The sequence below is a fragment of the Pseudomonas sp. PDM22 genome (assembly GCF_014851965.1).
In the GTDB taxonomy this organism is placed as follows: domain Bacteria; phylum Pseudomonadota; class Gammaproteobacteria; order Pseudomonadales; family Pseudomonadaceae; genus Pseudomonas.
The window spans coordinates 946,712-1,001,695 of record NZ_JACVAR010000001.1 but is presented as its reverse complement, the minus strand read 5'-3'; the positions used below and the strand labels follow the sequence as shown (position 1 = coordinate 1,001,695).

The following is a 54,984-nucleotide window of genomic DNA, read 5'->3' as shown; positions in this document are numbered from 1 at the left end:
CCTTGAGAGTGCGTACGCCATGCTGAAAACCCGCGTCATCCCCGCTGCACAGAACGCCTACCAGTACCCGCTGTTGATCAAGAGCCTGCTGCTGTCGGGCAGCCGTTACGAGAAAGGCCGGGAAATCGTCTACCGCGACACCGTGCGTTACAGCTATGCCACCTTCAACGAGCGCGTCGCGCGCCTGGCCAACGTGCTGAGCGAGGCCGGCGTGAAGGCCGGTGACACCGTGGCGGTGATGGACTGGGACAGCCACCGTTACCTGGAGTGCATGTTCGCCATCCCGATGATCGGCGCGGTGCTGCACACCATCAACATCCGCCTCTCGCCGGAGCAGATCCTCTACACCATGAACCACGCCGATGACCGCTTCGTGCTGGTCAACAGCGAGTTCGCCGCGCTCTACCAGGGCATTGCCGGGCAACTGACCACGGTGGAAAAGACCCTGCTGATCACCGACGGCACCGACAAGAGCAGCACGCTGCCCAACTGCGTCGGTGAGTACGAGACCCTGCTGGCTGCCGCCAGCCCACGCTACGCCTTCCCCGACTTCGACGAGAACTCGGTGGCGACCACCTTCTACACCACCGGCACCACCGGTAACCCCAAGGGTGTGTACTTCACCCACCGCCAGCTGGTGCTGCACACCCTGGCGATGGCCGCGACCATCGGCAGCCTGGACAGCATCCGCCTGATGGGCACCGACGACGTGTACATGCCGATCACCCCGATGTTCCACGTCCACGCCTGGGGCGTGCCCTACGTGGCGACCATGCTGGGGGTGAAGCAGGTGTATCCGGGCCGTTACGAGCCGGAGCTGCTGTGCAAGCTGATCCGCGAGGAGAAGGTGACCTTCTCCCACTGCGTGCCGACCATCCTGCAGATGATGCTCAACGCCGCCGGCGCCAAGGATCACGACTTCGGCGGGCTGAAGATCATCATCGGCGGCAGCGCCCTCAACCACGCGCTGTACGACGCCGCCAAGGCCCGCGGCATCCAGCTCACGGCGGCCTACGGCATGTCCGAGACCTGTCCGCTGATTTCCTGTGGCTACCTCAACCAGGAACTCTGCGCCGGCAGCGAGGATGAACGCACCACCTACCGCATCAAGGCCGGCGTGCCGGTGCCGCTGGTGGAGGCGGCGATCATGGACGAGCACGGCCAGTTCCACCCAGCCGACGGCGAATCCCAGGGGGAGCTGGTGCTGCGCGCGCCCTGGCTGACCCAGGGGTATTTCCGCGAGCCGGAGAAGGGCGAAGAACTCTGGGCCGGCGGCTGGATGCACACCGGCGACGTGGCGACCCTCGATGGCATGGGCTTCATCGATATCCGTGACCGCATCAAGGATGTGATCAAGACCGGCGGCGAGTGGCTGTCGTCCCTGGAGCTGGAAGACCTCATCAGCCGTCACCCGGCGGTGCGCGAGGTGGCCGTGGTCGGCGTGCCCGACCCGCAGTGGGGCGAGCGCCCGTTCGCCCTGCTGGTGCTGCGCGACGGCCAGGCGCTGGACGCCAAGGCGCTGCGCGAACACCTCAAGCCTTTCGTCGAGCAGGGCCACATCAACAAGTGGGCCATTCCCTCGCAGATCGCCGTTGTTACTGAAGTTCCCAAGACCAGTGTCGGCAAGCTCGACAAGAAGCGTATCCGGGTAGACATCGCCCAATGGCAGGAGGCTGGCAGCGCTTTCCTCTCCACGGTGTGACCGACGACCGGCAAGTCACGGTTTTCGGGCGTCGTGCCAAGCAAGCGCTTGGCACGACGCAGCCCAGTGATCACGCCACCTCGGGGCCTGCGCAAGCGTCTAGTCAGGGCCTTTGTAAGACAAATCACACTTTAGAGCGATCAAGTGCCTTAGGACGCTGGATATAGTCGCCGCTACTCATAACAAAAAACACATGGAGTAGCGTCGATGAAAACCATGCAACATATCTGGCGCCTGGCACGGTTGCCGCTGGCAGTGAGCCTGGCATCCACGCTGGCGACGCCGGCTTCCGCCGTCAGCTTCAACATCGGGGAAATCGAAGGTTCGTTCGACTCGACGCTGTCCGTGGGGGCCAGCTGGTCGACGCAGAATCCGAACAGCAACCTCATCGGCGTGAACAACGGCGGCAAGGGGCTGTCCCAGACCTCCGACGATGGCCACCTGAACTACAAGGCCGGCAAGACCTTCTCGAAGATCTTCAAGGGCATCCACGACCTTGAACTGAAATACCAGGACACCGGCGTCTTCGTCCGCGGCAAGTACTGGTACGACTTCGAGCAGAAGGACGAGAACACCGAGTTCAAGCCGCTCTCCGACCACAACCGCAAGGAAGCCGCCCAGGCCTCCGGCGCGGAAATCCTCGACGCCTTCATCTACCACAACTACAACATCGCCGACCTGCCGGGCACCGTGCGCCTGGGCAAGCAGGTGGTGAACTGGGGCGAGAGCACCTTCATCCAGAACGGCATCAGCGTGATCAACCCGTTCGACGTCACCGCCTTCCGCCGCCCGGGTTCCGAGATCAAGGAAGCCCTGGTGCCGGTGAACATGTTCTACCTGTCGCAGAACCTCACCGAGAACCTCTCCGCCGAAGGCTTCTACCAACTGGAGTGGGACCAGACGGTGGTCGACAACTGCGGCACCTTCTTCTCCCAGCCGGATGTCGTGGCTGACGGTTGCACCCAGAACCTGGCGGTGCTGACCAACAACCAGGCCTCGATCAATACCCTGAACTCCCTGCTCGGCCCGAGCCTGGCGCTGACTCCGTCGCCCTGGAATGAAGGTATCGTGGTGCGACGTGGCCCGGACCGCGACGCCCGCGACAGTGGCCAGTACGGCTTCTCCCTGAAGTACTTCGCCGACAGCCTGAACACCGAGTTCGGCGGCTACTACATGAACTACCACAGCCGCCTGCCGATCTTCTCCGGCCGTGGCGCCGATGCCTCCAAGGTTGCGCAGATCAACCAGCTGATCACCAACATCGCGGCGATCAGCCCGTCCCTGGCGGCCCAGGCCGGCGCGGCGGCGATGGCGGGCAACTCCAGCTACTTCATCGAGTACCCCGAAGACATCCGCCTGTACGGCCTGAGCTTCTCCACCACGCTGCCCACCGGTACCGCCTGGCAGGGCGAGATCAGCTACCGTCCGAACGCCCCGGTGCAGCTGAACACCACCGACATCCTGTACTCCGGCCTGGACCCGGTCTCCATCGGCGGCAACCATGTCTACGACAACGCCTCCGTGCTGACCGGCACCGCGGGTGAAGACCTGCACGGCTACCGCCGCAAGGAAGTCACCCAGCTGCAGACCACCTTCACCCACTTCTTCGACCAGGTCATGGGCGCCGAGCGTCTGACCCTGGTGGGCGAGGTCGGCTGGACCCACGTCGGCGGCCTGGAAAGCCAGAACAAGGCGCGCTATGGCCGCGACCCGATCTTCGGCCCCGGCCCGCTGAACGGCAGCCTCAACGGCCGCTCGACCTGCGAAGCGCTCAACGTGTCGACCCTGGGCACCGCCAACGCCAACAACGTCAGCCGCAACTGCGAAAGCGATGGTTTCACCACCGCTGACTCGTGGGGTTACCGCGCCCGTGCGATCTGGGACTACAACGATGTGTTCGCCGGCGTGAACCTCAAGCCCAACGTGGCCTGGTCCCACGACGTGGACGGTTACTCCCCCGGTCCTGGCGGCAACTTCGAGGAAGGCCGCAAGGCGGTCAGCCTGGGCGTGGATGCCGACTACCTGAACACCTACACCGCAAGCCTGGCCTACACCAACTACTTCGACGGCAAGTACTCCACCGTCGATGACCGTGACTTCGTCAGCTTGAGCTTCGGTGTGACTTTCTAAGCCGGCCGTTCAACCGGCAAGCGGCCCGCCCTCGCGGCGGGCCATCCGCACGGCCGGGTGACCCGGTCGCGCGGGGCAGCAGACAAAACCGTGCCCCGTCTTGGCGAAAGCATCCGGCAAGGGCGGCCAGCGCGGTGGGCAAAGACTCAACGAGGACGATAAACGAATGAGAACAACAAAGATCCTGCTGCACACGGGCGCCCTGGCGCTCAGCCTCATCGCCTCCCAGGTGATGGCGGCCGTCTCTGCCGATGAAGCGGCGAAGCTGGGCTCCACCCTGACTCCCATGGGCGCGGAAAAGGCCGGCAACGCCGACGGCAGCATTCCGGCATGGACCGGTGGCCTGGCGAAGAACGCCGGCACCGCTGACAGCAAGGGCTTCCTCAGCGATCCGTTCGCCAGCGAGAAGCCGCTGTTCACCATCACCGCGCAGAACATGGACCAGTACAAGGACAAGCTGACCCCTGGCCAGCAGGCCATGTTCAAGCGCTACCCCGACACCTACAAGATGCCGGTCTACACCACGCACCGTACCGCCACCGTGCCGGACAACGTGCTGGAAGCGACCAGGAAGAACGCCACCACGACCAAGCTGCTGCAGGGCGGCAACGGCCTGGAGAACTTCCAGGTGGCCAACCCCTTCCCGATTCCGAAGGACGGCCTGGAAGTCATCTGGAACCACATCACCCGCTACCGCGGCGGCCACGTGCGCCGTCTGGTGACCCAGGCGACCCCGCAGGTCAACGGCTCCTACTCGCTGGTGTACTTCCAGGACGAGTTCGTCTTCCGTACCGACCTGAAGGACTACGACGCCAGCAAGCCGAGCAACGTGCTCTTCTACTTCAAGCAGCGTGTAACCGCTCCGGCGCGTCTGGCCGGTAACGTGCTGCTGGTGCACGAGACCCTCGACCAGGTGAAGGAACCGCGCCTGGCGTGGCTCTACAACGCCGGCCAGCGCCGCGTTCGCCGCGCTCCGCAGGTTTCCTACGACGGCCCGGGTACCGCCGCCGACGGCCTGCGTACCTCCGACAACCTGGACATGTACAACGGTGCGCCGGACCGCTACGACTGGAAACTGGTGGGCAAGCAGGAGCTGTACATCCCGTACAACAACTACAAGATGGATGATCCGAAGCTGAAGTATTCGGACATCATCAAGCCCGGCCACCTGAACCAGGACCTGGCCCGCTACGAGCTGCACCGCGTGTGGCACGTGACCGCCACCCTGAAGCCGGGCGAGCGTCACATCTACGCCAAGCGTGACTTCTTCATCGACGAGGACACCTGGCAGGCCGTGGAGATCGACCACTACGACGGTCGTGGCACCCTGTGGCGCGTCGCCGAGGCGTTCAACCAGTACTACTACAACTACCAGGTACCGTGGTACACCGCGGAAACCCTGTATGACCTGCTGTCCGGCCGCTACCTGGTGCTGGGTCTGAAGAACGAGGAGAAATCCGCCTACGACTTCAACTACAGCGCTTCGGAAAGCGACTTCACCCCGGCAGCGCTTCGCCAGGAAGGCGTGCGCTGATCCCCCGATCCCCACGGGTGGTTCCGCGGTGAGAAAAGACCGGCCTTCGGGCCGGTTTTTTTATGGGAGATCATCTGTCAGATGAATGGAAGCCTGAATGTAGGACGCCTTCTGGTCATGTTGTGAGCAAAGGTAACAAAATCGACTTCTATTCCCGACCGCGAGCGGCTAGGCTCGGACGGCAGTGTGACCTTCGTTGACCGCTATAAGAGCTAGAGCAAGAGCCAGGCCGATGACCGACTTCTCGACTCTGCCAAGTCTGACCGATGTTCCCCCCAGTACGGCCGGCAGCCGCTTCTTCCGACCGCCGCTGCCGCATGGCCACGTCGCCCGTTCGCGGCTGTGCCAGCGCATGGCCGCGGGGCTGCAGGGACGGCTGATACTGGTATCCGCCCCGGCCGGGTTCGGCAAGAGCTCGCTGGCCATCGAATTCTGTCAGACGCTGGAAGATCACTGGCGCAGCCTGTGGCTGGGGCTCAGTGCCAGGGACAGCGACCCCGGACGTTTCCTCGAACGCCTGCTCGAAGGCCTGCGCCTGCATTTTCCCACCCTCGGCGAGGAAGCCCTGGCCCTGCTGAAGATGCGCCAGCGCCACCAGCCGTTCGCCTTCGAAGCCTGGCTTGACGACCTGCTCGATGAGCTGGTGGACAGCCTGTCGGTGGACCGCCCGCTGCTGCTGGTGCTCGACGACTACCACCTGGCCCAGGGCGCGGTGCTCGACCGTTGTCTGCAATTCCTGCTCAATCACCAGCCCGCCGGCCTGGTCGTGCTGGTCACCAGTCGCCAGCGCCCGGACTGGCACCTGGCGCGCCTGCGCCTGTCGCGGCAGCTGCTGGAGTTCACCGAACAGGACCTGCGCCTGACCGTCGAGGAAACCGCGCAACTGGTCAGCGCCAACGGCGCGCAACTCGACGACAACGCCCTCGATAACCTGGTCGAGCGCAGCGAAGGCTGGATCGCCGGGCTGCGCCTGTGGTTGCTGGCCCACGGCGACGAGCTGGCGGCCAATGTGCCCGATCTGTCGGTGCATGGCGCCGAAGAGCTGATCCGCGACTACCTGCTGGAAGAGGTGATCGACAAGCAGTCGCCGGAGGTCCAGATGTTCCTGGCCCAGACCGCGCGCTTCGAACGCTTCTCCGCCGAACTGTGCGACGCGTTGCGCGACGCCCACGACAGCGCCTCGATCCTGCGCCACCTGCAGCAGCACCAGGTGTTCCTCGTGCCGCTGGACGAGCAGGGCCAGTGGTTCCGTTATCACCACCTGTTTTCCGACCTGCTGCTGGCGCGCCCGCTGCCCGGCTCCGGGCCTTCGGCAGCGGCGCTGCACCTGCGCGCCTGTCGCTGGTTCAGCGCCCAGGGGCTGTTCGACGACGCGGTGGAGCAGGCCCTGCGCGCCGGCCACCCGGAGGTCGCGGCGAGCCTGGTACAGAGCCTGTCCGAGGAACAACTGCTGGCCGAGCAGAACGTCGCCACGCTGCTGCGCTGGAAGATGGACCTGCCTGACAGCCTGCTGGCCAGCACGCCGCGCCTGATCGTGCTGTACAGCTGGGCGCTGGCGCTGGCCTGCCAGCTGGATGCAGCCGAAGAACTGGCGGCGCAGCTGTCGCGTTTCCTGCCCGCCGCCGATGCCACCGCCCAGCGCGACCTGCTCGCGCAATGGCAGGCGCTGGCGGGCGTGATCGCCCGTGGCCGCGGCGAGATCGAAGCGGCCGAGCGGCACTGCGAGGAGGCCATGCACGGCCTCGGCCCGGAGCGCTTCGGTCCGCGCCTGCTGTGCCTGTCGACCCTGAGCAACCTGGCCATCGTGCGCGACGACCTGTGGCGCGCCCGCGGGCTCAACCGGGAAGCGCTGGAACTGGCGCAGCGCTTCGGCAATCCGCTGTTCGAAGCCATGGTGCATTACGACCGGGCCCGCGTTCTGCAGGCACGCGGCGAGGTTTTGCGCGCCGAGGAAGAAGTGCGCCAGGGGCTGGCGCGGCTGTCCGGCCTGTCCTCCCAGCGACGCTATGCGGTGCGTGGCCGCTTGATGCTTTACCAGGGCTACCTGCGCAGCCTGGCGCTGCAGCCGGACGAGGCGCGCAAATGCCTCAAGGCCGGCATCGAGGAAGCCCGCGCCTGCCGCGACATCAGCCTGGTGATCGGCTTCTGCGTGCTGGCCAGCCTGGAAGGGCGGCTGGGCAATTACACCCGCGCCTTCGCCCACCTCGCCGAGGTCGAGCGGATGATGCATGTGTGGGACGTCCCGCCGGTCTATTACCTGTCAGCGATTACCCTGATCAAGTGCGAACTCTGGCTCGGCCAGGGCCAGGTCGAACTGGCCACTGCGTGGCTGGAGCGTCTGCGTGACACTTATACCGGCGATGAACCGGCCACTCCGCCGGAATGCTCGCCGCAGCTGCCGCGCAATGTGGAGATGCTGCAAGCCCAGCTGGAACGCCGCGAAGGCCGCATGACCGATGCCGAGGTGCGGCTGCGCGCCGTGGCCAGCGGCGCCCTGCAAGGCGGCGCGCAGTTGCAGGCGCGCTTCGCCCAGGGCCAGCTGGTCGCCCTGCTGCTGCAGGACGGTCGCGATCGCGAAGCTTCCTTCGAGCTGGGCGAGTGCCTGAACGGTCTGGCGGTCGGCCTGCTGATCCCGTTGCATGAAGTGCTGCTGCAGCATCCGCAATGGTTGCGCGAGCAGTTGGCCGTGCGGGCATCATCGCCGGCCATCGACGCCCTGCGTGAGCGCCTGCCGGCCCCGCCGGAGCGCGGTGCGGTGCTCAACGATTGCCTGAGCGGGCGCGAGCTGGCGGTGTTGGAACTGATCGCCCAGGGCTGCTCGAACCAGGAAATCAGCGAGCGGCTGTTCATCTCCCTGCACACCGTGAAGAGCCACGCCCGCCACATCAACGACAAGCTCGGCGTCGAACGCCGCACCCAGGCGGTGGCGCGGGCGAAGGAGCTGGGGTTGTTGCGCTAGGGGGACCCCGCTCCGAAGATCGTAGGGCGGATAACGCGCCAGCGTTATCCGCCGCGAGGCAATCGGCGGATAACCCGTTCCGGGTTATGCGCCCGGTCCCAGGGCGATTCCTCTGCGTGGGCTTGCCCTCACCCCAGCCCTCTCCCAGAGGGAGAGGGAGCCGTGTGTGCCGGCTGACGCTATGGTTTCATCCTGTGCCGATCAGTCCCCTCTCCCTTTGGGAGAGGGTTAGGGTGAGGGCCAGCGATGCCAGGATGCAGCAAGGAACTTATCCCCACTCACATCCCCTTCTTCTTCTCCGCCTCCGGCGGCGCGCTCAGGTCCAGCCCCTTGGGCACAGGCTGCCCCTTGGCCGGGGCGGCCAGCTGTTTCTGCACGTCAGCCTGGATCGCTTGCAGCACCGGCAGCAGGTCGCGCATGTTCTCGCGCACTTCCGGGTAGGCGTGCTTCTGCGACAGTTCATCCACGCGCATCAGCAGTTGCACGCGCACTTCAGGCGGCAGGTGGATGAAGAGTTCGGGCAACTGCTTGGCCAGCTCGGCGCTGTAGAGCACCAGGTCCTGGCGGTCGAACTGCGCGGTGAGGCCGAGGTAGTCCAGCGCGCTGCTGGTCAGCATCGAGGCGGCGGCCTTGGCTTCCTGCATGCCTTGCAGACGCACCGGGTTGCGCTGCTCGCTCTGCGCCAGGGTCATCCAGAATTCCACCGTCAGGTTGAACAGGATCGCCTGTTCGCGCAGCGAGTAGCTCATCAGGCCCAGCGCCTCGGCGCCATAGGGCTGCTTGGCGGCGCGGAAGTTGAAGTACAGACGCATCAGCTCCTTGAGCTTGAACAGCACCTCGCGCGCCTCGTTCTGCCGCAGCTCCAGCGGGGCGTAGATGTTCAGCTGCGGGCGGAAGTTCTCCTCGCTGACCATGCGCTGGTAGATCGGCCCGGTGAACTCGCCGCTGCGCCGGGGCAGGCCGTTGACCTGGGTCTCGTCGATCTTCTTCAGCGCGTCGATCAGCACCTGGTAGTCGGCGCTGGTCCAGTTGCGCTGGATGTCGGGAATCTTCTGGCCCAGGTAATACAGGTCGGCGGACAGGGCAGGGCGGCACAGGAGCAGCAACAGCACGGCCAGCGGCCACAGCGAACGGCGAGTGAAGATCGGCACGAACGGGCTTTCCTTGCGCGAGGGCGGGTCGGGCTAGGTTAGCGGGGCGCGCGGCCTGCGTCATCCCGTGGCAGGCCATCACACTACCTAGGTTGGGCGCGGCGGCGCGGGCGCTGTGGTGTGATTCAGCCTTTAGAACAACAAGCACGGGAGTCACTCGTCCATGACCGCCACATTGTCTGTGCAACCGCCGCTGGCCGAGGGCCTGGCCCGCTATGGTTTCGGCCCCCTGCCACTGGCCGCGCTGAAGGCACGCTACGCTTCGCCCGAATCCGGTTCGAAGTTCATCCACGTCGACGGTTTCGATATCCACTACCGCGATGAAGGCAGCCCGGACAAGCCGGTGCTGGTGATGGTCCACGGCGTGATGGCCTCGCTGCACACCTGGGATGGCTGGGTTGCCGAGCTTTCCGAGCACTTCCGCATCATCCGCCTCGACGTGCCCGGCTTCGGCCTCACCGGCGGCGGCCAGGACCGCGAGTACGACGGCGAGCGCCTGGTGAAGGTGTTCGGCCTGTTCCTCGACCGCCTGGACCTCAAGCACGTGTCCATCGCCGGCAACTCCCTGGGCGGCTACATCGCCTGGAACTACGCACTGGCCAACGCCCACCGCGTCGAGCGGCTGATCCTCATCGACCCGGCCGGCTACTACATGCAGAAGGTGCCGCTGATGATCGCCAGCGCGGTGCTGCCCGGCGCCGGGATCATGATGCCGATGTGGATGCCGCGTGCCCTGGTGGCCCAGGGCATCAAGGAAGTCTACGGCGATGCGCGCAAGATCAAGCCGGGCGTGATTGACCGCTACTACGACATCAGCCGCCGGCCGGGCAACCGCCGCGCGATGATCGACATCTTCCGCGTGCTGGTGAAAGCCAACCGCGAGGAACTGCCCACCACGCCCAACCGCGTCGCCGCGCTGAAGGTGCCGACGATGCTGATGTGGGGCGAGCGCGACCGCTGGATTTCGCCGCGCCATGTGCCGATGTGGCAGCGTGACGTGCCGGGCATCGAGGTGAAGGTCTATCCGGGCGTGGGGCATATTCCGATGGAAGAAATCCCCGAGGAGTCGGCGGCGGATGCGTTGCGCTTCCTGCATGCCTGATGGCTGATCGCTCGGTGAGAAAGCCCGGCCAAGTGCCGGGCTTTTTTGTTCTGCCGGATCGATCTTCGCAGGATGGTGTGGAGCGTAGCGATATCCGCCGATTCCCTCGCGCGGACAGCATGGGTATCGCTGCGCTCCACCCATCCTACCCGGATGCTCCCGATTGCTTGGCGCGCTCCTGCAGTTCGTAGGGCGAATGATGCGCCAGCGTTATCCGCCCTACGGTCTGCAATGGGACGGAAACGAAGCCGCCCCGACAGAGCGGGGCGGTGTTCGAAGCGCAGGGCGAGTCAGCCAGCGTGTGCCATCGGCTGCGCGTCGTACTCCTTGCGTACCTCGTAGAGCACATCGAGGTTGTTGTGCTGCCAGGGGTGGAAGTCGGACTTGAAGAAGTCCATGTACTCGCGCAGCAGTGGGCGGAACACGCCGTGCTTCCCCCAGGTCCACTTGATGCCGTCGCGCCAGACGCGCCAGTTCCACAGCAGGCCGTCGACCTTGAGCATGTGCACCAGCCCGCGGAAGGTATCCAGCACGAAGAAGAAGGTCGCCATGCGCATCGCCCGGCGCAGCAGCTTGCGGCTGCCGCAGACCTGGTTGTAGACGTCGAAGGCCACCGCCTTGTGCTCGGTTTCCTCCAGCGCGTGCCAGCGCCACAGGCGCTGCATCACCGGGTCGGCGCCTTCCATGGTGCGCGGGTCGGTCAGCAGCCCGTTGGCCATGATCGCGGTAATGTGCTCCAGCGCAGCGGTCGCGGCCAGCTGGCGCTTGGCCGGGAATTTCTTCTGGGTGAAGCGGATGCGCGCCTGGGCGCGCTTCTCGATGGCGGTGATGTCGTAGCCCTGGTCGCGCAGGCGCTGGCTGTAGGTCAGGTGCTCACGGCTGTGGTGGCCTTCCTGACCGATGAAACCACGGATCTGTTCCTTGAGCACCGGGTCGCTGATCTGGTCGCGGAACTGCCGCACCGAGTCGATGAAGAAGCGCTCGCCGTCGGGGAACAGCACCGACATGGCGTCGAACAGATGGGACTTGAAGGCGTCTCCACTGTGCCAGTGACGCGGCAGCGGATCGGGCAGATCGAAGTCCATGTGCCGGGGCTTGATCTCCAGTCCTGCGGGGGTGGTGCTGGCCATGGCGGCTCCATTGTTGTGGTTGTCCATGGTCATTACTCTGGGCTTGTAGGGAAAGCGTCACAAGGTTATTGTCTGCCAACTTTCCGGTCATATCCGGCCAGCGGTCAACATAAGAACAACGATGAAACAACCGCTCAATTTCACCGCCGAACTGGTGCCCGTCGCCTATGCGCAGGCACTTCTCGATCTCGCCGAAGAGCTGGGCGTGCCGCGTGTGCGCCTGTTCGAACTGGCCCGCGTGCGCCCCGAGGTGCTGCAGAGCCCCAACGGCCGACTGTCCTTCATCGACTTCCATCAGCTCTCCAGCACCGCCCTGGTGCACTGCAACGAGCCGGCCTTCGGCCTGTTGCTGGGGCAGCGGCTGAACGTCTCCACCCATGGCATCCTCGGCTACGCGGTGCTGTCCAGCGCCAACCTCGGGCGCGCCATCGGCTTCGCCCTGAAGTACTACCGCGTGCTCGGCCTGGCCTATGACCTGGAGATGGTGGAAGACGGCGGGGTGTCCTACCTGCGCGCCAGCGAGTCGATTCCCCTGGGCCCCACCAGCCGCTTCGCCGCCGAAGGCCTGATGACCAGCCTGCACACCATCGCCCGCTTCCTGGTGGGCGAACCCCTGCAGGGTGTCAGCGTCGGCTTCGCCCATGCCGAGCCGGATTACGTCGAACGCTACGCCGAGGTGTTTGGCTGCGAGGTATTGTTCGACCAGCCGTTCCACTTCATCGGCCTGCCCAGCGAGTACCTGGCGCGGCCCATGGCACTGGCCAACCCGGCCACGGTGCAGATGTGCGAGCAGCAGTGCGAGGCGCTGCTGGCCACGCTGGATGTGCAGGAAGGCCTGCTGACCCGCATCCGCCGCCTGCTGCTGGCGCGCCCCGGCGAGTTCCCCGACCTGGAGAGCGTGGCCGCCGACCTGCACACCAGCGGGCGCAGCCTGCGCCGACATCTCTCGAACCTCGGCACCACCTACCAGGAAGTGCTCGACGACGTGCGCAAGCGCCTGGCCCTGCAATACCTCACCACGACCCACCTGCCGCTCTACGAGATCGCGCTGCTGCTGGGCTTCAACGACCCGTCGAACTTCCGCCGGGCGTTCCGCAAATGGACCGGCAAGCTGCCCACCGACTACCGCGAGGATTGAGCCCGGGACCGGCGCAGCTGCCGCCCGGCAGCTGCGCTGATCACTGGGGCGGCGTCGGCTTCAGAAGCGATAGCCGACGTACAGTTGCAGGGCATCGAAGGTGTCGTTGCCGAACACTTCGCGAGCGGCGGCCTTGGGTTTCACCCAGTTGTACGAGAGTGTCGCGAACAGCTGGCTGCTCGCCGCCCAGTCCAGGTACACCGCCGCCTCGTCGGCGAAGCGCCGGTCGCTGACCGGCTGGCCGTAGTAGTTTTCCTCATCCAGCGAGAACTGGTAGTAGACCGTGCCCGCGCTCAGGCCGGGCGCGACCTGCCCGGCCAGTCGCCACATGTGCACACGCTCGTTGCTGTCGTTGAGCAGGTAGTTGCCGACCACATCACCGATCACCCAGGAGCCACGCTCGGTGTAGGCCTTGCTCAGCGGGTCCCAGCTCTTGCGGCGGTTGTCACTCGGGTCGTCGTCACCGGAGAACAGCGCATAGCGGTAGGTCAGCTTCGGCTGCAGGGGCAGGTCGGCGAAGCCGTAGTCCAGGCGCACATACCAGGCGTGGCCGGAAAAGCTCACCTGTTCGCCCTCGCCGGTCTGCAGGCCGTACTCCGCGCTGATCGACAGCTCCGGCAGGGCTTCGAAGCCGCCGTCCAGCCAGCGCAGGTTGTACACCTGCATGCCATTGCGCGGCGCTATCTGGTTGGCCTGGCTACCGACGTCGCTGACCTTCAGCGCCATCAGGCCGAGCTGGCCGCGCAGGAAGGGATAGTCGAGGTTGGCACCACTGAAGCGGGCACCGCCCAGGTCGTCGTCGTTGCGCACGCTGAACGCCTGGCCAGACAGTGCGCCGCCGCGATAGGCAAGGATGGCACCATCGCGGAATGCGGTGCGTGGGCCGGACCAGTACGCGCCTTCGCCGAGCAGGTCGAGGTTGCCGTCGGCGAGGATGAAGCCCGTGCCGACGCGGAAGTTCTGGTTGCCCAGGGTCAGCCGCCAGGGGCCGCGCTCGATGCCGGCATAGAGTTCTTCCAGTGAGCTCTTGCCGTCCGAGTTGCGCGTGTAACCGCCGGCGTCGCCGTCGCCGAAGGTATGCGCGGCGACCAGCGAGGCGCCACCGACCAGGCGCAGGTCCTGGTCCAGGGTGTAGCGGAAGCTGGCTTCCGGTTTGAGGAAGGCTTCCTGCCAGATGGCCCGCTCGCCCTTCACCTCGCCGCTGCGATAGTCGCGCTGGCCGGCGCCGAAGTTGACGTTGTGGCTGTCGATGAAGGTGGCGCCGCTGCTCAGGCTGAAGTCCGCCTGCAGGTCGCCGTTCTCGTAGTGACTGTCGGCGTGGGCGAGGCTCGTCAGGGAGGCGAGCAGGAGCGTGGATAAGGAACCCAGGTTCTGGTTGTTCATGTGGGAGCTCTGCGCTGTTGTTATTGGGATGGCAGGAGTTCAGGGCGCAACCGCTCGCGGCGTGCCCGAAAGCACGCCGGAGGGAGGCGCGAGGTTGCGGTGGAGCGGGTCAGGCGCGGCGGCGGGCCAGCGGCAGGATCGCCAGGAAGGACAGCGCACAGATGACCGCGGAGAACTGCAGCAGCAGGCTGAAGTTCTCCGTCTCGCCGAGCAGCCAGGCCGCCAGCGAAGGACCCACGGCGAGCCCGCCGCAGATCGCCAGGTTGGCCAGCACCACCAGCTTGCCGCCCTGGCGGTCGTAGTCGCTGATTGCCGCGAGGAGGAACGGCAGGGCGAAGGTCCAGGCGAACTTGAAGGCGCAGGCCGCCAGTACGTAGCGCAGCAGCGAGACGTCTCCCAGCAGGCCGATCAGGCTCGACGCCATGGCCAGGTAGCCCAGCGCGAGCAGCCACTCACGCCGGCCACGGATGCCGATCCAGCTGGCCAGCGAAGCGCCGACCACGCCCAGCAGGGAGGCGCTGGCCAGGGCGCTGGAGCTGTCCGTGGCGCTGATGCCCTGGGTCCGCGCCAGCTCGCCGACGAAGGTCCAGATGCCGGCGAGGCTGAGGTAGAACAGGAAGATCGCGCTCATGCCCAGGGCGATCTTCCCCAGCGCGGCGCGCGCCTGGCTGGGCGGCAGGGCTTCGGCCTGATTGTCGCTGCCCGCAGGCAGGGAGCGGATCAACGGCAGGCAGGCGGCGGTGAACAGGGCGATCAGCAGGAAGAAGCTGGCGACGCGCCAATGGCTGAACAGCCACGGCATGAACTGCAGGCTCAGGGCTGCCAGCACCAGCTGGCCGGTGACCCACAGGCCGAATGCCCGCGCCGCGTTCGGCAAGGTGCCGGCGGTGCCCAGGCACACCAGCACCAGCGCCGCCTCGGAGAACGCGGTGAGGAAGCGCAGCGCCACCAGCAAGGGATAGGACGGCGCCGCCGTGCTCATCAGCACGGCGCTGAGCAGGTTGCCGAGAAGGAACACGGCAGCGGCGATCGCGGCGATCCGGCGCCAGTTGTAGCGGCGCATCCAGAAGTAGGTGGGAATGGTGGAGATCGCCATGGCCCCCAGCTCCATGCTGAACAGGAAGCCGACCTGGCGGTTGTCCAGGCCCAGTTCGGCGATGTAGCGGCTGGCCAGCGCCGGTGCGGTGAGCAGCACCAGCGGGCCGATGGCGGAGAACAGCACTACCGCCAGCAGGCGCAGGCGTTGCTGCACCGGATTGAGCACCAGGGGAGCGGTCAGGGTGTTCATGCTTCCACCTTTTGCCGGCTGGCCGGGAGCAAGGGGCTGTCGTAGCGGGCGCGCAGGTTGGCGATCCACTGCCGCTGGTGCGCGGCCAGGGGCTGCCCGGAGAGGGCGCGCATCGCCTCCAGGTGCGGGTCCTGGATGTCAGTGGCGATGCCGCTGAGCGTCTCGATCACGGCCAGGCCGAAGTAGGGCACCGAGTTGGGCTCGTAGCCGCCTTCGTGGCACAGCACCAGGCGGCCATCGCAGAGCTGGTCGGCCAGCGCCATCAGCCTGGCGGTCAGCGCGCGGTAGGCATCGCCGTGGAGCATCATCCGCCCGAGCGGGTCGTGGGCGCCGGCGTCGAAGCCGCAGGGCACCAGGATCAGTTGCGGACGATGGGCGCGCAGGGCCGGCAGCACGATCTCGTCGAAGGCATGCAGGTAGGCGCCTTCGCCACAGCCGGGCGGCAGCGGCACGTTGAGGTTGAAGCCGCGGCCGGCGCCAGCGCCCTGTTCGTCGACGAAGCCCGAGTCCTGGGGATAGTTGCCTTCCTGGTGCAGGGAGATGGTCAGCACGCGCGGGTCTTCCCAGAAAATGCTCTGCGAGCCGTTGCCGTGGTGCACGTCCCAGTCGACCACCGCGATGCGTTCCAGACCGTGTTCGGCCATCGCCACATGGGCGGCCAGGGCGGCGTTGGCCAGCAGGCAGAAGCCGCGGCCGCGGTCCGCTTCGGCGTGATGGCCCGGCGGCCGCACCAGGGCATAGGCGTTGCGTGCGTCGCCGCGCAGCACGTGCTTGACCGCCTGGATCACGCCGCCGGCGGACAGCCGGGCGATGTCATAGCTGCCGTGGCCGAAGGGCGTGTTGTCGCCGGCGTCACCGCCACGCCCGGCGCTGAGTTCCTGCAGGTGCGCGAGGTAGCCGGGGGTGTGTACCCGCAGCAGTTGCTCCTCGGTCGCCGCCAGCGGCTTGACCGCCAGCAGGCGTTCGCCGAGGCCGCTGACGTCCAGCAGGTTCTTAAGCCGGCGCTTGGTTTCGGCGTTCTCGAAATGCAGGCCGGGCTGGACCCCCAGGCCGGGAGTGAACAGACCGGCGTAGTTGCCGGTGTCATGCCACATGTAGTGTTCGTGCCAGACGAATGCTGTGGTCATTGGCTTGATCCTTGTTGTTGTTCGGGATGTTGCAGCGTGCGCAGAGGGTCTGGGCAAGGCACGGCGAGAGTAGGAAGGGGCCGGAAGAGGGTAAATACACCCGTGGGGGTAGGGGCCCCGGCGGGCAACAGGCAGCCGTGTTCCCGGCGGGAACAGTGCCGATACGGGGTGGGTAGGCGCGGATCAGCGCGGCAGGGGCAGCAGGCCGTTGGCGGAGTGGCGCAGGAACAGGTCGCAGAGTTGCAGCTCGGAGCGCACGCCGAGCCGCGTATAGAGGTTGCGCCGATGCACCTTGACGGTGGCCTGGCTGATGTTCAGCTGGCGGGCGATCAGTTTGCTGGAGTTGCCCTGCAGCATCAGCCGGGCGATTTCCTGCTCGCGCGGCGTCAGCAGGCCACCTGCGAAGGACGCCAGGGCCCGCGCGAGGCTGTCTTCCTCCTCCGGCTGGACGAGGGTTTCGCGGCTCTGTGCGAAGCCGCCCAGCAGGTACCGCAACAGCGGGTAGAGGTTGCGCAGGGCGCGCAGTTCGGCGGTGCTGGCGAGGTGGCGCTGGCGTCGGCCAATGGACATCACCAGCACGGTGTCGTCGCAATCGTCGAAGAGAATGTCGATCTCGTCGTCCAGGCGCAGTTCGCGGTAGTAGTGCTTGTAGTAATCGCTGCCGTGCAACTGGCTGGTGCGCTGGTTGATGCGCAGGATGCCGCTGCTCATGCCCTCGCGAATCGAGTTCGACACCGGGTCCAGGCGATACATGCCGTCGAGGTAGCGCTCGATGTACTCGGCGTGGAGCTGGTCCGGGTAATCCTCGTAGAGAATGCGCGGGCAACCGTCGCCGCGGTACGCCTTGATGATCACGTTGTCATGGGCCAGGACCGGTTGCAGGCTGTGCGACAGCAGCACCGGGAAGTCCGGGTGGCCCTTGTGCTCCAGTAGCCGAGCCAGGTTCTGGTTCCAGTCGGCACTGGCCTGGGTCGCCAGCAGGTTGCTCAGTTGCATCGGCGTGCTCTCTGCATTCGATCTTGTTCTTTTCCGGGTGAGTTGCTGCAATATGGGTGCCATTCGGCCGCCGACTGCCATGCCGGCTTCGCTGGCCGCTCACCGCTCCGGAGTAACCGATGACCGATCAGCCTACCCTCATCCGCGAAACCTTCCCCGTCGGCCCCCTGCAATGCAACTGCACCATCATCGGCGACCCGCTGACGAAGAAGGCCATCGTCGTCGATCCGGGCGGCGACCACGAGCTCATCCTGCAGCGTCTCGACGCGCTGGGGCTGAAGGTGGTCAGTATCATCCACACCCACGCGCACCTGGACCACTTCCTCGCTTCCGGGCAGATGAAGGAGAAGACCGGCGCGACCCTGCACCTGCACAAGGACGACCAGTTCCTCTGGGATAACTTGGAGATGCAATGCCGCATGTTCGGCGTCCCCTATACTCCGGTGCCTTCGCCGGACCAGTGGCTGGCCGATGACGAGGAGCTGGCCTGCGGCTGCGGCGTGGCGCTGCACACGCCGGGTCATACGCCGGGCTCGATGAGCTTCTGGTTCCCCAGGGACAAGCTGCTGATCGCCGGCGACACGCTGTTCCGTCGCAGCATCGGCCGCACCGACCTGTGGGGCGGCGACTACGCCACCATCGAGCGCTCGATCCGCGACCGCCTGTACTCGCTGGACGAAGACGCGACCGTGGTCACCGGCCACGGCCCGGATACCAACCTGGGCGACGAGATGAGGGAGAATCCCTTCATCCGCGCTTAAGGTTGCTACGGAATTATTTGCACGACCTAAGCTCTAACCTGCCGCCCGCTAATGGGTGTTTCGCTATTTCGAGGAGTCATCCGACATGTTCACCGCACGTAGTCTGTCCATGGTTGCGGCTGCCACCGCCTTTGCCCTCATGGCCGGTTGCGCCTCCCAGAACCCCTATGACCCCAACACCCAGGCCCCGCCGGCCGAAGGCGGCATGAGCAAGACTGCCAAATACGGTGCGCTGGGCGCGCTGGCCGGTGCCGTCGCCGGTGCCGCGATCAACCATGACAACCGTGGCAAGGGCGCGATGATCGGCGCCGCCGCCATCGGTGCCGCCGCCGCCGGCTACGGCTACTACGCCGACAAGCAGGAAGCCAAGCTGCGCCAGCAGATGCAGGGCACCGGCGTGCAGGTCGAGCGCCAGGGTGACGACATCAAGCTGATCATGCCGGGCAACATCACCTTCGCCACCGATTCGGCGAACATCGCGCCGTCCTTCTACACCCCGCTGAACAACCTGGCCAACTCCTTCAAGGAGTTCAACCAGAACAGCGTCGAGATCGTCGGCTACACCGACAGCACCGGCAGCCGCCAGCACAACATGGACCTGTCCCAGCGCCGTGCGCAGTCCGTGGCCGCCTACCTGACCTCCCAGGGCGTCGACGCTTCCCGCGTCAGCACCCGTGGCATGGGCCCGGACCAGCCGATCGCGTCCAACGCCGACGTCAACGGCCGCGCGCAGAACCGTCGCGTGGAAGTGAACCTGAAGGCCCTGCCCAACGCGCAGACCCAGCAGTACCAGCAGTAAGCACTGCCCATGAAAAAGCCCGCCGATTGGCGGGCTTTTTCGTTCTTGCTGTTCTGCAAAAGCGGTCAGGCCTTGGCGGGGAATTCCCGGTGCAGCTGGGTCAGCAACTGGTCCTTGCGTTCCCACAGCTGGTTCACCCACAGCTGGAACTCGGCGCGGTAGCCCTCGTCCTGGTCGTAGCTCTTGCCGATGAACTGACGCGGGATTTCCAGCTCCTCGAAGCGCACCACCACCGAGCGCAGGCGGCCGGACAGCAGGCACCAGAAGGTCGGGCGGCCGTCGGGGTAATGGATGGTTACGTTGACCAGGGTACGCAGCTGCTCGCCCATGGCGTCGAGGACGAAGGCGATGCCGCCGGCCTTGGGTTTGAGCAGGTGCTGGAATTGCGAGTTCTGCTCGTCATGCTTGGCGGGGGTGAAGCGGGTGCCTTCGAGGAAGTTGAAGATCGCCACCGGAATGCGGCTGAACTTGGCGCATGCCTTGCGGGTGGTTTCCAGGTCCTTGCCTTTCTTTTCCGGGTGCTTGGCGAGGTAGGCCTTGGTGTAGCGCTTCATGAAGGGGAAATCGAGCGCCCACCAGCACAGGCCGATCACCGGGACCCAGATCAGTTCCTGCTTGAGGAAGAAGCGCAGCAGCGGAATGCGGCGGTTGAGCTGGTACTGCAGGACGAGGATGTCCACCCAGCTCTGGTGGTTGCTGGTGACCAGGTAGGAATGGTCGTAGTGCAGCCCCTGCAGGCCCTGCACGTTCCAGCCGGTGTTGCGGACCAGGTTCATCCAGCCCTTGTTGCAGGTGATCCAGCTTTCGGCGATCACGCTCATGATCTTGCTGAGCGCCAGCTGGGCGGCCTTGAAGGGCAGCAGCAGCTTGATGATCGACATGCCCAGCAGCGGAATGCACCAGCACAGCGTGCTCGTCACCAGGATCAGGGTGGCGAGGATGCCGCGCAGGGTGTGCGGGAGGAAACTCAACATCGAGGAATGGTCCTTGTACGTAGGCGCCCGGTCGGCCGGGCGCGTGATGCGTTCTTGGGCACATCCCTCGTGCCTTGGGTTTCAGCCGTCCTTGCCGCTGTCCGCCTGGATCGCCGTCAGCGCGATGGTATAGACGATGTCGTCCACCAGCGCCCCGCGCGACAGGTCGTTCACCGGTTTGCGCAAGCCCTGCAGCATCGGCCCGATGCTGACGCAGTCGGCACTGCGCTGGACCGCCTTGTAGGTGGTGTTCCCGGTGTTCAGGTCGGGGAACACATACACGTTGGCGCGTCCGGCCACCGGGCTGTCGGGCGCCTTCTGGCGGCCCACGCTGGCGATGGCGGCGGCATCATACTGCAAGGGGCCGTCAATCAACAGATCGGGGCGTTTTTCCTGCGCGATGCGCGTAGCTTCGCGGACTTTCTCGACATCTGCGCCGGTTCCGGAGTCGCCTGTGGAGTAGCTGATCATCGCCACCCGCGGGGTGATGCCGAAGGCCTGCGCCGAGGCGGCACTCTGCAGGGCGATCTCCGCCAGGTCACTGGCCGAAGGATCGGGATTCACCGCGCAGTCGCCATAGACCACCACCTGGTCGGGCAGCAGCATGAAGAACACCGAGGACACCAGGTTGTAGCCGGGCGCCGTCTTGATCAGCTGCAGGGCCGGGCGGATGGTGTTGGCGGTGGTGTGGATGGCGCCGGAAACCAGCCCGTCCACTTCGTCCAGGGCGAGCATCATGGTGCCCAGCACCACGTTGTCTTCCAGCTGCTGCTCGGCCATCGGCGCGTTCAGGCTCTTGCCCTTGCGCAGCTCGACCATGGGTTCGACGTAGCGGCTGCGCACCAGGTCCGGGTCGACCACTTCCAGGTCCTCGGGCAGCACGATGCCCAGCATCTGCGCCACGGCCTGCACGTCGTCGGGCTTGGCCAGCAGCACGCAGCGGGCGATGCCGCGGGCGTGGCAGATGGCGGCGGCCTGCACGGTGCGCGGCTCGCTGCCTTCGGGCAGGACGATGCGCTTGTCGGCGCGGTTGGCGCGCTGGGTCAGCTGGTAGCGGAATACCGGCGGCGACAGGCGCAGCTCATGGGGGGAGCCGCAGCGGTCCTTGAGCCACTCGAAGTCGATGTGTTCGGCGACGAACTCGGTGACGCGCTCGGCGCGCTCGCGGTCGTCCACCGGGATTTCCTTGTTCATCCGCGACAGGTCGCCGGCGGTGTCGAAGGAGCCGGTCTTCACCGTCAGCACCGGCAGGCCGCTCTGCAGCGCGCTGCGGCACAGCTCCATGATCCGCGCGTCCGGCATCAGGCCCGAGCACAGCAGCAGGCCAGCCAGCGGCACGCCGTTCATGGCGGCCAGGCAGGCGGCGAGGATGATGTCGTCGCGGTCGCCCGGCACCACCACCAGCACGCCGGGTTTGAGCAGGTGCACGGTGTTGGGCGCCGAGGGCGCGCAGAGGATGATCTTCTGCACGCGGCGTTGTTCGTAGTCGCCGGCGTTGAGCACGCTGGCGTCCAGCAGGTCGGCCACGTCGCGGGTGCGCGGGGCGTTCATCTCGTCCTGCCAGGGGATGCAGCCGAGCAGGCGCACATCGCCGTCGCGCAGCAGCGGGGAGTGTTCCTTCAGGCGTTCGCCGAACAGCCTTGCGGCTTCTTCGGCGTCACGCGGCAGGTCGTCGCTTTCGCCACCGCGCACCTTGTTCACGATCAGGCCGGCCAGGTGCGGGTCGCGCGGGCCGCCGAACAGCTGGGCAAGGATTTCGATGCGGTCGGACAGCTCGCTCACCGTCTCGTTGTCCGGCGCGGAGACGAGGATCACCTCGGCGTCCACGCTGCGCGCCAGATGGCCGTTGATACGCGCGGCGTAGCTGGCGTGCTTGGTCGGCACCATGCCCTCGACGATCATCACGTCCTTGTCCACGGCGGCGCGGTTGTACATCCCGACGATGTCCTCGAGCAGTTCGTCGAGCAGGCCGTCGCCGAGCATGCGCTCGACCTTGGACAGCGACAGCGGGGTAGGCGCGTTGAGCCCGTGGGTGCGCGCGACCAGTTCGCTGGAGCGCTCCGGGCCGTCGTCCCCGGCATGGGGCTGGGCGATGGGCTTGAAGAAGCCGACTTTCAGGCCGGCGCGTTGCAGGGCGCGGATCAGGCCCAGGCTGGTAGACGTCAGGCCGACACCGAAACCGGTCGGCGCGAGGAAGAAGGTGTGCATCCGGGCTCCTTAAGCCGTGCGGGGGTGGGAGTTGCCCTTGTGGGGCACAACCGATGAATCTTCAGTCGAGCACTGCCAGGGTGTCGAGTGCGATCTGCTTTTCCTCGTTGGTGGGGATCACCAGCACGCGGGGGTGGCCGGGCAGGTGGATCGGCCCGCCGACGCCGCGCACGCAGCGGGCGTTGGCTTCGCCGTCGAGTTCGAGATTGAGCACGTGCAGGTGCTTGACCGTGAGGTTGCGCACCAGCGCGGAGTTCTCGCCGATGCCACCGGTGAAGATGATGCCGTCCAGGCGCGGCAGCGCACAGGTCAGCGAGGCCAGGGACTTGGCCAATCGGTAACAGAATACTTCGATGGCCAGCGCCGCATTGGCGTGGCCCTGCTCGCGGGCGTTCTCCAGGGTGCGCATGTCGTTGGACAGCCCCGACAGGCCGAGCAGGCCGCTGTCGTGGTTGAGCATGTGGTCGATCTTCTCCAGGCTCCAGCCCAGGGTGCGCGCCAGGTGGCTGTGCAGGTTCGGGTCGACGTCGCCGGAGCGGGTGCCCATCATCAGCCCTTCCAGCGGGGTCAGGCCCATGCTGGTGTCGCGGCTCTGGCCGTTGGCGATGGCGCAGGTGGAGCTGCCGTTGCCCAGGTGCGCGGACAGCCAGTAGCTGTCGCCCACGGCCAGCCCGCTCATTTCCGCGGCCTTGTGGCTGACGTAGCGGTGGCTGGTGCCGTGGAAGCCGTAGCGGCGTACGTGCTGCTCGCGGTACAGCGGCTCGGGGATGGCGTAGCGGTAGGCGCGCTCGGGCAGGCTCTGGTGGAAGGCGGTGTCGAACACCGCGATGTGCGGCAGGTCCGGGTAGAGCGCCATGGCGGCGTCGATGCCCACCAGGTTCGCCGGGTTGTGCAGCGGCGCCAGGGGCGAGGTCTCGCGGATGGCGCTGAGCACTTCTTCGGTCAGGCGCGAGGCCTGGGTGAAGCGCTCGCCGCCGTGCACCACGCGGTGGCCGATGGCGTGCAGCTCGCCCTGGGCGGCCTGGGCCACCAGCGGCAGCAGGCGGGCGAGGGCGGCCTTGTGGTCGGCGCCTGGCAGCTCCAGGGTCTGCGGCTGCTCGTCGGTCTCGCCCTGCCAGCGCAGGCTGGCGCCGTTGGCGCCGAGGCGTTCGGCCAGGCCGTGGAGGATGAAATCGTCGCGTCCCTCTCGAACCAGAGCGAACTTGATCGACGAACTACCGCAGTTGATCACCAGGATATTGCGAGCCGGCATGCCTACTCCTTGTTGCTGTCGGAATCCTTGGCGCACCAGCCGCAGGGGAACCAGCGGCCGATCTGCGCCATGCGCTGCTGCGGGTCCAGCACCCAGGGCCGCGACTGCCAGGGTGGCTGGTGGCGCAGGTGCTGGGTGTGACCGCAGGACAAGACTGCCACCCAGTGGCCGTCTTCGTCCTGATGAAAGTCAAGCAGGCGCGGCGGGGCCGCGTGATCCCGTCCGTCCGTCTTCGGGTCGCATTCGGGGGCGTCGCCGCGTAAACTTACGCGCTCAACTTCTATATCAGATAGGTTTCGAACCATGCAGATCGCGGCCAACAAGGCGGTTTCCATCGACTATACCCTGACCAACGACGCGGGTGAGGTCATCGACAGCTCCGCCGGCGGCGCTCCGCTGGTCTACCTGCACGGTGCCCACAACATCATCGGCGGCCTGGAAAAGGCCCTGGAAGGCAAGCAGGTCGGTGACGAGCTGGACGTGACCGTCGAGCCGGCCGATGCCTACGGCGAGTACAGCGCCGAGCTGGTTGCCACCCTGACCCGCGAAATGTTCGAAGGCGTGGACGAGCTGGAAGTCGGCATGCAGTTCCACGCCTCCGCTCCGGACGGCGGCATGCAGATCGTCACCATCCGTGACATCGAAGGCGATGACGTGATCGTCGACGGCAACCACCCGCTGGCTGGCCAGCGCCTGAACTTCAAGGTGAAAGTGGTCGACATCCGCGACGCTTCCGCCGAAGAGGTTGCCCATGGCCACGTCCATGGCGAAGGTGGTCACCACCACTGATTGCTGTCATCCGGTCGGCCCCCGACCGGGTGAAGCCATCATTGAGCTGCTACGCTCAATCGTGAAAGGCGCCTTCGGGCGCCTTTCTCATGCAAGTCGCTGTAACTGCAAAGAATGCCAGGGCATTTTTCCCGTATCGACTGGGATTGCGCAGCACGACGGACGCGTTGTCCGCTCCCTGCGCGGGCACTTTGTGCCTACCTCTTCAAGGAGCAAGCAATGAGCGCTTTTCACGATCTGACGCTGCATGGTCTCGACGGCCAGGATCTGCCGCTGGCCCCGCTCAAGGGCAAGGTCGTGCTGGTGGTCAACGTCGCCTCGAAATGCGGCCTGACTCCGCAGTACACCGGTCTGGAGCAGCTCTACCAGCAATACAAGGATCAGGGTTTCGTGGTACTGGGCCTGCCGTGCAACCAGTTCGCCGGGCAGGAGCCGGGCAGCGAATCCGAGATCCAGTCGTTCTGCTCGCTGAACTACGGGGTGAGCTTCCCGATGTCGGGCAAGCTCGAGGTCAACGGCTCAGAGCGCCACCCGCTGTACCGCCTGCTGGCGGGCGAGGGCGCCGAGTTCCCCGGCGACATCACCTGGAACTTCGAGAAGTTCCTCCTCGGCCCGGATGGCCGCGTGCTGGCCCGCTTCAGCCCGCGCACCACGCCGGATGATCCGGCGCTGATCCAGGCCATCGAGAAGGCGCTGGGCGCCTGATCCTCCCGGCGGGAGAGGGCGCAAGCGCCAATCCCGCCGGCATTTCTCCCTTTCGTCTTGCTCCACGCCAGGGGTGACGGCTTAATCGGGCGACCTGCTTCCGGAGCCCGCCATGAGCCGTTTCGCCGCTGAGTCCGCCTGTCTGCCCGCCACCCCCGATGCCTTGCGCGCCCTGATCGAACAGCGCCGCGCGGTGCGGCGATTCCTCGATGAGCCGGTGCCGGATGCCGTGCTGCGCGACTGCCTGGAGCAGGCAGTGCTGGCGCCCAACGCCTGCAACCTGCAGCCGTGGAGCTTCCAGGTGATCCGTGACGCCGAACTGCGCCGCCAGCTGGCGCCAGTGTGCCTGGGGCAGAATGCGGCGCGCACGGCGCCGGTGCTGATTGCCGTGCTGGCGCGGCCGGATACCTGGCGCGAGTCCTGCGCGGCCGTCCTCGACCAGTGGCCCGAGCCGCAGGTGCCGGAGAAGGTGCGCGACTTCTATCAGCGCACCGCGCCCTTTCAGTACAACCAGGGCGCGTTCGGCCTGCGCGGGCTGTTCAAGCGCGCGCTGTATGCGGTGGTCGGCCGCCGCCGTGCGCTGATGCGTCAGCCCAACAGCCACGCCGAGATGCGCCTGTGGGCGGTGAAGTCCACCGCGCTGGCGGCGCAGAACCTGATGCTCGCCCTGCAGAGCCACGGCTACGCCACCTGCCCCATGGAAGGCTTCGACGAGGTGCGGCTGCGCAAGGTGCTGCAGATTCCCCGTGGCGCGGTGCCGATCATGCTGCTGGCCGCCGGGCGGGCTGCCGACAACGGTGTCTACAACCCGCGCCTGCGTTTTCCGCTGGAGCAGCGCGTCAGCTGGCACTGACTGCATCGGGACGCGTCAGCACACCCATGCGCCCGCCGCCGAAGGACCAGTCGTCCGCGTCGCTGTTGGTGATCTGCACCATCACGTCCTCGCTGGCTATGCCCAGTCGCTCGCCCAGCAACGCGTTCAGCCGCCGGTAGAACGCCTGCCGGGTCTGCGAGTCCCGTGGCCGGCCGATGGTGATGGCGATCAGCACGAAGTCGTCGCTGCGCGGCCCGCCCAGATAGTGGCGGTTGAAGACGAATTCTTCCGCCTCGTGCTGGTGGATCATCACGAACTGGTCGCCTTCCGGTACGTTGAAGGCCTCGTGCATGGCGTCGTAGACGGTGTCGGCGAGTTCGCGCAGGTAGTCGGGCTGCTTGCCCTTGAGCAGGGAGATGCGGACGGTAGGCATGGCGCCGTTCCTCGGTGAGTGATTGACGAGTTCAGGCTAGCCCGGCAAGTTGATTCGGAAAATCGGGAAATATTTGACCGATAGTTCGAATAATCAGGATGGTTGCCATGGCCCGCATCAACTTCGACCTCGACGTGCTGCGCACCTTCGTCACCGGCATCGAGCTGGGCAGCTTCGCCCGCGCGGCGGATCGCCTGGGGCGTTCCACTTCCGCCGTCAGCGCGCAGCTGAAGAAGCTGGAAGAGCAGGCCGGCACTCCGGTGCTGCGCCGTGAGGGGCGCGGCATGGCGCTGACCGAGGCGGGCGAGACGCTGCTGGCCTACGCCCGCCGGCTGCTGGAGTTGAACGACGAAGCCGCCGGCGCCTTGCGCGGTGGCTCGCTGGAAGGCCGGGTGCGCCTTGGTCTGCAGGAAGACTTCGGTGAAACCCTGCTGCCCGCCGTGCTGGCGCGCTTCGCCCGCGCCCACCCCAAGGTGCGCATCGAGGTACGCACGGCACGCAATCAGCAACTCATCGAAGGTGTGCGCAACGGTGAATTGGACCTGGCGCTGGCCTGGGAAACCGGCGAACGCACGCCGCACATGGAGCGCATCGGCGCCGTGACGCAATGCTGGATCGGTGCGCCGGACGCACTCCCATCTCCCGGCGCGGAACCCTTGCCACTGGTGATGCTGGAGGCGCCGTGCCTGCTGCGCAGCGCGGCAACGGCGGCGCTGGATCGCGCCGGTATCCCCTGGCGCGTGGCATTCACCAGTGCCGGGTTGTCCGGCATCTGGGCGGGAGTCGGCGCCGGGCTGGGCGTCGGCCTGCGCACACCGATCGGCCTGCCGGCCAGCGTCGAACGGCTGGACGCCGAGCGCGCCGGCCTGCCGTTGATGGCGCCGCTGGGCCTGTGCCTGCACCGCAGCGAAGCCGAGCCGGAAGCAGTGGTGGAGCGCCTGCGCGAACTGTTGCAGGAAGGCTTGGCAGAGCTGCTGGAAAGCCCGGCGATTCGCTGATTCGTTTCTGAAGGAAAATCACTGCGATCAATGGTGCTGGAAAAAGCGAGACGACCGGTCATATTCTTGCGCCCATGAACAGCATCCGACTCGACAAACGCGACCTGATCCTCGCCAAGGGCTCCCTGGCGATGACCCGCAGCGGCTACCACGGCACCGGCGTACAGGACATCGTCCAGGCCGCCGGCATCCCCAAGGGCTCCTTCTATCACTACTTCGAGAGCAAGGAAGACTTCGCCCTGCAGGCCCTGGAGCACCTGTACGCACCGCGCCTGGCCCGCTACGCCGAGGCGCTGGGCAACCCGGCACTGGGCCCGCGTGCGCGCATCCTCACCTATTACCGCGAACTGCTGGCGCATTTCGCCCGCCAGGAGAAGCTCGAATACCACTGCTTCATCGGCAGCCTGAGCTTCGAGATGGCCGAACTGTCGCCGGCCATCGCCGAGCGGGTCGACGGCATCCTCCAGCAGTCCATCGACACCTTGCGTGGCTGCCTGATCGACGCCCAGCGCGCTGGTGAGCTGCCGGCAGCGGAAGACGCCGAATCCCTCGCCGAGTTCATCGGCAACGCCTGGCAGGGCGTGCTGGCACGGATGAAAGTCAGTGCCTCGCTCAAACCGGTGGAGCGCTTTATCGAACGCCTGGAGCACCTGCTTCAGGCCTGATCTGCCTGAGTCATCATTTTTCTTTCCAAAAACGAGACGACCGGTCGCCTGGTCGTCATGGAGACCTCAATGACCGCATCCGTAGACACCCTGTTCTCGCCCTTCCGCCTGGGCGGCCTGGAACTGCCCACGCGCATCGTGATGGCGCCGATGACCCGCAACTTCACCCCGGGCGGCGTACCCCATGCCCAGGTGGTCGAGTACTACCGTCGCCGCGCGGCTGCCGGCGTCGGCCTGATCGTCACCGAAGGCACCACGGTCAACCACAAGGCCGCCAACGGTTACCCGAACGTACCGCGCTTCTACGGTGAAGACGCCCTGGCCGGCTGGAAGCAGGTGGTCGACGCCGTGCATGCCGAAGGCGGCAAGATCGTCCCGCAACTGTGGCACGTCGGCGCCGTGCGCCGCCTGGGTACCGAGCCGGACGCCAGCGTTCCGGGTTACGGCCCCAGCGGCAAGGAAAAGGACGGCACTGTGCTGGTCCATGAGATGACCAGGCAGGACATCCAGGACGTCATCGCCGCCTTCGCCCAGGCCGCCGTCGACGCGAAGGCCATCGGCATGGACGGCGTGGAAATCCACGGCGCCCACGGCTACCTGATCGACCAGTTCTTCTGGGACGGCAGCAACAAGCGCACCGACGAATACGGTGGCAGCCTGGCCAACCGTTCGCGCTTCGCCATCGAGCTGATCCAGGCCGTGCGCGCGGCCGTCGGCCCCGACTACCCGATCATCTTCCGCTTCTCCCAGTGGAAGCAGCAGGACTACAGCGCCCGCCTGGTGCAGACCGCCGAAGAGCTGGAAGCCTTCCTCAAGCCGCTGTCGGATGCCGGCGTGGACATCTTCCACTGCTCCACCCGCCGCTTCTGGATTCCGGAATTCGAAGGCTCCGACCTCAATCTGGCCGGCTGGACCCGCCAGCTCACCGGCAAGCCGACCATCACCGTCGGCAACGTCGGCCTGGATGGCAGCGAGTTCCTCGCCTTCTTCGGCAACACCGAGGAAGTCGCGCAGCCGTCGGGTATCGACGGGCTGCTGGAGCGCCTGAACAAGGAAGAGTTCGACCTGGTAGCCGTCGGCCGCGCCCTGCTGGTCGATCCGGACTGGGCAGTGAAAGTGCGTGACGGCCGCCTGGAGGACATCAAGCCCTTCAGCCGCGATGCGCTGATGTCGCTGGCCTGATCGGCGCTTCGTTGAAATGAAAAGCCCCTGGCGCCTTCGGTGCCAGGGGCTTTTTGCTTTTCGCAGGAGTGTCTCGGTTATGGCGTGGTATTGATAGCCTGAATGGTCTGAAAGCACCGTCCTAGGCGTTTACAAATCTTTTCCGAGACCCACCTTTCCGCATGCTGACTTCCCAGTCCGAAACGGGCAGAGTATGACGGCGTTCACACAAAAATAGGCCGGGATACGGCCATAGGAGTAAGACATGCGGATCGGCTTGGTGGTCGATGCAACCTGTGACCTTCCCCCGGAATTCCTTGCTGCCAACAACATTCGCGTACTGCCCATCGGTATCCGTGTGGGCGAGCGGCGCATCGTCGATGACCGCGATCCCGACACCACCCTCAAATTCTATTCCCAGGACCTGCCCAAGGTTGGCCCGGAGGACGGCAGCGAACCGCTGACGCCGGCGCAGACCCACGACTGGTTCCTGGAGCAGTTGGTCACCGACTTCGACTACGTGATCTGCCTGACCGTGACCAGCCAGCGCAGCCCGATCTTCGAGCACGCCACCCAGGCCTCCTTCAGCCTGCTGCAGAGCTACAAGGAACGCCGCGCCGCCGCCGGCATCGCCGGGCCGTTCGCGTTGCGGGTGATCGACAGTCAGACCGTGTTCGCCGGCCTTGCCGTGCTGGCTGCCGAAGGCGTGCGCCTGCTCGGCGAAGACCAGCACCCCAACGCCGTGCGCACCCGCCTGGAGCAGCTCAGCCAGCAGATGAACACCTTCCTGGTCGCCAGCGACCTGGGGCACATCCGCCGCCGGGGCTTCCAGAAGGGCGACCGCAGCAGCATCGGCGACCGCCTGCGCGGTGCCTTCCTCGGCCTGGGCTCGATGCTCGACATGAAACCGGTGCTGAGCCTGGTACAGGGCGAGGACAAGCCGGTATCGGTGTCGCCGAACTACGAGAAGTCCGCCGAGCGCCTGCTCAACTTCGCCCGTGCGCGGGTCGAGGCGGGCGAGCTGCTGGCGCCGCAGATGTGCCTGAGCTACGCCGGCGACCCTTCCGCCCTGCGCGACCTGCCCGGATTCGCGGCGCTGGAGGATGCCTGCGAGGCAAAAGGCATCCAGGTACACCTGGCGATGCTCAGCCCCACGGGTGGCATCAACCTCGGCGCGGGCGCCATGAGCCTGTCCTTCGCCGCCGAGCCCAAGCCCTTCACCTGATCCTATTTGTGGATTTCAGGGTGCCCCAGGCCGCCGGGGTTCTTCCCCGGCAAGGCTGTGCGGCAGGCTGCCTGCAGATAGCCCTCGAAACGCTCGACCACCGTGTCCCACGCCTGATGGATGGCGTGGTGGCGCGCGTTGAGGCGCACCCGGCGCAGGCGCTCCGGGTCGCCCAGCAACCAGCTCGCGGCTTCGAAAAAGCTCTGCTCTTCCCCCGGCACGCCGAGCACGCCGTTGTGCCCGTGGCGAATGTGCTGGCCGGCGGCTGCCTGGTCGAAAGCCACCACACCCAGCCCTGAAGCCAAGGCTTCCAGGACCACGTTGCCGAAGGTTTCCGACAGGCTGGGAAACAGGAACAGGTCGCCACTGGCGTAGTGCCGGGCCAGTTCCTCGCCGCGTTGCAGGCCGCAGAACACCGCTTCGGGCAACTCCTTCTGCAGCTGTGTGCGCTGCGGGCCGTCGCCGACTATCACCAGGCGCAGCTTGAGCTGCGGGTGCGCCGCGCACAGCGCGCGGAAGCTGCTGCCCAGCAGCGACAGATTCTTCTCCGCCGCCAGCCGGCCGACGTGCAGCACGGCGACGTCGCGCTCGCCCAGGCCCCATTCGCGGCGCAGCGCTTCGTCGCGCCGGGCGGGGTTGAACAGTTTGCTGTCGACGCCGCGCGAGAGCTGCGCCAGGCGCTCGAAACCGCGCCGTTGCAACTCCACCGACTGGCTGGCGCTGGGCACCAGGGTCTGCTGGGTGCGATTGTGGAACCAGCGCAGGTACAGCGTCACCAGGCGCATCAGCGGGCCGAAGCCGTAGTGCGCGCTGTACTGCTGGAAATTGGTGTGGAAGCCGCTGATCACCGGAATCCGCAGGCGCCGTGCGGCGCGCAGGGCGGCGAGGCCGAGCGGGCCTTCGGTGGCGATGTAGAGCACGTCCGGGCGGGTGCTGTTCCAGTGGCGCAGCAGCTTGTGCAGGCACGACTGGCCCCATTGCAGGCCGGGGTAGCCGGGCAGCGGCCAACCACGGGTGAGCACGAGTTCGCCATCGCTGTGACGGCCTTCGTCGCCCTGCTGGCGCGGGCGCACGACCTGGATCTGGTGTCCGAGGCGCAACAGCCCCGAGGCCAACCGGCCAAGGGTGTTGGCAACGCCGTTGATTTCCGGCGGAAAGGTTTCGCTGATCAGCGCGATGCGCAGGGGAGTCGTGGTCATGCTTGCAGTGTCCCGGCGCGCGGTGGCGCGCCGATGACAGAGCGATGATCGATAGGTGACAGCGGCTCGGGCGGCGTCGGTGATTACTTCACCAGCGCCTTGTCCCCGCCCTCGCGCACCCAGAACAGCACGGCGCCGGCCACGGCGGCGGGCATGGCGACCAGGTTGACCACCGGGATCAGCAGCGCCAGGTAGGTGATGCCGCCAAAGCCCATGCACGCCCAGCGCTTGCTGCGCAGCCAGGCGAGCATCTCGTTCCAGCCCAGCTTGTGGTTGTCCGCCGGGTAGTCGATGTACTGCACGGCCATCATCCAAACGCCGAAAATCAGCCACAGCGGTGCGGCAATCAGGTTCAGGCCGGGGATCAGGCTGAGGATGAACAGCGCGATGGCGCGCGGCAGGAAGTAGCCGAGCTTGCGCAGCTCGCGGCCGATGGTGCGCGGCACCATGGCCATCAGCTCGCCCCAGCTGAATTCGGGAAAGTCATCGGTGCCACGCACCACCACCTCGACCTTCTCCGCGAGGAAGCCATTGAACGGCGCGGCGATGATGTTGGCGATCATGGTGAAGGTGAAGAACACGATCAGCAGCACCAGTGCCACGAACAGCGGCCAGAGGATGAACTGCAGGAAGCTGAGCCAGTCCGGCAGGCTGGGCATCAGCCAATCGACCCAGTGGCTGAACTGGTTGATGGCGAAGCCGATCAGGCCGACGAACAGCAGGATGTTGATGCTCAGGGGCAGCAGGACGAACAGTCGCAGGCCGGGGCGCATCATCAGTTTCAGGCCTTCGCTGAGGTATTGCGGGCCGCTCAGGGTGGACATCGGATTCTCCAGGGTTGAACCGTAGGCGACCTTAGCAGACCCGGCGAACGGCCGGCGAGCCGTCTGTTTTGCCGGGTATGTGTTCGCGGGCCGGCGCTCAGGCTGCCGTGTAGCGATAGCAGCGGTTGCGTTCCTGCTTGGCCTGGTACATGGCGATGTCGGCGGCGCGGGTGAGGGCGTCGGCGTCGCCGGCATCCTGCGGGTAGAAGGCGATGCCGATGCTGGGCGTGACGAAGTCGATCACCTGGCCGCCCAGGTGGTACTCGGCGCCGAGCACCGCCAGCAGGCGCAAGCCCAGGGCTTCGGCCTGATCCGGCTCGGCGTTCTCCAGCAGCACGGCGAATTCGTCGCCGCCCAGGCGGAAGGCCTGGTCCGGCTGGCGCAGGCTGCCGCGCATGCGCTCACCGACCGTGCTGAGCAGGGCATCGCCGAGGGCGTGGCCGAAGCGGTCATTGACCTGCTTGAAGCGGTCCAGGTCGATGTACAGCAGCGCGACCCGGTTGCTGTGCACCACGGCCTGCTGCAACTGTTCGTTGAACGCCTTGCGGTTGCCCAGCTCGGTGAGGGTGTCGCGGTAGGCCAGGTCGATGAGTTGCTTCTGGTAGGCCACCTGGTCGCTGATGTCGCGCAGGATGCCGCGGAATCCCTGGAATTCGCCCTGGCCGTCACGGATTGCCGAGAGCCGCGTCTCGCAGCTGACCAGGCGGCCGTCGCGGCGCTTGAAGGGCGCGGAGAAGGTGGTTTCCTGCTCGTCGTCGCGGGCTTGCTGGTAGAGGCTGCGAGCGCGGAGCAGGTCCTGCTCCTGCAGCAGGATGCTGAAGTGCTGGCCGCTCAGTTGCTCGGCGTTGTAGCCGAGCATCCGGCACAGCGCCGGGTTGAGGGTGCGAATGATGCCCTTGGTGTCCATTTCGAAGTAACCGTCGCGGATCGCGTCGAGGATCGCCCGGTCGCGCGCCTCACTCTGTTCCAGGCGGTCGAGGGTGCGGTTCATCTCGTTCGCCAGTTGGCCCAGTTCGTCCGTGCCCTGGGGGCTCAGGCGCGAGGGCGTGTCGTCCTGGCCGATGACCGCGACCTCGCGGTTCATGCTGGTGACGCGGCGGATGATGCGGAACTCCAGCGCCACGTAGGCCAGCAGGATGGCGCCGCCGAGCAGTGCCAGCGTCAGGTAGAGGAACAGCCGCACGGACTGTTGGCCCTGCTGGTAAAGCGGTCGCGGGCTGGTGAGCTCCAGGCGCAGTTGCGGCTTGCCGTGGGAGTCGAGGTAGAGCAGCGACATCTGCTGGCTGTTCTCGTCCAGCAGGCGCCGCGGGCTGAGCAGGGTGGCGCCGCGCCCGGTAGGGATGTTCAGGGTGCGCCAGTCGTTGCCTTTCACCTCGTCCTGCACCAGGCGCAGGGTCGCGCCCATCTGGGTCTGCAGGTTGGACATGCGTGCATTGTCGAGCAGCACACCGGCGATGACCGCGCCCGCCGGCTCGGCGGTGCCGGAGGTATTGCTGATCGGGTAGCTGAGCAACAGCTGCGGGATGCCCTCGACCTGCAGCAACTGGTCGAGGCTGTGACGTGGGTCGCCGTCGATGTCCAGCGCGCCCAGGCGCAGCGCGGTGCTGAGAATGCCCTGGCGCAACTGGGCGGGGGCCGGCACCTGCTGGCCGGGGAAACGCTGGGCCAGTTCGTCGAGCTTCCACTGCTGGGCGAGAATGCGCCCGTCGCGGTCGACGTAGAGCACGTAGTCGAAGCCGAGGATGCCGAGCAAGTCCTGGTCCAGGTTGTCCTCGACGAAGCGCGTCTGCGGCAGGCGCATGAACTGGTAGCTGGCGTCCCACCAGGCATAGCTGTGGACGATATCGAGGTTGCGCTGCTTCTCGTAGGCGATGCGGTTGTGGACGATGCGCACCTCGTCGGCCAGGCGCTGGCGGTCCCCGCGGTCGAAGCGGTCGAGCAGGATCATGTCCGACAGCAGCCAGACCCCGGCAAGGCTCGCGATGAACAGGGGCAGGCACAGCCATAGCAGGCGGGCGCGAAGGTTCATGGTGATACGGGTGACCTTTGGTTTCTTGAGTCTAGCCATCCAGGCAATGGGTGCCCGCTGCATAGGGGCAGCCTATGAAGGGCATTGATATTGGACATTTCAGCAGGACGCAGCGGCGGCGGTAAGCTGCGCGCCATCTGCTATCGAACAAGTTCGAGGGTCGTTCCGCAGCTCCCTGACTTATCTCAAGGAGTCCGGCGCGACTGCGGAAATCCCTGACTTATCTCAAGGGATTCCCAGCGTTCTGCAGGACAATGCGAATTGTGACTTGGGTCACACCGCATTGCCCACGGTCTCCGGGCCATGCGGTTCGCGCAAGAAACTTTTACGTGGAGCTGCCGCCCTCCCAACCTTCCCCCTGGTGCTTTGGCAGCTCCCTTTTCTTTGCCCGACTCATTCACCTGTGCACTGGAGGCTGTCATGTCCGATCGTCATGCGCGCGTCATCATTCTGGGTTCCGGGCCCGCCGGCTACAGCGCCGCGGTCTATGCCGCCCGTGCCAACCTCAAGCCGCTGCTGATCACCGGTATGCAGGCCGGCGGCCAGCTGACCACCACCACCGAGGTCGACAACTGGCCGGGCGACCCCCATGGCCTGACCGGCCCGGCGTTGATGCAGCGCATGCAGGAGCACGCCGAGCGCTTCGAGACCGAGATCGTCTTCGATCACATCCACGGCGTGGACCTGGCCGGCAAGCCGTTCGTGCTCAAGGGCGACAGCGGTACCTACACCGCCGATGCACTGATCATCGCCACCGGCGCCAGCGCGCGTTATCTGGGGCTGCCGTCGGAAGAGAGCTTCATGGGCAAGGGTGTGTCCGCCTGCGCCACCTGCGACGGTTTCTTCTACCGCAACCGCGAAGTGGCGGTGGTCGGCGGCGGCAACACTGCCGTGGAAGAGGCGCTGTACCTGGCCAACATCGCCAGCAAGGTGACCCTGGTGCACCGCCGCGAAAACTTCCGCGCCGAGAATATCCTGCAGGACAAGCTGCGTGCGCGCATCGCCGAAGGCAAGATCGAACTGCGCCTGAATGCCCAGGTGGAGGAAGTGCTGGGCGACGACATGGGCGTTACCGGTGTGCGCCTGCGCCACAACGACGGCGAGGTTTCCGAACTGAAGGTGGATGGCCTGTTCGTCGCCATCGGCCACACGCCCAACACCTCGCTGTTCGAAGGCCAGCTTGCGCTGAAGGATGGCTACCTGGTGGTGAGCGGCAGCCGCGATGGCAACGCCACCGCGACCAGTATTCCCGGTGTCTTTGCCGCCGGCGACGTGGCCGACCACGTCTACCGCCAGGCGATCACCTCCGCCGGCGCCGGCTGCATGGCGGCGCTGGATGTGGAGCGTTACCTGGATTCCCTGTAACGGCCCGAAGAGCCGGCGTGCAGGAAGGGGCCCCGCTTGCGGGGCCTTTTTCTTGTCCGCTCGGCAAGGCGTCTTCGTAGGGCGCATAACGCGTCAGCGTTATCCGCCGTCGTGGTATCGGCGGATAACCCGTGCCGGGTTATGCGCCCTACGTTATTGCTTGTCCGCTTTGATCTCGGTGTTCCAGCGCCGCTTCGGCGTGCGCGCGGGCTTCCTGTTTCGCCCCCTCGGGCGAGTCCCTTTTGGCAAACGCCCCAAAAGGAACCAAAAGGTCTTGCCCCGGACATCCGGTTTTTCGCTTGGGGCGAAAAATTCCCTCGTTGAATTGAAGTTTCAGGGGCACGCGTCGAAGGGCCATCCCTGGCCCATCGCCGCTCTCGCGACATCCATGTCGCTCAACCCCTGAAACTCCAATTCAACGAGGCCTCCTGAACGGGGCGTTCGGAGTGCACGGATATTCCTCTGGAAGCCTTCAGGGCCAAGTCAAAAGCCCAAGAAATCGGCGCGGATGCTCTTCGTAGGAGCGAGCTTGCTCGCGAACCGCTTGGCACCGTGCCTTGCGGGTTCGCGAGCAAGCTCGTTCCTACAGATACCGGGAAGCGCTTGGAAGGGCTTCTGCTGGCGTCCGATTCGCATTCCTATGAACTGATGCCGCAATCTTGTGTGTGATGTTTCCGTATCATCGCAAACCGCCTCGGGAGGGCTAACGGCGGCCAAGTCGACTCAGTACCTTTGCGTTCGGTGCTGAACACACTGAACTTGGCGGCGCGCCGCTCCCGACAGATTTGCGGTCTTTGCTGATCCATAGCTTTGCTATGGTCGGGTAACGCGCAGTCATACAAGACCCGAAAGGGGAAAGCTGCGGGCCGTTCCAAGTACGGTGTTCAGGTACCCGATCGCCCTTACTGAACAGAGGGCACAAATGAACAGTTACTTGGAGACTCACCATGCTTCAAATGGCCTTTTTCGCTATCGAGCCAGACCTCTGCTATTCGGAGGCTCGCCATGGATAACGAAATCCTTATCCCCACCACCTTCATCCGTCACCGCCGCCAGTTGCGCGCCTTCCTGCTCGACAACGAGCCCTGGTTCTGCGTCAGCGATCTGGGGCGGCTGATCAACCGCCCGCTGGACGAGCGCCTGCACAACAGCCTGGATGCCGATCAGTTGCAGACCTGCTGGATACGCGACAGCTGTGGCGACTACGAAAAGGCCCTGCTGGTCAGCGAGTCCGGTGCCTATGCCGCGCTGATCTTCCACTTCCATCCGGAGAACCGCAGCATCCGCCACTGGCTCAATCGTCAGGTGGTGCCGGCGTTGCGTAGCGCAGAGCATCCGGCGTTGCTACCGAGGGAACGGCAGCTGAGCTGGGCCGACCAGCACTTGGGTGTGCTGGAGTGGCATGGGCGGTTGTGGGTGCCGTTCGATGATCTGCCGGCGATAGGCCGGCTGGAACACCCAGAGGGTCCGGGCAGCGTGTAGGGCGCATAACGCCGCAGGCGTTATCCGCCAAGTCGGCGGATAACCCGTTCCGGGTTATGCGCCCTACGGCGAGGTGTGCGGCTCGTGGTAGGAGCGCGGCGCGCGAAATGAAAAAGCCCCGCATCAGCGGGGCTTTTTCATCGAACAGGATAACCTCAGCCGCGGCGCGACAGCGGCTGGCGCTCGAAGTTGACGCCGGCCAGGCCAGTGGTCTGCAGCGCACGGATGTTGGCGTGGTCGGTGCCTTCGGGGTGCTCGCGCACGGCGCGGTAGTGCTCGCCGAATGCCAGCAGCGACTCTTCCTGGCTCAGGCCTTCGAGGATCGCGAAACCCAGGGTCTTGCAGGAGCCTTCGTTCTGCCCGGCGGGGTTTTCCACGCTGCCGTTGGTGAAGGCGCTGGGGGTGTAGCTGTAGTGCTCGGCGATGTACGCCAGGGTATCGGTGAACAGGTGCTGTTCGCTGCGCAGGCGCGAGCGGAAGTCAGTGAGGGTCATCAAGGCAAACTCTTAGTGTTTCTTCGCGTGGTCGAAGGCCGCCTGTTGCTCGGGCGAGGCTTCCGTCTGGTACTTGGCCTTCCATTCGGCGTAAGGCATGCCGTAGATCTCTTCGCGGGCCTGATCCGGGCTGACCGGCAGGCCCATGTCGTCCGCCGCCGCCTTGTACCACTTGGACAGGCAGTTGCGGCAGAACCCGGCAAGATTCATCAGATCGATGTTCTGCACGTCCTTGCGGGTACGCAGGTGCTGCACCAGGGTGCGGAACGCAGCGGCTTCGAGTTCGGTGCGCTGCTCGTCGGTCAGGTTCATCGGCTCGGTCATGGCAGGTCTCTCAACTAAGGCGCATCGGAGGCGCATGGCGGGGCTGGCGAGATTCTAAGAGGCGGGCGATCTGCCAGCAACGCCCGTTGGCCGACTGGCACGCGCGTGCAAGTGCAGAGCGTGGCTCAGCGCTGGGCGGCCAGGGCGATCGATACCGACTCGGCGAAGCGCAGCGCGTGGGGCTTGTCCACTTCCACCTCGGCGTAGTGCACCGCCGGGTTGGCCATCACCAGGTCGAGCAGTTCCTGGGTCAGGCGCTCGAGCAGGGCGAAGCGGTTTTCCTCGACGTGGGCAATGATCGCCTTGGTGATGGTGCGGTAGTTCAGCGCGTGGTCGATGTCGTTGACCTGCACCGCATCACCGGCAGGGTAGAGGATGGTGAGGTTGATCAGCACATCCTGCTTGTTGAGGATTTCCTCTTCCTTGATGCCGATGTAGGTGCGCACGCGCAGGTCCTTGACCCGGATTCGCGCCATGCCCGGCTGCAATTGCGTCATTTCACTTGCTCCGTCCGATCAGTTGCAGGAATTCCTGGCGGGTATTGGTGGACGCGCGGAAGGCGCCAAGCATCACCGAGGTGTTCATCACCGAGTTCTGCTTCTCCACCCCGCGCATCATCATGCACATGTGCTGCGCCTCGATCACCACCGCCACGCCGGCGGCGCTGGTGACCTGCTGGACCGCCTCGGCGATCTGCCGGGTCAGGCTTTCCTGGATCTGCAGGCGCCGCGCGAACATGTCGACGATGCGCGCGACCTTCGACAGGCCCAGCACCTTGCCGGTGGGAATGTACGCCACATGGGCCTTGCCGATGAAGGGCAGCAGGTGATGTTCGCACAGCGAGTAGAGCTCGATGTCCTTCACGATCACCATTTCGTCATTGTCCGAGGCGAACAGCGCGCCGTTGACGATCTCGTCCAGCGTCTGCCCGTAGCCGTGGCAGAGGTACTGCATGGCCTTGGCCGCGCGCTTGGGGGTGTCCAGCAGGCCTTCGCGGGTCGGGTCTTCGCCGATCCCCTGGAGAATCTCACGGTAGTGGTGAGACAGGTCTTCGATCATGGTGGGAGTTCCTCGCGCCCGCGCCGGGCGGGTCATTTGAGGTGCCGGCCGCCGTTGACGGTCAGGGTAGTGCCGGTCACGTAAGGGCTGTCGAGCAGGTAGCGCACGCTCTGGTAGATCACGTCCGGGCCGGGCTCGATGCCCATGGCGGATTTCGCCAGGGTGCGGGCGCGGTAGGCGTCGTCGTCGCCTTCGTTGAACAGGATCAGTGCCGGCGCGATGCCGTTGACCTTGATGCGCGGCGCGAGGCTCGCGGCGAAGGACAGGGTGAGGTTGTCCAGGCCGGCCTTGCTGGCGCAGTAGGCGATGCGGTTGGCGCTGCCCTTGCGGGCGACGTCGTCGGAGAGGTGGATGATATCCGCCGGGGCGCCGCGCTCGGCGGCGTCGCGCTCGAGCAGGGGCGCGCAGCGCAGGTTGATCAGGTAGGGCGCGAGCATGTGCAGGCGGAACAGCGATTCGAAGGCCTGGGCTTCCTCGCCGGGGGTGTCGCCAATCCACGCCGAGGCGTTGTGGATGATCGCGCGCAGCCGGTCGGTGCGGGACTTCAACTCGTCGATGAAAGCGAGGATGCCGGCTTCATCGGCCAGTTCGGCGTGCAGGCAGGTGGCGCCCAGTTCGCGCAGCTCGGCGATGCCGGGCTTGTCCTGGCGATAGGTCACGATGACCGGCTGGCCTTCGAGCATCAGGCGTTTCGCGCAATGCAGACCGATGCGCTGGCTGGCGCCGGTGATCAGGATGGGGGCTGGGGTCTGGCCCATGCGCGCCTCGCGAAATCCACTTCAGGGAGCGCCGCGGCGGACAATGTCCTAGCGGCCGGGTAGGGCAAAACTATACCAGCCCCGGCGCGGTGCGGCACGGATGGGGCATAATGGGCGGCCTTGTCTTGCCTTGTGGGAGTGAACATGAAAGTCGCCATCGTGTCCGGTTCGGTCTACGGCACCGCCGAAGAAGTCGCGCGCCACGCCAAGCGCCTGCTCGAAGCCGCCGGCTTCGAGGCCTGGTATGACCCGCGCGCCACCCTGGACGCCATGCTCGAGTTCGCTCCCGAGGCCTTCCTGGTGGTGACCGCCACCACCGGCATGGGCGACCTGCCGGACAGCTTCCAGCCGCTGTTCCACGCCATCCGCGACCGCCTGCCGGGCGAGTGGCGCGGTCGTCCGGGCGCCGTGCTGGCGCTGGGCGATTCCAGCTACGGCGATACCTATTGCGGCGGCGGCGAGCAGGTGCGTGAGCTGTACGCCGAGCTGGGCGTGCAGGAAGTGGTGCCGATGCTGCGCCTGGACGGCAGCGAGACGGTGGACCAGGAGACCGACTCCGAACCGTGGCTGGCCGATTTCATCGCCGCGCTGAAGGCCTGATGCATCCCCGCGCCCGCTACCTGATCGACACCCTGCAGCTCGCCTCGCACCCCGAGGGCGGCTTCTATCGCCGGGTGTTCGAATCGGGCCTGGTGGGCGCCGATGGCCGGCCACAGTCGTCGGCCATCCTCTTCCTCCTGCCCGCCGGCACCGTCAGCCGCTGGCATTGTGTGGATGCCGACGAGCTCTGGCACTTTCACGAGGGCAGCGCGCTGGAGTTGCTGGTCGCCGAGCGGCCGGATGCCGAGGTGCGCCGCGAAACCCTCGGCCCGGTGGGCGAGGGCAGCCTGCCACAACGCGCCGTGCCCGCCCATGCCTGGCAGGCCGCGCGTTGCCTGGGGGATTACGTGCTGGTGGGTTGCAGCGTGTCGCCGGCCTTCGAGTTCGCTGGTTTCAAGCTGCTGGCGGATGACGGTGAAGCGCAGCGGAAGTGGCCGCGGCTGGCGGACGAATTCGCCGATCTGCTCTGATGAAAGGCTTCCCTCAGAACCCCGCGGACGCAGAATGTAGGGCGCATAACCCGGAACGGGTTATCCGCCGACAGCCCTGCGGCGGATAACGCTGGCGCGTTATGCGCCCTACCGGAGCACGCGGGGGTAGGCGACGAGGTGGCCCACGGCTTTTCGTAGGACCGAGGGGGGGCGCCTGGCCATTGCTCGCGAACCCCGGCTCACTCAGAACCCTCTGGATGCAGCGGCATCTCCACCATCAACGCCAGCCAGGCCTTCGCGGCATTCGACAGGTAGGCGTCGCGCCGCCAGATGAAGCTGATGTCCCAGCGCAGGTCCGGCTGACTCAGCAGCACGCGCACCAGCCCCGGCCGCTCCAGGTCCTTCGCCACCACCCGCGGCAGCAGCACCGCGCCTTGCCCGGCGGCGACCAGCGCGCCGAGGAAATCCGCCTGGCCGCTGCGGCCGCCTTCCTTCGGTTCGAAACCGGCCTCGCGGCAGGCGCGCAACAGGCGGTCGTTGAGGGTGAAGCTCTGCTGGTAGAGCAGGAAAGGGGTATCGGAGAGTTCCGCCAGCTCCAGGCTCCCGCGCCCGGCCAGCGGGTGGGCGGCGGGCAGCAGTACGTCCAACGGCTCGTTGCAGAAGGGCTGCCAGTCGAAGCCGGGGTCGTCCGGCGTGAGGCCGCCGCCCAGCTCCAGCTCGCCGCTGTGGACCATCTCTTCCATGGTCTTGCTGCCGCCCTCGATCAGGTGCACGTCGATGTTCGGGTAGCGCCGCCGGTATTCGGCGAAGCGCCCGGCGAACAGCGCGTCCGCGCCCAGCAGCGGCAGGCCAAGGCGCAGCTCGCCGCGGTGCAGTTGGGTGAGGTCGTCCAGTTCGGTATGCAGCTCGCGGCGCAGACGCAGCATGTCCTCGGCGCGGCGCAGCACCACTTCGCCTGCTGCGGTCAGGCGGATGTGCGGGCCGCTGCGCTCCAGTAGTTGCACGCGCAGGCTCTGCTCCAGCTGTGCGACCTGCTTGCTCACCGCCGACTGACTGGCGTTCAGGTACACCGCCGCCTGGGTGAAACTACCGTGGCGCACGACTTCGGCGAAGGTGCGCAGTTGCTTGAATTCCATTCTGGAATGGCTCCGATTCGATCTATTCGCTTTGGGGATGATAGGTGCGGGAGTAGGCTTTGCGCCATTCCCAACCGATTTCTTCACCCGCCTAACGCATCGAGATCGCCGCCATGTTCCGCCGCGCCGCCCGCCTGATTTTCGAACTCGCCGTACTCGCCGCCTTCTGGTGGGTGGGCGGCTGGATCGCCACGCTCACCGGCCTGCCGCTGCCGGGCGGGGTGATCGGCCTGGCACTGCTGCTGGTGCTGTTCGCCTGTGGGGCCATCCGCCCGGCCCTGCTGCAGGGCGGCGCCGGCCTGCTGCTGGCGGAGATGCTGCTGTTCTTCATCCCCGCGCTGATGAGCCTGCTCGACTATGGCCCGCTGCTGCGCAGCGAGGGCTGGAAGATTCTGCTGGTGATCACTGCCAGCACTGTGATGGTGATGCTCTCCACCGCCCTGGCGGTGGAATGGATGTGCAACAGGAGTTCGCGCCATGAGCCTCGATAAGCAAGCCCTGTTCTGGTTGGCCGTGACCCTGGGCGGTTACCTGCTCAGCCGTACCCTCTACCGCCGTTTCCAGCAGTACTGGCTGTCGCCCATCGTCTTCGTGCCGGTGCTGCTGTTCGCCCTGGCGATTCCGCTGCAGGCCCGTTACGCCGACTACGCCCGTGACACCAGCTGGCTGGTGGCGCTGCTCGGCCCGGCCACCGTGGCCTTCGCCATCCCGATCTGGCAGCAGCGTGCCTTGCTCGCCCGCCACTGGCCGGCGTTGCTGACCGGCATGCTGGCTGGCTCGACCATGGCCATCGGTAGCTCCTGGGCGCTCGCCCACGCGCTGGCGCTGGACGGCCAGGTGACCCTGTCGCTGATCCCGCGCTCGATCACCACGCCCTTCGCCATGGAAATGTCCCACGACCTGGGCGGTGTACCGGCGCTGACTGCGGCCTTCGTCATGATCACCGGGGTGTTCGGCGCGCTGATCGGTGGCGTGCTGATGAAGATGCTGCACCTGCGCTCTGCCCTGGCCCGTGGCGCGCTGCTGGGCGTCGGCGCCCATGGCGCGGGCACCAGCCGGGCCTACGAGTTCGGCGGTGAAGAGGGTTCGGCGGCCGGCCTGCTGATGGTCCTGACCGGGCTGTTCAACCTGCTGCTGGCGCCGGTTCTGGTCTGGTGCCTGTAAAGGGCATTCAGCTCAGTTCGTAGGCATCGAGCATCTGTGAGGTTTCGGTGGGGGAGTTGAACATCATCACGTCGATGATCGACAAGCCCGCCTCGAAGGTCGGGCGCTTCTGCTCATAGGGCGTGAGCTTCGGCTCCTGGAAGCGCAGGGTCAGCCCGGCGGCCTCGTACTTGCCACGGTCGAAGAAGCTCTGCCCGCCCGGCGGGTTCCAGTACTCCTCCACGCCGCCCAGCGCCTTGCAGATGTTCAGCGCCCACTCGTCCGGCGCTGTCGGTTGCTCCATCGGCAGCTCCATGTGCGACAGCACCGGCATCTTCCGGGGGAAGCCGAGGTAGGCGCAGGTGGCCTCCAGGGTGGTCTTGTTCAGCGAGACGATGTCCTCGAACGGATGGTCCAGGGATGCGGCGATCATTTCCCGCACGTCGCGGTAATAGGGCGCAACCTTGCGGTACACGTCCAGCTGGGAGAACAGGCTGCGCCGCCAGTCCTGGCGGTTGTCCAGGCGCACGTCCTTGATCAGCGTCTGGCGGTGGTGCTTGATCCGCGGCACGCGGATGTACGACCAGCCGGCCTGGTGATTGAGGATGCGGTTGCGCTCGATCCAGCCGTGGTGGATGTACTGCACGGTATCGAACAGGACGAACAGGTCGGTGTGCTTGATCAGGCTGAAGTAGCCCAGGTACGGGAAGAAGTAGGGCTGCATGATGGCGGTTCGTTTCACGTCGGCTGCCTCGTTGGCCGAACTGGAGTCTCCTCCCGACTCCCGGGTACTACTGAGGAATGTTGCGAAAGATATTGCGAAATGTTTCCAGATGACTCGGAGACGCCGCAAAGGACGCCGGGGCAGGGATGGAAATCGGGCACGCTTCCGCCAGCCCTGACCTGCGAGCTGGCTGCCGCACTGTCTGGATGGCGCTTTTGGAGGGAGTCGCCGGGCGCCGGGTCGATCAGGCGCCGCTGGCAGCGACTACCGCCACTATAGGTGGGCAAACCGCTGACGCAAGCCGAGTTATCCGCCTGCGCTTATAGGGGAACATTCGCCAGACGCTGCCAGATGAAACTGTCAGTTCCGTGACAGTCGCCAGGTTGCCGCGCTGACTAGACTGCGCCATCGAACAACAACAACGAAGAGGCTACCGACCATGCACGCCGCTCATCCGCTGCCCACCGTGAACGTCAAGGACCAGGTTTCCGCCGCCGAATGGCAGACCCGCGTCGACCTCGCCGCCTGTTACCGGCTGATCGCCCTGCAGGGTTGGGACGACCTGATCTTCACCCACATCTCGGCCAAGGTTCCCGGCACCGAGGACTTCCTGATCAACCCCTACGGCATGATGTTCCACGAGATCACGGCGTCGAGCCTGGTGAAAGTGGACGCCTCGGGCAAGAAGCTGATGGACAGCCCCTACGACATCAACCCGGCGGGCTACACCATCCACAGCGCGATCCACGACGTGCGCCACGATGTCGAGTGCGTGCTGCACACCCACACCGCCGCCGGCATCGCCGTCTCCGCGCAGAAGCAGGGCCTGCTGCCGATTTCCCAGCAGTCGCTGTTCGTCCTCTCCAGCCTGGCCTATCACGGCTATGAGGGCGTGGCGCTGAACCATGACGAGAAGGCGCGCCTGCAGGCGGACCTGGGCGAAGCCAACTTCATGATCCTGCCCAACCACGGCCTGCTGACCTGCTCGGGCACCATCGCCGATACCTTCCTGATGATGTTCACCCTGCAGCGCGCCTGCGAAATCCAGGTGCTGGCCCAGGGTGGCGGCGCCGAGCTGATCATGATCCCGCAGCCGATCCTCGATGGCGCCCGCGCTATGGCCGCCGCCGTGACCAAGAGCAAACAGGGCATGGGTGGCGCGCTGGCGTGGCCGGCACTGCTGCGCAAGCTGGACCTGCAGAACCCCGGCTACCGCGACTGATGGCGCTGGCCGGCATCGCCCTGCGCGACTGGCGCGCGCAGGGCAGTGACTTCACCTTCCGTGGGCAGCAGATACGTTACTGGAGCGCCGGCAGCGGCGCTCCGCTGCTGCTGGTCCACGGTTTCCCCACCGCTTCCTGGGACTGGCACTACCTCTGGCAACCGCTGGCCGAGCGCTACCGGCTGATCGCCTGCGACATGCTCGGCTTCGGCGATTCCGCCAAACCCAGGGGCCACGACTACCGCATCCTCGAACAGGCCGACCTGCAACAGGCGCTGCTGGAGCATCTGGGCGTGCGCGAGCCGGTGCACCTGCTGGTGCACGACTACGGCAACAGCGTCGGCCAGGAGCTGCTCGCGCGGCACGAGAAGGGCGGGTTCGCCCTGGCCTCGCTGGCCTTCCTCAACGGCGGGCTGTTCCCGGAGACCCACCGCGCGGTGCTCTCGCAGAAGCTGCTGCTCGGCCCGTTCGGCGCCCTGTTCGGCCGGCTGTTCGACCGCAAGCGCCTGGCGCAGAACTTCGCCAAGGTGTTCGGTCCGCAGACCCAGCCGTCCGAAGCAGAACTGGATGCGTTCTGGGAGCTGATCCGCCATAACGACGGGCCGCGCGTCATGCACCGGCTGATCCACTACATCCTCGACCGCCGCCAGCACCGCGAACGCTGGGTCGGCGCGATGCAGCGCACGGCGGTGCCGCTGCGCCTGATCGACGGTCCGGAAGACCCGATCTCCGGCGCGCACATGGTGGTTCGCTACCGGGAGTTGATCCCGCGGCCGGACACCGTCGAACTGCCCGGCATCGGCCACTACCCGCAGGTCGAGGCGCCGGAACTGGTGCTACAGCACTATCTGTCGTTCCGACAGGAAAGGGCGCCGTAGCTACGGACCGATCCACCTGTAGATTCGGAACTGACTGATAGATCGGCCCTGCGTGGCAGCGGTAGCTTCCCCGGCTTTGTCCAGCCGGAGGTCGCTGCCATGCCACTCAGATCCGTCATTCCCGTCCGCCAGCCGCAGGGTTCGTTGCTGTACCGGGCGCTGCTGCACCTGCGCCGTGACTTCGTCTTCGTCGCCATTCCGGTGCTGCTGGTGCTGGTCGGAATCTGCGCAGCCGGTGGCTACTACGCCTGGCTCACGCAGGACTGGGTGCCCGCCGCCTTCGGCGCGCTGGCGCTGCTGCCGGCCTTCGGCCTGCTGCTGTTCTGGAGCGAGTACGACTGGTGGCTGTTCAAGCTCGGCCCGCGCTCGGAGCTGAACCTGCCGATGCGCTGACCGATCATCCCCTGGCCTTATCGAGCACCATTCAGCCTGGGTCGTCTTGGTTGTGACCGGATCGTGACTACCGGACACTCCAGAAAAAACCATCCTGCCTGGAGCCCCAATCATGAGTGATGCCCTGCGTTTCGACGGAAAAGTCGTGATCGTTACCGGAGCCGGTGGCGGTATCGGCCGCGCCCACGCCCTGCTGTTTGCCAAGCACGGCGCCAAGGTGGTGGTGAACGACCTGGGCGGCAGCACCCATGGCGAAGGCGCCAACGCCTCGGCTGCCGATCGCGTGGTCGCGGAAATCCGCGAAGCCGGCGGCACTGCCATCGCCAACCATGACTCGGTGACCGACGGCGAGAAGATCGTCCGCCAGGCCGTCGAGGAATTCGGCCGCATCGATGTGGTGGTGAACAACGCCGGCATCCTGCGCGACAAGACCTTCCACAAGATGGAAGACGCCGACTGGGACCTGGTCTACAAGGTCCACGTCGAAGGCGCCTACAAGGTGACCCGCGCCGCGTGGCCGTTCATGCGCGAGCAGGGCTACGGCCGGGTGATCTTCACCTCGTCCACCTCCGGCATCTACGGCAACTTCGGCCAGAGCAACTACGGCATGGCCAAGCTGGGTCTCTACGGCCTGACCCGCAACCTCGCCATCGAAGGCCGCAAGAACAACATCTTCGTCAACGCCATCGCCCCCACCGGCGGCACCCGCATGACCGAAGGCCTGATCCCGCCGCAGGTGTTCGAGGCGCTCAAGCCCGAACTGGTCAGCCCGCTGGTGGTGTACCTGGGCAGCGAAGCCTGCCAGGAAACCTCCGGCCTGTTCGAAGTCGGCGGCGGCTGGATCGGCAAGGTGCGCTGGGAGCGCAGCCTGGGCGTGGGCTTTGACCCGCGCGAAGGTTTCAGCGTCGAGGACGTGGCGGCCAACTTCGCGCAGATCTGCGACTTCGAGAACGCTGCACATCCCAAGGACAACGTCGAAGCGCTGCGCGAGATGATGGCCAACCTGCAGAAATACGCCGGTTGATCCGGCCAGCCTGACCGGTGGAACGGCCAGCAGGGCTGTTCCACGGCGGCGAACGCAGTAAGGTGAAAGGGCCGGCTCAATGCCGGCCCTTTTGCTTTTCCGCTTCCAGGCCCGAGGAGTTCGCCATGAGCGTGATAATCCAGAAGAACGGACCGGTGACCACCCTGGTCATCGCCCGCCCTGCGGTGCGCAACGCCGTGGACCTGCCGACCGCCCAGGCGCTGGCCGATGCCCTGCGCGACTTCGAGCAGGATGAGGAAGCCCGTGTCGCCGTGCTCACCGGCGCCGGCGGGACCTTCTGCGCGGGCGCCGATCTGGCGGCGGTGGCCGAGGATGGCGAGCGGCGCAACCGCCTGGAAATGGAAGGCGATGGGCCCATGGGGCCGAGCCGCATGCAGCTGTCCAAACCACTGATCGCCGCCATCGAGGGCTACGCCGTGGCCGGCGGGCTGGAACTGGCGCTGCTGGCGGATTTGCGAGTGATGGCCGAGGACGCGGTGTGTGGGGTGTTCTGCCGTCGCTTCGGCGTGCCGCTGATTGACGGCGGCACGGTGCGCTTGCCGCGCATCGTCGGTCAGGGACGGGCGCTGGACCTGATCCTCACCGGTCGCCCGGTGGGCGCGCAGGAGGCGTTGGCCATGGGCCTGGCCAATCGCGTGGTGCCCAGCGGGCAGGCGCTGGAGTCAGCCGAGGAGCTGGCGCGGGAGATCGCCGAGTTTCCGCAGTTGTGCATGCTGGCCGACCGGGCGAGCGTGTTCGCGCAATGGGAGCTGTCGTTCGACGTGGCGCTGGCCAATGAATTCCAGGGCGGGATGGCGGTGATCGAAAGCGGCGAGACGGTGGACGGGGCGAAGCGTTTCGCTGGCGGGGAAGGGCGGCACGGCCGCTTCTAGAAAGAGAAAAGCGGAGGCCTTGCGCCTCCGCTTTGCTTTGATCAGTCGCGCTCGATGATCACATAGGTCTTGCGCGTGGTTTCCTGGATGTCCCAGATGCCCAGGCTGTTCTGTGGCAGCAGGAAGGCGTCGCCTGCCTGGAAGGCGATCGGCTCGCCGCCGTCCGGAGTGAAGGTGCCGCGACCGGCGATGAAGTGGCAGAACTCCTGCTCGACGATCTGGCGGCGCCAGCGGCCGGGGGTGCATTCCCAGATGCCGGTTTCCACGCGGTCGGTGCGCTCGATGGATTCCACGCGGGTTTCCGAAATCGGCTCGCCCAGGGGCACGGCAACCGGGTTGGCTTCACCGAGTTCGGCGTGCAGGGTGTTCTTCAGGTGGGTCAGTTTCATACGGGGGGCTCCAGTGGGCTTTCTATTCGGGGCTGACTGTTCGCAAGCAGGCCAGCGTGTCAGCCGACCTTCCAGGTCATCAGGTTTTCCATGCTGGCGGCGACTTTCTCGGCCAGCCGGCGGCGCCAGGGCGCGCTGTGGGGGTTGGCCAGCACATCGTCCTCGTGCACGAAGCTGCGGATGATGGCGTTGTAGCCCAGCCAGCGGCAGGGTTCGGGTTCCCAGCCGCGCAGGCCGTCCTGCACGCTGCGATCATTGATGACCCAGGGCTGGCGGGTGAGGGCGCTGTCCTGGCCGAGGATCAGGTCGGCGAGGGTGCGGCCGCCCAGGTTGGTGGCGCCGACGCCTTCGCCACCGTAGCCGCCGGCGAGGGCGATGCCGTTGCGGCGGTCGATCAGCATGTGCGGGTGGAAGCGCCGCGACATGCCCAGGTTGCCGCCCCAGGTGTGGGTGATGCGCACGTCCTTGAGTTGCGGGAACAGTTCGCTGAACAGGTAGCGGCGCAGGCCGACTTCATCCTCGGTCAGGCTGAAGTCGTTGCGCAGCTTGCCGCCGAAGCGGTAGCCGCCGCGGGCGCCGAAGGCCAGTCGGTTGTCCGGGGTGCGCTGGCCGTAGGTGACCTGGCGGCTGAATTCGCTGAAGGCCTGGCCCTTGTCGAGGCCGATTTCGGCCCATACCGATTCGGGTAGCGGCTCGGTGGCCACCAGCAGGCTCTGTACCGGCAGTTGGTAATTGCCCAGCGGCGGCAGGTCGGCGGCGTAGCCTTCGATGGCCGGCACCACCCAGTGAGCCTTCAGCTCTCCCCGGTCGGTGCGCAGCAGGCCGGGCGCCCAGTGGGTGACGCGGCTCTTCTCGAAAATCTGCGTACCCTGGCGTTCCACCGCGCGGGCCAGGCCACGGACCAGCTTGGCCGGGTCGATGGTGGCGCAGTGCGGGGTGTGGATGGCGCCCAGCGAGCTGGGAATGCGCAGCTGCTCGTCCAGCTCGCTCTTGCTCAGCCAGCGGTAGTCGTCCTCGGTCAGGCCTTCGGCGTGCAGGTGGGCGAGGTATTCGCGCAGGCGGGTTTCCTGCTCCGGGTAGCGCGCGGCGGTGTAGAGCACGCCGGCCTTGCGGTAGTCGCAGTCGATGCCTTCGCGGTCGAGCACGCGGGCCACTTCATCGGGGATGTCGTGCAGCAGGTCGTAGGACGCGCGGCGCTGCTCGGGCGACAGGCCGGCGAGCAGGCGATCCTCGCCGAGCATGTTGCCCATCAGCCAGCCGCCGTTGCGGCCCGAAGCGCCGAAGCCGGCGGTCTCGGCCTCGACGATGGCGATCTTCAGCTGCGGTGCGCGCAGCTTCAGGTAGTAGGCGGTCCACAGGCCGGTATAACCGGCGCCGGCGATGGCCACATCGACGTCCAGGGTGCCCTGCAGGGACGGCCGCGGGACGAGATCATCGTCCAGCTGGTTCATCCACAGACTGATATGACGCCATGCCGACATAGACGACTCCGAAAGGAAGAAGGGGGAATGTCGGCAAGCCTAGATTTGGCGCGGGGTTCTGTCGTGCGCGCGGGTACGCGAGGATTGCTCGCGTACCCGCCGGCAGGGGCGCATCAGGCCTCCTGCTGTTCCTCGCGCAGGCGCTTGAGGTACTCGCGGGGGGACTGGCCGGTCTGCTGGCGGAAGCAGCGATAGAAGGCCGACAGCGAGTTGAAGCCGGCGGAGAAGGCCAGTTCGTCGATGCGCGAAGGCAGCGGCGGGCGCAGCTGGCTGAGCAGGTGGGTCAGGCGCGTCTGGTTGACGTACTGGTAGAAGCTCAGCCCCATCACCTGGTTGAGCAGGTAGGAAATCTGGTTGCGCGTGTAGCCGGTGGCGGTGGCCACCTGGGTCAGGTCCAGGTCCGGCGCAAGGTATGGCTGGCTCTTGCTGAAATAGTCTTCCAGGTCGCTGGCCAACTGGCTGAGCTGGCGCGGCGAGAGGCCCAGGCGGCTGGTGGCCGGACGCGGGTCGATGGCCTGCGGACGGCTTTCGCCGCCTTCGCGCACCACCGAGGCGTATTCGTTGATGCGCCAGATCAGGCCTTCGCGCACGGTGATCGCCTCGCTGGAATGGAAGGTCGCCAGGCGGCCGCTCAGGGTGACCGCGATGCGGTACTGGATGAAGGCGGTGTCGCCGTCCACGCGGATGCGGTCGATGTGGTCGAGGAACTCTTCCGGGCGGCTGGGCATGGTGCCCTGCACGTAGTCGCGCAGGTCGGTGTAGCCCAGCGTGCGGTTCTGGAAGAAGTCGTTGTACTGCACCTGTGGGTGATACAGCGCGAGCACCGCTTCGAGGTCGCGATGCTTCCAGCACTGGTGGTAGCGCAGCACCACCTCGCGGGTCTGCTCGGTCAGGTGACTGTCGGTCGGGCGTTGGTCGATGGCTTGCATAGGAAGCTAAGGATGCCCCAGACAGCGCTTCTCGGGTAGTGGCAAAGCACCTGTCGGGCGCAAGGCACTATCCATCGTCTCGATGATCCGTCATCGCCTGCGCCAATATCGCCCGCCGGAGCCCGTCCCAGAGGGGGGATTCACTCTTTCGGGCGACACGCCAAATACCACCTTGGAGCGCTTACTCCCTGTCAGGTCGCTCAGTAGGGTAAGGCCACCTAGACACCGTCAGGAGAGCCGCATGACAACAAAAACAAGGCGCGGATTCTTCCAACCGCAACTTCTCGCCACTGCTGTCGCCCTGGGATGCGCCACCCAGGCTCAGGCAATCAACTTCAACATCGGGGAGATCGAAGGACAGTTCGATTCCAGCCTGTCCGTGGGGGCCAGCTGGAGTACCCAGAGTCCGAAGCAGGATCTGATCGGTGCCGCCAACGGCGGCCACGGCATGACCCAGACCAACGACGACGGCCGGCAGAACTTCCGCAAGGGCCACACCTTCTCGAAGATCTTCAAGGGTATCCACGACCTGGAGCTGAAGTACGGGGACTTCGGCGTCTTCACCCGTGGCAAGTACTGGTATGACTTCCGCCTGAAGGACGAAGGCGTAGCCTTCAAGGATCTTTCCGACGACGGCCGCAAGGAAGGCGCCAAGTCTTCCGGGGCGCAGCTGCTCGACGCCTTCGGCTACTACAACTACGCCATCGCCGACATGCCGGGCACCGTGCGCCTGGGCAAGCAGGTGGTGAGCTGGGGTGAAAGCACCTTCATCGGCAACAGCATCAACAGCATCAACCCGATCGACGTCTCCGCCTTCCGCCGACCCGGTTCGGAAATCAAGGAAGGCCTGATCCCGGTGAACATGCTGTACATGTCGCAGAGCGTGACCGACGCGCTGTCCGTGGAAGGCTTCTACCAGCTGGAGTGGGACCAGACGGTGCTCGACAACTGCGGCACCTTCTTCTCCACCACCGACGTCGCCGCTGACGGCTGCAACACCAACTACAACATCCTCGACCCGGCCACCGTCAACTCGCTGAACGCGCCGGCGACCAAGGCCCTGCTCAACTCCCTGGGTGTCACCGTGACCCCCGAGGGTCTGATGGTGCCGCGCGGCGCCGATCGTGACGCACGTGACTCCGGTCAGTGGGGCCTGGCCCTGCGCTGGCTGGGTGACGACGTGGAGTACGGCGCCTATGCCATGAACTACCACAGCCGTACGCCGATCGTGAGCATGAAGAACGCCGGCACCGCCGACATCGGCAACGTCCTGCGCGCGCTCTCCGTGCCCGGTGGCGCTGCGCTGGCCCAGCCGCTGCTGCTGGGGCGTGGCAACTACTTCCTGGAGTACCCGGAAGACATTCGCCTGTACGGTCTGAGCTTCTCCACCACCCTGCCCACCGGTACCGCGTGGAACGGCGAAATCAGCTACCGGCCGAACATGCCGCTGCAGCTCAATACCACCGACATGACGCCGCTGCTCGCCACCACCGTGGTCGGCGGATTCACTAGCGGTGGCGCGGCCGGCGCGCTGGCCCAGGCCAACCGGATCAGCCACGGCTACATCCGCAAGGAAGTGACCCAGGCGCAGACCACCTTCACCCACTTCTTCGACCAGACCATGGGCGCGGACCGCGTAACCCTGGTGGGCGAAGTCGGCATGACCTATGTCGGCGGCATGACCAACGAAGTCGGCGAGCGCTACGGTCGCGACTCGGTCTACGGCGTCCCGGAGAATGCCACCGCGCGTAACGAGTACGGCAGCGGCGGCTTCTACACCTCGTCTTCCTGGGGTTACCGCGCCCGGGCCATCTGGGACTACAACAACGTCTTCGCCGGGGTGAACCTCAAGCCGAACCTCGCCTGGTCCCACGACGTGCACGGCTACGGCCCGGTCTTCAACGAGGGCAGCAAGGCCGCCAGCGTTGGTCTGGATGCGGACTACCAGAACACCTACACCGCGAGCCTGAACTACACGAACTTCTTCGGCGGCGATTACAACACCATCGTCGACCGTGACTTCGTTTCGCTCAGCTTCGGCGTGAACTTCTGACCTGCCTGCTCAAGGAATCGACATGAGAACGACAAGAATCCTCCAATGCGGCGCGCTGGCCCTGAGCCTGCTGTCCTGCGGCGTAATGGCGGCGGTGTCCGCCGACGAAGTGGCCAAGCTGGGCACCAGCCTGACGCCCATGGGCTCGCAGAAGGAAGGCAACGCCGACGGCAGCATCCCGGCCTGGACCGGCGGCATCTCCCGCACCGCTGGCAAGCTGGACGCCAAGGGCTTCCTCTCCAACCCGTTCGCCGACGAGAAGCCGCTGTTCACCATCACCGCGCAGAACGTCGACCAGTACAAGGACAAGCTCTCCGCCGGCCAACTGGCGATGTTCAAGCGCTACCCGGATACCTACAAGATTCCGGTGTACAAGACCCACCGCACCTTCGCGCTGCCTGACGACATCTACGCCGCCATCAAGCGCAGCGCCGAGTTCGTCCAGCCGATCAACGACGGCAACGGCCTGGAGAACTTCGAGAAGAGCCGCTACTACGCCTTCCCGCTGCCCCAGAACGGTGTGCAGGCGCTGTGGAACCACCTGACCCGTTACCACGGCGGCAACATCTCCCGCTCGGTGGTGCAGGTCGTGCCGCAGACCAACGGCAGCTACACGCCGATCCGCTTCGAGGAATCGATCGCGGTGCCGCAGAACATGGGTGACCAGGATGTCAGCAAGACCGGCAACATCCTCACCTACTTCAAGCAGCAGGTAACGGCTCCGGCGCGTCTGGCCGGTAACGTCCTGCTGGTGCACGAGACCCTGGACCAGGTGAAGGAGCCGCGCCTGGCGTGGATCTACAACGCCGGCCAGCGCCGCGTGCGCCGCGCCCCGCAGGTAGCGTACGACGGCCCGGGCACCGCCTCGGACGGCCTGCGCACCTCGGACAACTACGACATGTTCTCCGGCGCCCCGGACCGTTACGACTGGAAACTGGTGGGCAAGCGCGAGATGTACATCCCGTACAACAGCTACCACCTGAACTCGCCGGAGCTCAAGTACGACGACATCGTCAAGCCGGGCCACATCAACCAGGACCTGACCCGTTACGAACTGCACCGTGTGTGGGAAGTCGTGGGCACCCTGAAGTCCGGCGAGCGCAACATCTACGGTCAGCGCCACTTCTACCTCGACGAGGACAGCTGGCAGATCGCGGTGTCCGAGTTGTATGACGGTCGCGGCCAGCTGTGGCGCGTCGGCGAAGGCCACGAGATGACCTTCTACACCGAACTCGCCACCGGCTACGCCGCCGAGTCGCTGTACGACATCCTCGCCGGCCGCTACGTGACCTTCGGCCTGAACAACGAAGAGAAGCGCGGCTACCAGTTCGGCAACAAGGCCAGCATGGCCGACTTCACCCCGGCGGCACTGCGCAACACTGGCGTGCGCTGAAGTAACACTCCGCTCCTTGGCCCCGGCATCCCACGTGGATGCCGGGTTTCTTTTTTTGTCGTCGGCAAGGCGCGCGGCCTCTGTTCCGGCCCGGGGGCGGCCTGCGCTATACCGTCCCATGAATCTGGCTGATGGTCCTTTGCCCGCTTCGCCCGGCGGCATAGTCTGGCCTGCAAATGGCCGGAAGAAGCCCATGTCGACAATCGCCCTGCACAGTCTTGCACAGCACGGTGCGGCGCTGCCTCGCCTGCCCCGCCAGCACCTGCCCCGCGAACGGCTGCATGCCAGCCTGAGCGCCACCGAGTGCCGCCTGCGCTTGCTGGTGGCGCCGCCTGGT

Annotated in this window: 53 protein-coding genes (1 of these 53 running past the window's edge); 29 read left to right on the top strand and 24 right to left on the bottom strand. The window is 66.0% G+C overall.

Annotation, left to right across the window (positions count from 1 at the left end; genetic code table 11):
* Positions 1-19 precede the first annotated feature (19 nt).
* The 4 genes from IB255_RS04840 to IB255_RS04825 all read left to right on the top strand — a co-directional run bounded on the left by IB255_RS04840 (position 20) and on the right by IB255_RS04825 (position 8,325).
* Positions 20-1,702: a fatty acid--CoA ligase gene (locus tag IB255_RS04840; protein WP_081516282.1), complete on the top strand. Its 1,683-nt coding sequence runs from the start codon at positions 20-22 to the stop codon at positions 1,700-1,702.
* A gap of 207 nt (positions 1,703-1,909) precedes the next feature.
* Complete coding sequence (locus IB255_RS04835) at positions 1,910-3,832, top strand: DUF1302 domain-containing protein (protein WP_081516281.1); 1,923 nt, start codon at positions 1,910-1,912, stop codon at positions 3,830-3,832.
* Positions 3,833-3,998: 166 nt separating this feature from the next.
* Positions 3,999-5,366 carry a DUF1329 domain-containing protein gene (locus IB255_RS04830; protein ID WP_151188245.1) on the top strand — a complete coding sequence of 456 codons (1,368 nt, stop codon included), beginning with the start codon at positions 3,999-4,001 and terminating at the stop codon, positions 5,364-5,366.
* 232 nt (positions 5,367-5,598) lie between these two features.
* Entirely contained in the window at positions 5,599-8,325 is a 2,727-nt protein-coding gene (locus IB255_RS04825) for a LuxR C-terminal-related transcriptional regulator (protein WP_151188244.1), read from the top strand.
* 278 nt (positions 8,326-8,603) lie between these two features.
* Here the strand turns inward: IB255_RS04825 and IB255_RS04820 are convergent, their stop codons facing one another.
* The gene (locus IB255_RS04820; protein WP_081516278.1) at positions 8,604-9,476 is read right to left on the bottom strand and encodes a hypothetical protein; all 873 of its coding nucleotides are present in this window, start codon (positions 9,474-9,476) and stop codon (positions 8,604-8,606) included.
* A gap of 163 nt (positions 9,477-9,639) precedes the next feature.
* Between IB255_RS04820 and IB255_RS04815 the strand changes: the two genes are divergently transcribed.
* Positions 9,640-10,578, top strand: coding sequence for an alpha/beta fold hydrolase (locus IB255_RS04815; protein ID WP_081516277.1), 939 nt, complete (start codon positions 9,640-9,642; stop codon positions 10,576-10,578).
* A gap of 290 nt (positions 10,579-10,868) precedes the next feature.
* On the opposite strand, the gene IB255_RS04810 is transcribed toward IB255_RS04815, so the two are convergent.
* Positions 10,869-11,708, bottom strand: coding sequence for a metal-dependent hydrolase (locus IB255_RS04810; protein WP_081516440.1), 840 nt, complete (start codon positions 11,706-11,708; stop codon positions 10,869-10,871).
* A 121-nt stretch (positions 11,709-11,829) separates the two neighbouring features.
* Here IB255_RS04810 and IB255_RS04805 point away from each other — a divergent pair, with 121 nt between their 5' ends.
* A complete protein-coding gene (locus IB255_RS04805; RefSeq protein WP_081516276.1) occupies positions 11,830-12,846 on the top strand; it encodes an AraC family transcriptional regulator in 1,017 nt (338 codons plus the stop codon).
* A 60-nt stretch (positions 12,847-12,906) separates the two neighbouring features.
* Here IB255_RS04805 and IB255_RS04800 read toward each other — a convergent pair whose 3' ends face one another.
* The 4 genes from IB255_RS04800 to IB255_RS04785 form a co-directional block, all read right to left on the bottom strand.
* On the bottom strand, positions 12,907-14,229 hold the full coding sequence (locus IB255_RS04800) for an alginate export family protein (RefSeq protein ID WP_081516275.1): 1,323 nt from the start codon (positions 14,227-14,229) through the stop codon (positions 12,907-12,909).
* A 109-nt stretch (positions 14,230-14,338) separates the two neighbouring features.
* Positions 14,339-15,517, bottom strand: coding sequence for an MFS transporter (locus IB255_RS04795; RefSeq protein ID WP_081516274.1), 1,179 nt, complete (start codon positions 15,515-15,517; stop codon positions 14,339-14,341).
* Positions 15,514-16,644, bottom strand: a complete 1,131-nt coding sequence (locus IB255_RS04790) for a class II histone deacetylase (protein ID WP_081516273.1) — start codon at positions 16,642-16,644, stop codon at positions 15,514-15,516. Before IB255_RS04790 ends, IB255_RS04795 begins: the two co-directional genes overlap by 4 nt.
* 183 nt (positions 16,645-16,827) lie before the next feature.
* Positions 16,828-17,640, bottom strand: a complete 813-nt coding sequence (locus IB255_RS04785; protein ID WP_138216057.1) for a LuxR C-terminal-related transcriptional regulator — start codon at positions 17,638-17,640, stop codon at positions 16,828-16,830.
* Between the two features lie 119 nt (positions 17,641-17,759).
* On the opposite strand from IB255_RS04785, the gene IB255_RS04780 reads away from it, so the two are divergent.
* Positions 17,760-18,401: an MBL fold metallo-hydrolase gene (locus tag IB255_RS04780; protein WP_081516271.1), complete on the top strand. Its 642-nt coding sequence runs from the start codon at positions 17,760-17,762 to the stop codon at positions 18,399-18,401.
* Positions 18,402-18,486: 85 nt separating this feature from the next.
* Positions 18,487-19,200, top strand: coding sequence for an OmpA family protein (locus IB255_RS04775; RefSeq protein ID WP_081516270.1), 714 nt, complete (start codon positions 18,487-18,489; stop codon positions 19,198-19,200).
* A 65-nt stretch (positions 19,201-19,265) separates the two neighbouring features.
* On the opposite strand, the gene IB255_RS04770 is transcribed toward IB255_RS04775, so the two are convergent.
* The 4 genes from IB255_RS04770 to IB255_RS04755 form a co-directional block, all read right to left on the bottom strand.
* Positions 19,266-20,174: an acyltransferase gene (locus IB255_RS04770; protein WP_081516269.1), complete on the bottom strand. Its 909-nt coding sequence runs from the start codon at positions 20,172-20,174 to the stop codon at positions 19,266-19,268.
* Between the two features lie 81 nt (positions 20,175-20,255).
* Positions 20,256-22,382 carry a phosphate acetyltransferase gene (pta, locus tag IB255_RS04765; protein ID WP_081516268.1) on the bottom strand — a complete coding sequence of 709 codons (2,127 nt, stop codon included), beginning with the start codon at positions 22,380-22,382 and terminating at the stop codon, positions 20,256-20,258.
* A gap of 61 nt (positions 22,383-22,443) precedes the next feature.
* Complete coding sequence (locus IB255_RS04760) at positions 22,444-23,634, bottom strand: acetate kinase (RefSeq protein ID WP_081516267.1); 1,191 nt, start codon at positions 23,632-23,634, stop codon at positions 22,444-22,446.
* Between the two features lie 2 nt (positions 23,635-23,636).
* Positions 23,637-23,969: a DUF3565 domain-containing protein gene (locus IB255_RS04755; RefSeq protein WP_139791476.1), complete on the bottom strand. Its 333-nt coding sequence runs from the start codon at positions 23,967-23,969 to the stop codon at positions 23,637-23,639.
* Here IB255_RS04755 and IB255_RS04750 point away from each other — a divergent pair.
* The 3 genes from IB255_RS04750 to IB255_RS04740 all read left to right on the top strand — a co-directional run bounded on the left by IB255_RS04750 (position 23,938) and on the right by IB255_RS04740 (position 25,981).
* The gene (locus IB255_RS04750; protein WP_017519102.1) at positions 23,938-24,423 is read left to right on the top strand and encodes an FKBP-type peptidyl-prolyl cis-trans isomerase; all 486 of its coding nucleotides are present in this window, start codon (positions 23,938-23,940) and stop codon (positions 24,421-24,423) included. The genes IB255_RS04755 and IB255_RS04750 overlap by 32 nt on opposite strands.
* Before the next feature lie 219 nt (positions 24,424-24,642).
* Positions 24,643-25,128 (top strand): glutathione peroxidase, encoded by a 486-nt coding sequence (locus tag IB255_RS04745; protein ID WP_081516265.1) that lies wholly within the window; start codon positions 24,643-24,645, stop codon positions 25,126-25,128.
* Positions 25,129-25,240: 112 nt separating this feature from the next.
* On the top strand, positions 25,241-25,981 hold the full coding sequence (locus IB255_RS04740) for a nitroreductase family protein (protein ID WP_081516264.1): 741 nt from the start codon (positions 25,241-25,243) through the stop codon (positions 25,979-25,981).
* On the opposite strand, the gene IB255_RS04735 is transcribed toward IB255_RS04740, so the two are convergent.
* Positions 25,968-26,375, bottom strand: a complete 408-nt coding sequence (locus IB255_RS04735) for a tautomerase family protein (protein ID WP_081516263.1) — start codon at positions 26,373-26,375, stop codon at positions 25,968-25,970. The two genes, IB255_RS04740 and IB255_RS04735, sit on opposite strands and share 14 nt — an antisense overlap.
* 107 nt (positions 26,376-26,482) lie before the next feature.
* Between IB255_RS04735 and IB255_RS04730 the strand changes: the two genes are divergently transcribed.
* The 4 genes from IB255_RS04730 (at position 26,483) to IB255_RS04715 (ending at position 30,424) form a co-directional block, all read left to right on the top strand.
* Positions 26,483-27,373 (top strand): LysR substrate-binding domain-containing protein, encoded by an 891-nt coding sequence (locus IB255_RS04730; protein ID WP_192209833.1) that lies wholly within the window; start codon positions 26,483-26,485, stop codon positions 27,371-27,373.
* 74 nt (positions 27,374-27,447) lie between these two features.
* Positions 27,448-28,038 (top strand): TetR/AcrR family transcriptional regulator, encoded by a 591-nt coding sequence (locus IB255_RS04725; protein WP_081516261.1) that lies wholly within the window; start codon positions 27,448-27,450, stop codon positions 28,036-28,038.
* A gap of 69 nt (positions 28,039-28,107) precedes the next feature.
* A complete protein-coding gene (locus tag IB255_RS04720) occupies positions 28,108-29,220 on the top strand; it encodes an NADH:flavin oxidoreductase (RefSeq protein ID WP_081516260.1) in 1,113 nt (370 codons plus the stop codon).
* Positions 29,221-29,464: 244 nt separating this feature from the next.
* Positions 29,465-30,424 carry a DegV family protein gene (locus tag IB255_RS04715; RefSeq protein ID WP_081516259.1) on the top strand — a complete coding sequence of 320 codons (960 nt, stop codon included), beginning with the start codon at positions 29,465-29,467 and terminating at the stop codon, positions 30,422-30,424.
* 2 nt (positions 30,425-30,426) lie between these two features.
* On the opposite strand, the gene IB255_RS04710 is transcribed toward IB255_RS04715, so the two are convergent.
* The 3 genes from IB255_RS04710 to IB255_RS04700 form a co-directional block, all read right to left on the bottom strand.
* Entirely contained in the window at positions 30,427-31,623 is a 1,197-nt protein-coding gene (locus IB255_RS04710; RefSeq protein WP_151188232.1) for a glycosyltransferase family 4 protein, read from the bottom strand.
* An 83-nt stretch (positions 31,624-31,706) separates the two neighbouring features.
* Positions 31,707-32,447 (bottom strand): sulfate transporter CysZ, encoded by a 741-nt coding sequence (gene cysZ, locus IB255_RS04705; protein WP_081516257.1) that lies wholly within the window; start codon positions 32,445-32,447, stop codon positions 31,707-31,709.
* 97 nt (positions 32,448-32,544) lie between these two features.
* Positions 32,545-34,476: a diguanylate cyclase domain-containing protein gene (locus IB255_RS04700; RefSeq protein ID WP_151188230.1), complete on the bottom strand. Its 1,932-nt coding sequence runs from the start codon at positions 34,474-34,476 to the stop codon at positions 32,545-32,547.
* Positions 34,477-34,896: 420 nt separating this feature from the next.
* Between IB255_RS04700 and trxB the strand changes: the two genes are divergently transcribed.
* Positions 34,897-35,841 (top strand): thioredoxin-disulfide reductase, encoded by a 945-nt coding sequence (trxB, locus tag IB255_RS04695; RefSeq protein WP_081516255.1) that lies wholly within the window; start codon positions 34,897-34,899, stop codon positions 35,839-35,841.
* A 1,005-nt stretch (positions 35,842-36,846) separates the two neighbouring features.
* Positions 36,847-37,323, top strand: coding sequence for a Bro-N domain-containing protein (locus IB255_RS04690; RefSeq protein WP_081516254.1), 477 nt, complete (start codon positions 36,847-36,849; stop codon positions 37,321-37,323).
* 155 nt (positions 37,324-37,478) lie between these two features.
* On the opposite strand, the gene IB255_RS04685 is transcribed toward IB255_RS04690, so the two are convergent.
* The 5 genes from IB255_RS04685 to folM all read right to left on the bottom strand — a co-directional run bounded on the left by IB255_RS04685 (position 37,479) and on the right by folM (position 39,958).
* Positions 37,479-37,817 (bottom strand): HopJ type III effector protein, encoded by a 339-nt coding sequence (locus tag IB255_RS04685; protein WP_081516253.1) that lies wholly within the window; start codon positions 37,815-37,817, stop codon positions 37,479-37,481.
* A gap of 12 nt (positions 37,818-37,829) precedes the next feature.
* The gene (locus IB255_RS04680) at positions 37,830-38,141 is read right to left on the bottom strand and encodes a DUF1244 domain-containing protein (protein ID WP_081516252.1); all 312 of its coding nucleotides are present in this window, start codon (positions 38,139-38,141) and stop codon (positions 37,830-37,832) included.
* A gap of 125 nt (positions 38,142-38,266) precedes the next feature.
* Positions 38,267-38,638, bottom strand: coding sequence for a dihydroneopterin triphosphate 2'-epimerase (gene folX, locus IB255_RS04675; RefSeq protein ID WP_081516251.1), 372 nt, complete (start codon positions 38,636-38,638; stop codon positions 38,267-38,269).
* A gap of 1 nt (position 38,639) precedes the next feature.
* Positions 38,640-39,200 carry a GTP cyclohydrolase I FolE gene (gene folE / locus IB255_RS04670; protein WP_081516250.1) on the bottom strand — a complete coding sequence of 187 codons (561 nt, stop codon included), beginning with the start codon at positions 39,198-39,200 and terminating at the stop codon, positions 38,640-38,642.
* 32 nt (positions 39,201-39,232) lie between these two features.
* Positions 39,233-39,958 (bottom strand): dihydromonapterin reductase, encoded by a 726-nt coding sequence (gene folM, locus IB255_RS04665; RefSeq protein ID WP_081516249.1) that lies wholly within the window; start codon positions 39,956-39,958, stop codon positions 39,233-39,235.
* 144 nt (positions 39,959-40,102) lie between these two features.
* On the opposite strand from folM, the gene IB255_RS04660 reads away from it, so the two are divergent.
* Both IB255_RS04660 and IB255_RS04655 read left to right on the top strand, forming a co-directional pair.
* Positions 40,103-40,558 carry a flavodoxin gene (locus IB255_RS04660; RefSeq protein WP_081516248.1) on the top strand — a complete coding sequence of 152 codons (456 nt, stop codon included), beginning with the start codon at positions 40,103-40,105 and terminating at the stop codon, positions 40,556-40,558.
* Positions 40,558-41,028, top strand: a complete 471-nt coding sequence (locus IB255_RS04655; RefSeq protein WP_081516247.1) for a cupin domain-containing protein — start codon at positions 40,558-40,560, stop codon at positions 41,026-41,028. Before IB255_RS04660 ends, IB255_RS04655 begins: the two co-directional genes overlap by 1 nt.
* A gap of 200 nt (positions 41,029-41,228) precedes the next feature.
* Here the strand turns inward: IB255_RS04655 and IB255_RS04650 are convergent, their stop codons facing one another.
* Positions 41,229-42,125, bottom strand: a complete 897-nt coding sequence (locus tag IB255_RS04650; RefSeq protein ID WP_081516246.1) for a LysR family transcriptional regulator — start codon at positions 42,123-42,125, stop codon at positions 41,229-41,231.
* A gap of 113 nt (positions 42,126-42,238) precedes the next feature.
* On the opposite strand from IB255_RS04650, the gene IB255_RS04645 reads away from it, so the two are divergent.
* Both IB255_RS04645 and IB255_RS04640 read left to right on the top strand, forming a co-directional pair.
* Positions 42,239-42,616, top strand: a complete 378-nt coding sequence (locus IB255_RS04645) for a CidA/LrgA family protein (protein ID WP_081516245.1) — start codon at positions 42,239-42,241, stop codon at positions 42,614-42,616.
* Positions 42,603-43,289 carry an LrgB family protein gene (locus IB255_RS04640; RefSeq protein WP_045210845.1) on the top strand — a complete coding sequence of 229 codons (687 nt, stop codon included), beginning with the start codon at positions 42,603-42,605 and terminating at the stop codon, positions 43,287-43,289. The genes IB255_RS04645 and IB255_RS04640 overlap by 14 nt, the downstream gene beginning before the upstream one ends.
* Positions 43,290-43,296: 7 nt before the next feature.
* Here the strand turns inward: IB255_RS04640 and IB255_RS04635 are convergent, their stop codons facing one another.
* Entirely contained in the window at positions 43,297-44,010 is a 714-nt protein-coding gene (locus IB255_RS04635; RefSeq protein ID WP_230986095.1) for a WbqC family protein, read from the bottom strand.
* A 421-nt stretch (positions 44,011-44,431) separates the two neighbouring features.
* On the opposite strand from IB255_RS04635, the gene IB255_RS04630 reads away from it, so the two are divergent.
* The 5 genes from IB255_RS04630 to IB255_RS04610 all read left to right on the top strand — a co-directional run bounded on the left by IB255_RS04630 (position 44,432) and on the right by IB255_RS04610 (position 48,402).
* Positions 44,432-45,214, top strand: coding sequence for a class II aldolase/adducin family protein (locus IB255_RS04630; protein ID WP_081516243.1), 783 nt, complete (start codon positions 44,432-44,434; stop codon positions 45,212-45,214).
* On the top strand, positions 45,214-46,092 hold the full coding sequence (locus IB255_RS04625; protein WP_081516242.1) for an alpha/beta fold hydrolase: 879 nt from the start codon (positions 45,214-45,216) through the stop codon (positions 46,090-46,092). Before IB255_RS04630 ends, IB255_RS04625 begins: the two co-directional genes overlap by 1 nt.
* A gap of 99 nt (positions 46,093-46,191) precedes the next feature.
* Positions 46,192-46,485: a hypothetical protein gene (locus tag IB255_RS04620; RefSeq protein ID WP_081516241.1), complete on the top strand. Its 294-nt coding sequence runs from the start codon at positions 46,192-46,194 to the stop codon at positions 46,483-46,485.
* Positions 46,486-46,597: 112 nt separating this feature from the next.
* Complete coding sequence (locus tag IB255_RS04615) at positions 46,598-47,509, top strand: SDR family oxidoreductase (RefSeq protein ID WP_081516240.1); 912 nt, start codon at positions 46,598-46,600, stop codon at positions 47,507-47,509.
* A 125-nt stretch (positions 47,510-47,634) separates the two neighbouring features.
* Positions 47,635-48,402 carry a crotonase/enoyl-CoA hydratase family protein gene (locus IB255_RS04610; protein ID WP_081516239.1) on the top strand — a complete coding sequence of 256 codons (768 nt, stop codon included), beginning with the start codon at positions 47,635-47,637 and terminating at the stop codon, positions 48,400-48,402.
* 41 nt (positions 48,403-48,443) lie between these two features.
* On the opposite strand, the gene IB255_RS04605 is transcribed toward IB255_RS04610, so the two are convergent.
* The 3 genes from IB255_RS04605 to IB255_RS04595 form a co-directional block, all read right to left on the bottom strand.
* On the bottom strand, positions 48,444-48,791 hold the full coding sequence (locus tag IB255_RS04605; protein WP_081516238.1) for a cupin domain-containing protein: 348 nt from the start codon (positions 48,789-48,791) through the stop codon (positions 48,444-48,446).
* A gap of 59 nt (positions 48,792-48,850) precedes the next feature.
* Positions 48,851-50,272 carry an NAD(P)/FAD-dependent oxidoreductase gene (locus IB255_RS04600; RefSeq protein WP_081516237.1) on the bottom strand — a complete coding sequence of 474 codons (1,422 nt, stop codon included), beginning with the start codon at positions 50,270-50,272 and terminating at the stop codon, positions 48,851-48,853.
* 113 nt (positions 50,273-50,385) lie between these two features.
* Positions 50,386-51,201: an AraC family transcriptional regulator gene (locus tag IB255_RS04595; RefSeq protein ID WP_081516236.1), complete on the bottom strand. Its 816-nt coding sequence runs from the start codon at positions 51,199-51,201 to the stop codon at positions 50,386-50,388.
* A gap of 241 nt (positions 51,202-51,442) precedes the next feature.
* Here IB255_RS04595 and IB255_RS04590 point away from each other — a divergent pair, with 241 nt between their 5' ends.
* The 3 genes from IB255_RS04590 to IB255_RS04580 all read left to right on the top strand — a co-directional run.
* Complete coding sequence (locus IB255_RS04590; RefSeq protein ID WP_081516235.1) at positions 51,443-53,254, top strand: DUF1302 domain-containing protein; 1,812 nt, start codon at positions 51,443-51,445, stop codon at positions 53,252-53,254.
* A 22-nt stretch (positions 53,255-53,276) separates the two neighbouring features.
* Complete coding sequence (locus IB255_RS04585; RefSeq protein WP_081516234.1) at positions 53,277-54,647, top strand: DUF1329 domain-containing protein; 1,371 nt, start codon at positions 53,277-53,279, stop codon at positions 54,645-54,647.
* 193 nt (positions 54,648-54,840) lie between these two features.
* Positions 54,841-54,984, top strand: the 5' portion of a protein-coding gene (locus tag IB255_RS04580; protein ID WP_081516233.1) for a LuxR C-terminal-related transcriptional regulator. Its footprint extends 2,400 nt past the window's final position; only the first 144 of its 2,544 coding nucleotides appear in the window; the start codon lies at positions 54,841-54,843; its stop codon lies beyond the right edge, outside the window.

What these genes read in the sequence shown, in the direction of transcription:
- IB255_RS04840 (WP_081516282.1), top strand. Translation starts at nt 20, where the DNA reads ATGCTGAAAACCCGCGTCATCCCCGCTGCACAGAACGCCTACCAGTAC.
- IB255_RS04835 (WP_081516281.1), top strand. Translation starts at nt 1,910, where the DNA reads ATGAAAACCATGCAACATATCTGGCGCCTGGCACGGTTGCCGCTGGCA.
- IB255_RS04830 (WP_151188245.1), top strand. Translation starts at nt 3,999, where the DNA reads ATGAGAACAACAAAGATCCTGCTGCACACGGGCGCCCTGGCGCTCAGC.
- IB255_RS04825 (WP_151188244.1), top strand. Translation starts at nt 5,599, where the DNA reads ATGACCGACTTCTCGACTCTGCCAAGTCTGACCGATGTTCCCCCCAGT.
- IB255_RS04815 (WP_081516277.1), top strand. Translation starts at nt 9,640, where the DNA reads ATGACCGCCACATTGTCTGTGCAACCGCCGCTGGCCGAGGGCCTGGCC.
- IB255_RS04810 (WP_081516440.1), bottom strand. Translation starts at nt 11,708, where the DNA reads ATGGCCAGCACCACCCCCGCAGGACTGGAGATCAAGCCCCGGCACATG.
- IB255_RS04805 (WP_081516276.1), top strand. Translation starts at nt 11,830, where the DNA reads ATGAAACAACCGCTCAATTTCACCGCCGAACTGGTGCCCGTCGCCTAT.
- IB255_RS04800 (WP_081516275.1), bottom strand. Translation starts at nt 14,229, where the DNA reads ATGAACAACCAGAACCTGGGTTCCTTATCCACGCTCCTGCTCGCCTCC.
- IB255_RS04795 (WP_081516274.1), bottom strand. Translation starts at nt 15,517, where the DNA reads ATGAACACCCTGACCGCTCCCCTGGTGCTCAATCCGGTGCAGCAACGC.
- IB255_RS04790 (WP_081516273.1), bottom strand. Translation starts at nt 16,644, where the DNA reads ATGACCACAGCATTCGTCTGGCACGAACACTACATGTGGCATGACACC.
- IB255_RS04785 (WP_138216057.1), bottom strand. Translation starts at nt 17,640, where the DNA reads ATGCAACTGAGCAACCTGCTGGCGACCCAGGCCAGTGCCGACTGGAAC.
- IB255_RS04780 (WP_081516271.1), top strand. Translation starts at nt 17,760, where the DNA reads ATGACCGATCAGCCTACCCTCATCCGCGAAACCTTCCCCGTCGGCCCC.
- IB255_RS04775 (WP_081516270.1), top strand. Translation starts at nt 18,487, where the DNA reads ATGTTCACCGCACGTAGTCTGTCCATGGTTGCGGCTGCCACCGCCTTT.
- IB255_RS04770 (WP_081516269.1), bottom strand. Translation starts at nt 20,174, where the DNA reads ATGTTGAGTTTCCTCCCGCACACCCTGCGCGGCATCCTCGCCACCCTG.
- pta (WP_081516268.1), bottom strand. Translation starts at nt 22,382, where the DNA reads ATGCACACCTTCTTCCTCGCGCCGACCGGTTTCGGTGTCGGCCTGACG.
- IB255_RS04760 (WP_081516267.1), bottom strand. Translation starts at nt 23,634, where the DNA reads ATGCCGGCTCGCAATATCCTGGTGATCAACTGCGGTAGTTCGTCGATC.
- IB255_RS04750 (WP_017519102.1), top strand. Translation starts at nt 23,938, where the DNA reads ATGCAGATCGCGGCCAACAAGGCGGTTTCCATCGACTATACCCTGACC.
- IB255_RS04755 (WP_139791476.1), bottom strand. Translation starts at nt 23,969, where the DNA reads ATGGAAACCGCCTTGTTGGCCGCGATCTGCATGGTTCGAAACCTATCT.
- IB255_RS04745 (WP_081516265.1), top strand. Translation starts at nt 24,643, where the DNA reads ATGAGCGCTTTTCACGATCTGACGCTGCATGGTCTCGACGGCCAGGAT.
- IB255_RS04740 (WP_081516264.1), top strand. Translation starts at nt 25,241, where the DNA reads ATGAGCCGTTTCGCCGCTGAGTCCGCCTGTCTGCCCGCCACCCCCGAT.
- IB255_RS04735 (WP_081516263.1), bottom strand. Translation starts at nt 26,375, where the DNA reads ATGCCTACCGTCCGCATCTCCCTGCTCAAGGGCAAGCAGCCCGACTAC.
- IB255_RS04730 (WP_192209833.1), top strand. Translation starts at nt 26,483, where the DNA reads ATGGCCCGCATCAACTTCGACCTCGACGTGCTGCGCACCTTCGTCACC.
- IB255_RS04725 (WP_081516261.1), top strand. Translation starts at nt 27,448, where the DNA reads ATGAACAGCATCCGACTCGACAAACGCGACCTGATCCTCGCCAAGGGC.
- IB255_RS04720 (WP_081516260.1), top strand. Translation starts at nt 28,108, where the DNA reads ATGACCGCATCCGTAGACACCCTGTTCTCGCCCTTCCGCCTGGGCGGC.
- IB255_RS04715 (WP_081516259.1), top strand. Translation starts at nt 29,465, where the DNA reads ATGCGGATCGGCTTGGTGGTCGATGCAACCTGTGACCTTCCCCCGGAA.
- IB255_RS04710 (WP_151188232.1), bottom strand. Translation starts at nt 31,623, where the DNA reads ATGACCACGACTCCCCTGCGCATCGCGCTGATCAGCGAAACCTTTCCG.
- cysZ (WP_081516257.1), bottom strand. Translation starts at nt 32,447, where the DNA reads ATGTCCACCCTGAGCGGCCCGCAATACCTCAGCGAAGGCCTGAAACTG.
- IB255_RS04700 (WP_151188230.1), bottom strand. Translation starts at nt 34,476, where the DNA reads ATGAACCTTCGCGCCCGCCTGCTATGGCTGTGCCTGCCCCTGTTCATC.
- trxB (WP_081516255.1), top strand. Translation starts at nt 34,897, where the DNA reads ATGTCCGATCGTCATGCGCGCGTCATCATTCTGGGTTCCGGGCCCGCC.
- IB255_RS04690 (WP_081516254.1), top strand. Translation starts at nt 36,847, where the DNA reads ATGGATAACGAAATCCTTATCCCCACCACCTTCATCCGTCACCGCCGC.
- IB255_RS04685 (WP_081516253.1), bottom strand. Translation starts at nt 37,817, where the DNA reads ATGACCCTCACTGACTTCCGCTCGCGCCTGCGCAGCGAACAGCACCTG.
- IB255_RS04680 (WP_081516252.1), bottom strand. Translation starts at nt 38,141, where the DNA reads ATGACCGAGCCGATGAACCTGACCGACGAGCAGCGCACCGAACTCGAA.
- folX (WP_081516251.1), bottom strand. Translation starts at nt 38,638, where the DNA reads ATGACGCAATTGCAGCCGGGCATGGCGCGAATCCGGGTCAAGGACCTG.
- folE (WP_081516250.1), bottom strand. Translation starts at nt 39,200, where the DNA reads ATGATCGAAGACCTGTCTCACCACTACCGTGAGATTCTCCAGGGGATC.
- folM (WP_081516249.1), bottom strand. Translation starts at nt 39,958, where the DNA reads ATGGGCCAGACCCCAGCCCCCATCCTGATCACCGGCGCCAGCCAGCGC.
- IB255_RS04660 (WP_081516248.1), top strand. Translation starts at nt 40,103, where the DNA reads ATGAAAGTCGCCATCGTGTCCGGTTCGGTCTACGGCACCGCCGAAGAA.
- IB255_RS04655 (WP_081516247.1), top strand. Translation starts at nt 40,558, where the DNA reads ATGCATCCCCGCGCCCGCTACCTGATCGACACCCTGCAGCTCGCCTCG.
- IB255_RS04650 (WP_081516246.1), bottom strand. Translation starts at nt 42,125, where the DNA reads ATGGAATTCAAGCAACTGCGCACCTTCGCCGAAGTCGTGCGCCACGGT.
- IB255_RS04645 (WP_081516245.1), top strand. Translation starts at nt 42,239, where the DNA reads ATGTTCCGCCGCGCCGCCCGCCTGATTTTCGAACTCGCCGTACTCGCC.
- IB255_RS04640 (WP_045210845.1), top strand. Translation starts at nt 42,603, where the DNA reads ATGAGCCTCGATAAGCAAGCCCTGTTCTGGTTGGCCGTGACCCTGGGC.
- IB255_RS04630 (WP_081516243.1), top strand. Translation starts at nt 44,432, where the DNA reads ATGCACGCCGCTCATCCGCTGCCCACCGTGAACGTCAAGGACCAGGTT.
- IB255_RS04625 (WP_081516242.1), top strand. Translation starts at nt 45,214, where the DNA reads ATGGCGCTGGCCGGCATCGCCCTGCGCGACTGGCGCGCGCAGGGCAGT.
- IB255_RS04620 (WP_081516241.1), top strand. Translation starts at nt 46,192, where the DNA reads ATGCCACTCAGATCCGTCATTCCCGTCCGCCAGCCGCAGGGTTCGTTG.
- IB255_RS04615 (WP_081516240.1), top strand. Translation starts at nt 46,598, where the DNA reads ATGAGTGATGCCCTGCGTTTCGACGGAAAAGTCGTGATCGTTACCGGA.
- IB255_RS04610 (WP_081516239.1), top strand. Translation starts at nt 47,635, where the DNA reads ATGAGCGTGATAATCCAGAAGAACGGACCGGTGACCACCCTGGTCATC.
- IB255_RS04605 (WP_081516238.1), bottom strand. Translation starts at nt 48,791, where the DNA reads ATGAAACTGACCCACCTGAAGAACACCCTGCACGCCGAACTCGGTGAA.
- IB255_RS04600 (WP_081516237.1), bottom strand. Translation starts at nt 50,272, where the DNA reads ATGTCGGCATGGCGTCATATCAGTCTGTGGATGAACCAGCTGGACGAT.
- IB255_RS04595 (WP_081516236.1), bottom strand. Translation starts at nt 51,201, where the DNA reads ATGCAAGCCATCGACCAACGCCCGACCGACAGTCACCTGACCGAGCAG.
- IB255_RS04590 (WP_081516235.1), top strand. Translation starts at nt 51,443, where the DNA reads ATGACAACAAAAACAAGGCGCGGATTCTTCCAACCGCAACTTCTCGCC.
- IB255_RS04585 (WP_081516234.1), top strand. Translation starts at nt 53,277, where the DNA reads ATGAGAACGACAAGAATCCTCCAATGCGGCGCGCTGGCCCTGAGCCTG.